Below are 54751 nucleotides of genomic sequence, written 5' to 3' on the forward strand. Positions count from 1 at the left end.
GAGATATTCTGAGAGCAGACATGGAAGAAGGCATTGCCCTCTACAACTCATTTTTTACCCGTTTCATCAGGTTTTTCGCTGATCGAGGTTATAGTGGGTGCTTATTAGACGACCGAGAAAGCTTTCGGCTCGACTTTTCGATGGCGTTTGCTTTTGAGTGGGATCTAGTGGCCGAAATTCAGTCCTGGGAAGAGTGGGTTGCCCTGAAAGACTGGTTGGATGCTCACGGAGCGCAACGCATTGATGTTATGGTTGTAGCTCGACAGTTTACCTACATAGTCAATGAGCAGGAGCTGGTCTCAGTAAAACGAGTTTTGCAACGTCGCAACGTGCTCCCACGATTGGACCAGGGTTTAATCGGCAGGGCAGATTTTGAGTCTGTCATGCTTGGCGGTCACAACAAAGGTTTCATACCTGTGGCGGGAAAGAGGGTCATCTTGATCCAAGGACTGAAACTTCATGAGGAGGTTCAGGTCGGAGGCCTCGGGAAGCTTATCCAGCTAACAGACAATTACGTAAACGCTGTTACGCGAACACCAGTATCATCGGGTGCTCCTCATCTTTACAGTGGCTTTCTCACTGAAAATCCGGTCTTTTTTGAGCGCAAGGGGCTGATTTCACTGATGGCAGCACTGCGTAGCTTTCAGTATGCAAGATCCGGCGATCTCAGATACTGTTGGACAATCGGCCTATACAGGAGCCTGACCGGGCAAGATGCAACGCTGAAACCCGGCGGTGTTGTGCAATACTCAGAAGAGACATCATTGTTCGGTACCGAGGCGCCTCGGCTTACCGAAGTTGCCAAACTTGAGACAGGATTGTTGGCCGAGCACATTCTTGAGACGCTCGCCGGGCATCAGAGCAACTTGATAGCCTCCGAATTATTCAATCGTGCATTGCTTGCGCCGAAACACCTACGAGTACCTTCCGTCTTTTCAGCCCTAGAGTCAGTCTTCTATGTCCGAGACAGGTTCACCAAGAAGAAGGCAATTGCAGCCTTCGTCGCTGAAGTTCTCCAACTCACAAGGGGTAAAGCCGATTTCCTGATCAAGATGTATGATCTGCGAAATGCCATTATCCATGGGGACGAAGCCGAACAGCAGCAAGTGTTAGTCGATCTGCAGACCAACAGGCAGCGGTATGATCTGAAAACTGACCCAACTGCAGAGCTGGCAGAACTTGTTTGCCTTCTTTTCAAGGATCTTATGGCGCGGGGCTGGGAATCAAAGCCCGATACGCGCCAGTTGGAGCGCAGCGTCTTTCAGAACGCCAACCTACGAGATTTGCTTCAAAGGTAATCACTGCGCCAAGAGTATCTGTTGATCAGAGGCAGTTTCTCTGACCAGAAAGGCAGAACTATCTGAAGCTTTTCAGTGAAGATTTGGTGGAGCCTAGGAGGATCGAACTCCTGACCTCCTGCATGCCATGCAGGCGCTCTCCCAGCTGAGCTAAGGCCCCAAACCTGTCCGCTTTCCAGTGTCCGTTCCGTCTCCGGTGCGGTCCGTCTTGCGGTGTGAGCGTCGTTTAAGGGACGGCGGCGCAGGCTGCAAGCGTAAAATGCGCCGGGTTCCAAACTTTTTTCCGGCACTGCCGGAACGCTGCCCGGGGAAGGCGAGGCGCTTCCCCGGGCAGCTGGAAATGCCTTAGGAATCGTCCTCGGGGGTCGACATGTCGGCAATCTCGTCCAGCGGAACGTTGTCCTCGTCATCGTCATCGTCCAGGACATCATCGCCCAGATCAACATCGACGTCGTCATCATCTTCCAGAACCGGGCTGTCGCCTTCGAGGTTCTCTTTGGCCTTCAGGGTTGCCGCATCCTCGGCATCTGCCTCGATCATCCGGGTTTTGCCGGTGTCCAGCGCGACGGCCTCGCCCGTGTAGGGGCTGACGATCGGGTTCTTGTTCAGGTCATAAAAGCGCTTGCCAGTGGTGGGGCAGATGCGCTTTACACCCCATTCTTCCTTGGGCATGTGGATCCCCTTGATTAACTGGTGAGTCGTATCGACGATTCAGGTGCCTTGCCATATGAGGGGGGGACTGTCAAAGCCAAAGCCTGGAAAGGGGCGCCTATGGCCGAACACCACCTGCCCGGAAACCCGCCGGTGCCGCTGACGCTGCGGCGGTCGGCACGGGCGCGGCGGATCAGCCTGCGGATATCCTCGCTGGACGGGCGGGTGACACTGACGCTGCCCAAAAGCCTGCCGGAACGGGCCGCACTGGCCTTTGCCGAGGAGAAGGCGGATTGGATCCGGTCGCATCTGGAAAAGCATCCCGAGGCAGTGGAAGCAGGGTTTGGCACGGTGTTGCCGGTTGATGGCCAGAACCGGGTGGTTGAGCGCGCGCCAGGGCGGCGCATCCAGCTGGACGCGGGCCGTATTGCGGTGCCGGGGGACAGTCCGGGGCGGGTCTTGCAGCGTTACCTGAAAGAGCTGGCGCGCAACCGGCTGGCCGAGGCGTCGGATTTCTATGCCGCCCGGCTGGGCAAGGGCTACAGCCGCCTGACCTTGCGCGATACCCGGTCGCGCTGGGGGTCCTGCACCGCCGATGGCGGGCTGATGTATTCCTGGCGGCTGATCCTGGCGCCGCCCGCAGTGCTGCGTTATGTCGCCGCCCACGAGGTGGCGCATCTGCAGGAGATGAACCATTCGTCTGCCTTCTGGGCGGTGGTGGAACGCCTCTATGGCCAATACGAGCCGCCGCGCGGCTGGCTGCGCGAAAACGGAGCCGGCCTGCACCGTTACCGGTTCGGCGAATAGCAGCAAGGCTTTGACCCTGCGGATGCGCGGGCTAACCTCTTGGCAGGTACCTGTTTCCAGTTTCCCCGGTTCTTGAGGCTTGCCCGTGTCAGACAAACCGCAACGACGCCTTGCCGCCATTTTTGTGCTGGATGTCTCCGGTTTCAGCCGCTTGATGGCCGAAGATGAGGCTGGAACGCTGAACCAGGTTCTGGCGCAGCAGCAAAGCCTGATTGCTCCGGCGATCCGCAGCCATGAGGGCCGGATCATCAAGCTGATGGGCGACGGGGTGCTGGCGATTTTTCCCAGCGTGATCTCGGCGGTAGAGGCGGCAGCCGGGATCCAGGCCGCCGCCGCCCGCAACCGGCATCTGCAGCTTCGGATCGGTATCACTCTGGGTGAAGTGCTGATTGCCCAGGGCGATATCTATGGCGACGATGTCAATATCGCCGCCCGGCTGGAGGCTTTGGCACCGCTTGGCGGGGTGGCCCTGTCGGCTGAAGCATATGGCCAGGTGCGGGGCCGTATTCCTTATGCGTTCGAGGACCTGGGCCTGCATGAGGTCAAGAACATTCCCGAGCCTGTGCAGGTCTATGTACTCGGCGGCGAGCTGACCTCGCTGCCCAGTCTGCACCCGGTGGCCGCACCAAAGAAAGCGGACCAGGCAGCTTCGCCACCGCGCTGGCGGGCCGGGCGGCCTGTGTGGCTGGCGCTGGCTGCGTTTACGGTCCTGGCTGCCGCGGGCGGCGGCTGGTGGGCCGCGGGCATGCCGGGTCTGCAAGGGGCGGGGCAGACGGCCAGCGGGGCAGAGCAGACGCGGCCGCTGGTTGCCGTGATGCCCTTCACGGCGGCCTCGGCATCTCCTGAACTGGCGCAGGCGCTCACCGGCGAGGTGATCCGCGCGCTTGCCGCGGTTCCCGGCCTGGCAGTGGTGGCCCCGGCCAGCAGCCGGGCGGCGGCCGGACTGCCGCCGGACCAGGCGGCGAAACTGCTGGGAACAGAGTTCCTGGTCAGCGGCCATTTGCCTGCCGCTCCGTTACGGGGGATCCGGCTGGATATCCGCAGCCCGTCCGGGCAGGCAGCTCTGCCGCCCCGCCCGCAATCCAACCTGTCCGGCCTGGCATCTGCAGTGGCGGCAGATATTCTCAACGCCTTCAGCCAGCCGGTGCATGCGGCCGCGGCGGCGACAGGGCCGGATCAGGCGCTGATGCATATGCTGATGGCGCGCAGTCACCTGGCGGCTGGGCAGCAGCAAGAGGCCGGACTGGCCGTTAAACAGGCTTTGCAGCTGGCCCCCGGGCTGGCAAAGGCAAGAGTGCTGCAGGCAGAGCTTGACCTGGATTTGCTGACGGGCCCGCTGGCCGGCCTGCCGCAGCGCGCGGCCAAAGCGGCACAGCTGCTCGACGGGCTGCCTGAAACACCCGGAACCTTGCGCATCCGCGCCCTTGCGGCGCAGTTCAGCGGCGCGCCGGACACCGCCTTGACCCATGCGCAGGCGTTGGAGCGCTCTTTTCCGAACGACGCAGATGGCCATCTGCTGCGGGCCTGGCTGCTGCAGGTGGAGGGGCAGGGTGCCGCCGCCGAGGCCGCCTATGCCACTGCTTTGCGGCTCAACCCGGTGCCGTCTGCGCTTTATCAGAGCCTGCGCGCGTCGATGCTGTTTGATGCCGGGCAAGAGGAGGCTGCCGTTGACACTGCCAGTGCAGCGCTGGCGCTGGAACCCCAGGCGCAGCTGGCCCAGGCGGTGCGCTGCGCGGGATTGGCCTCGCTTGGCCGCTTTGAAGAGGCTGGCAGTGCCTGCGCGCAGCTGCAGGCCGCAGGGCTGACACTGGATCAGGCAGCGGGCGCCTTTCCCTATGGTGCCAGGGCCGGGGGCGGCAGTGCGCTGCAACGGCTGCGCACCGGATTCAGCCTGGCAGGGTTGCCTGGCCGCCCCTGACGTGCTGCCCCGGACTTGGGGGCCGTGATCACACGCGCGGATCTGTCCGCTTGACCGCGGCGCAATTTGTGATCACTTGAGGGGATGAACCTGACTGCCCGCTCCCCCCAGGACGCTGCCGCCCCTGCCCACGACCGCGTCTACCGCGCTTTGCGCACCCGTATCATGCATGGTGAAATCACCCCCGGCGCTGCGCTGACGCTGCGCGGCATCGGCCGTGAATTCGGCGTCTCAATGACGCCTGCGCGCGAGGCTGTGCGGCGGCTGGCCGCCGAGGGCGCGCTGTTCCTGTCCTCTTCGGGGCGGGTATCCACGCCGGAACTGACAAATGAACGGATTGAGGAGCTGGCGGCCCTGCGCGCGCTGCTGGAGGTGGAGCTGTCCAGCCGTGCCTTGCCGCGAGCGCATATGGCCCTGATCGACCGGCTGCAGATGATCAACGGAACGGTTGCCGAGATGGTCACCAAACGCGACGCGGTCGGCTATATCCGCACCAATCTGGAGTTCCACCGCACCCTGTATCTGCGCGCCCAGGCACCGGCCATGCTGGCGATGGCCGAGACCGTCTGGCTGCAGCTGGGCCCCACCATGCGGGCGCTTTACGGCCGGTTGCGCCGCACCGACCCGCCGCAAAACCACCGCCTGATCATCGCGGCGCTGAAGGCCGGGGATGAACCGGGCTTGCGTTTGGCAGTGCGCTCTGACGTGACCCAGGGTCTGCGGCTCCTGGCCGGGTAGGTCTGCCTCCCGATCCTGCTGGCAGGTACGAGGGCGGAGGCACTCCCGCCTGTTCGGGTCAATTCGGAAATTGCCTCACAGTTGGGCGTGGCCCGGCGCCGTGGCGCCGGGCCACGCCCAAGGCCGCCAGCGGCACTGGCAAAGCCGGTGCCGCGCGGGCGCGGGAGGGTCTGCGTGAACCGAAGTTGCCAAGTTCCGAATGTCCTGTGTGCATTGAGGTTGAGCAAACCTCGTCCAGCCCCCTTAGAACCGGGTGATTACGGTGGCGCCTACGGATTGGAACCGGTCCATTTCCATCAGTGAAGCCACCGATTGCTCCAAGCTGATTTCCTGGCCGATCAGCCGGCCGGGCGCTAGCTTGCCGGATTGCACCATGTCCAGCATTGCACCGTAGCGATGGGCCTGCATGCCGTGGCTGCCAAGGATCTCCAGTTCATCCGCGATCACCCGCGCCATCGGAACCTGCGGCGTGCTGTGGTCCGCCAGCATCAGCCCCACTTGCACATGCTTGCCGCGCTTGCGCAGGCAATTGACCGAATTGAAGCAGGTGTCCGGGTGCCCCAGCGCGTCCAGCGACACATGCGCCCCGCCGCGGGAGATCTCCCGCACCGCTTCTGCCGCATCCGCGGCGGTGCTGGCATCGACCCCGGCAACCGCGCCCAGGCTGCGGGCCAGCGCTAGCTTCTCCTCGGATATGTCGACAGCGATCACATTGGCGCCAAGTGCGGTGGCGATCATTACCGCCGACAGCCCAACGCCGCCGCAGCCATGCACCGCCACCCATTGCCCGCCGGAAACCCGGCCTTGATCCGCCACTGCGCGGAAGGATGTGGCAAAGCGGCAGCCAAGGCTGGCGGCAGTGGCAAACCCCATGGTTTCCGGCAGCGCTACCAGGTTCAAATCCGCATGATGGATGGACACATATTCGGCAAAAGATCCCCAATGGGTAAAGCCGGGCTGGAACTGGCTGTGGCAGACCTGCTGGTGGCCGGCGTGGCACTCCGGGCAGCTGCCGCAGCCGCCAACGAACGGCACTGTGACCCGGTCGCCGCGCCACCATTTGCTGACATCCTTGCCAACCGCGGCAACCGTGCCTGCCAGCTCGTGGCCCGGCACATGCGGCAGGGTGACATCCGCATCATGCCCCATCCAGCCGTGCCAGTCGCTGCGGCACACACCGGTTGCCTCAACCTTGATCACCACGCCGTGGGGCACCGGAGCTGGATCCGGCAGCGAAACCACTTCCGGTGTTTCACCAAAGCGTTCATAGAGCACAGCTTTCATCGGGGCAGGTTCCTTTGACGGTTGCAAGAGATAAGGCTTATTAGCAGGCAGCTGCCGGGGAGAGTATTTCTGATGCCTCTGCAATTCTGGAGAAATCCGGCGTAGTCTTTCCAAAAATGCCACTATTGAGCAGGAGTCTTTCGCTGTGGAGCAAATTGATAAGGTGGATGCCCGTATCCTGGACTGTCTTCAGCGCGATGGCAGGCTGTCCAATGCCAAGCTGGCGGAACGGCTGTCGCTCAGTGAAACGCCCTGCTGGCGGCGGCTGAAACGGCTGAGCGAGTCCGGCGTGATCGAGGGGTATCAGGCGGTCCTGAACCGCCGCGCGCTAGGGTTCGGAGTGATGGCCTTTGTCCAGCTTAGCTGCACTGAACATGACGCGGCCACGACAGCAGACTTCCAGCGCGCCATCGAAGCCAGCCCGAATGTGCTGGCCTGCCATAATACCACCGGGGACGCGGATTTTCTGCTGCAGGTGGTGGCGTGCGATCTGGATGATTACAGCCGCTTCGTTGAAACCGTGCTGCGCCGGTTGCCGGGGGTGTCGGGGATCAAGTCCAGCCTGTCCTTGAGGGAGCTGAAATCGTCCAGTCATTTGCCGGTGAGCGATCTGCGGATGTGAACAGCGCTGACCTGCACAAATGGCTCCCGGCCAGCGGCTCCCGCCTGGGCAGGCCTGCCTGTCAGGCAGACCCTTGCAATTGGGCCCGGCCCGGTGCCCTGGCACCGGGCCGGGCCCAAGGCCGCCAGCGGCGGTGGCGTCAGCCGGCGGTGCGCGGGCGCGGGAGGGGTTCCGCCACCTGCGCCCTTAAGATCCGATGCGCCTGATCAGGCCCCGCTGCCGGTGTAGTAGGGTGAGTTCATTGCCCGGCTGGCCGCCTCGGTGACCGAGGCATCAAAGACCCGCGTGTAAAAGGCGCAGCCCAGTTCCGCCGCAGTTTCCGGGAACAGGTTCAGCGCAAAATCCAAAGCGTTGTCCAGCGTGTCAAAGGCGTCGAAGCCGCCCAGTGTCCGGGTCTGCAGCCCGCTCAGCCAAACCTTGTTCTGTAATCCCGGCAGCATTTTCAGCGCCGCGTTGCGCGCTTGCCAGGGGGCTTCTTCAAACGGCACCGACAGTTGCAGTTCGGTGTACACGAACGCCCCTGGAGCCGCAGCCCCGCTGTTGTAATGCGCCGCACCCATGTCGCGGCTGGCCGTGGCGGTGGCTTCGGCGTCAAACACCCGCGTGTTGTGGGCGACGCCAAAGCTGCGCGGCTCGCCCGGGAAATAGCCAGTCACAAAGCTGCGGGCGTTTTCAATGCTGTCAAAGGCATAAAAACCGCCAATGGAATTATTGCCATGGCCGGACAGCCAGGTCTTGTTCAAAAAACCTGGCTGTTGCCGGATCGAGGCGTTGATCTCCTGCAGCGGCACCTGGTCGAACGGCACCGAGATTGCGACTTCGGTATAGACAAAGGCTTTTGGAGTCATGGCAGTTTCCTTTGTTTTGGCAAGAGAAGGCAGCAGCATCGCCCCGGCTGAGGCTGCAAGCAGCTGGCGGCGGGACAGCCGGGATCGATCGCGGAAGGCCGCGTTACTTTGATCGTGGGTCATGTTGGCTCCGGTTTGTTTGCTTGCATTTTGCAAGTGAATAAGAGTTCGCATGACAACTTGCGTTTTGCAAGTATAAAAACTACCAAGAGTTCATGACTGATAAGCACAGCAAATACGGGTCCGGCTGCCCGGTGGCCTATGCCCTTGATATCTTTGGCGACCGCTGGAGCCTTCTGGTGATCCGCGACATGGCGGTGAAGGGCGCGCGCACCTATGGCGAGCTGCTGAACGGCGGGGAGGGGATCTCGACCAACATCCTGGCGCAGCGGATGAAGCAGCTGGAAGAGGCGGGGATCCTGAGCAAAAGCAAGGATCCGCAGAACGGCCGCAGCTACATTTACACACTCACGCCAAAGGGCCGGGATCTGGCGCCGGTACTGGCAGATATCGCCCTGTGGAGCGCCAGATACAACAAAGCCGGCCACGCGATGACCGGCTTCAGTGACAAAGTGCAGGCAGACCGGGACGGCGTTATCACCCGGATCCGCGCGGGTAAGCTGCCTTAGGCCGCCAGCCCTTTGGAGCCGATGTCCAGGAATTTCTGGCGCCGGTCTTTGATCAGTTCGTCTGCGGTCTTGCCCTTCAGCTCGTCCAGCATATCCTGGATCGCGCCGCTGACCGAGGCCATTGCCGCCTTGGCATCACGATGCGCGCCGCCCAGCGGTTCCGGGATGATCCGGTCATTGACGCCCAGCTTCTGCAGGTCCTGTGCTGTCAGGCGCAGCGCTTCCGCCGCTTCGCGCATCTTCTCGGCATCCTTCCACAGGATCGAGGCGCAGCCTTCAGGGCTGATCACCGAGTAAACCGAATGTTCCAGCATCGCCACACGGTTGGCCGAGGCAAAAGCCACCGCACCGCCGGAGCCGCCCTCACCGATAATGACTGAGATCAGCGGCACGCCGATCTTCAGGCACATCTCGGTCGAACGCGCAATTGCTTCCGACTGGCCGCGCTCCTCGGCGCCTTTGCCGGGATAGGCGCCGGCAGTGTCGACCAAAGTGATCACCGGCAGCTTGAAGCGGCCGGCCATCTCCATCAGCCGGATCGCCTTGCGGTAGCCCTCAGGGCGGGCCATGCCGAAGTTGCGCTCAATCCGCGATTTGGTGTCGCTGCCTTTCTCATGGCCGATCACCACCACCGGCTGATCGTTGAACCGGGCAAGACCGCCCATCACGGCCAGATCGTCGGCAAAATTCCGGTCGCCGGCCAGCGGCGTGTATTCGGTGAACAGCGCCTTGATGTAATCCTGGCAATGGGGGCGGTCGGGGTGCCGTGCCACCTGGCATTTGCGCCAGGGCGTCAGCTCCTTGTAGAGGTCTTTCAGCAGCTGAGCCGCCTTGGCGTCCAGCGCCGCGGCCTCATCCGCCACGTCCATTTCCTCATTCGCGCGCGCCAGCGCCCGCAGCTCCTCCGCCTTGCCTTCGATTTCGGCCAGCGGTTTTTCGAATTCCAGATACTGGGTCATGTCGCCTCTGCTCAGCGGGTTTGCCGTTATATGGCCTTAGCAGCGCCAAGATGCAACTCAGCAAGATTTGTGATCTGCTGCCATGGCATAAGGGAAGAGCTAAAGAGCGCAAGGGAGGCACCGCGAATGGCCGCCAGTTACGAAGACCGGATCCTGCGGGTTCTGGCCTATATCCACGGCAACACCGATGGCGATCTGTCGCTGGACAGGCTGGCCGATGTGGCGGCGATGTCGCGGTTTCACTGGCACCGGGTATTCCGCGCCCTGACGGGTGAAACCTGCGCCCAGGCTGTGCGCCGCATCCGGCTGCACCGCGCCGCGGGCTGGCTGGTGCAGGGGGACATGCCCATTGCGCAGGTTGCGGCCCGCGCCGGCTACCCCAATCAGAACAGCTTCTCCCGCGCGTTCTCTGATGCTTACGGCAGCAGCCCGGCGGCCTTCCGCCGGGCGGGTCAATTCCGGCTGCCGAACCCAACCCTCAGAACAGGAAGTTACCCGATGTATGACGTGATCACCCGCACCGACCCCGCCCGCCGCCTGGCCGGCCTGCCGCACAAGGGCGCCTACATGGAAATAGGCAAAAGCTTCGAGGCCTTCGGCGCGATCTGCGAAAGCCGCGGGTTGTGGCCGCAGCTGGGCGCGATCACCGGGGTCTATTTCGACAGCCCGGACGCGGTGCCCGAAGCGGATCTGCGCAGCTTTGCCGGGGCAGAGCTTACCGGCGGCACGCTGCCCGATGGGATGGAGGAGGTCAGCCTCCCCGGCGGTAAAACCGCGGTGCTGACCTACAAGGGGCCGTATTCTGGCCTCCATGCCGCCTATCACAGCCTGTTCGGCAATTGGCTGCCGCAGTCCGGCGAGGAGCCGGCCGATCAGCCCTGCTATGAGATCTACCTCAACAATCCGCGCGACACCGCGCCCGAGGATCTGCTGACCGAAATCTGCCTGCCGTTGAAGTAGCCCTACGCCTGCAGCAGGATCGCTGCCAATGATGCCAGCAGCAGCGCGGCCATGGTCCAGTTGAACGCCCGCAGCTGCGCGGGCCGGGTCAGCAGCCGCCGCAGCTGCTGGCCCAGCATGGTCCAGGTCGATGCCGAAAAACAGCCGATCAGCAGGTAGGTGCCGGAGACCCACAGAATGGCACTCAGGTCGCGGCTGGCGGCATAAAGCGTGATTGCCCCCAGCGCCATCGCCCAGGCCTTGGGGTTGACCCATTGAAAGGCGCAGGCCTGCACAAAACTCAAAGGCCTGCCCTCGGCTGCCCCCTCCCGCGGCGGCGCGGCATTGGCGATCTTCCAGGCCAGCCACAGCATATAGGCCACAGACAGCACCGTCATCACCGGGGTCAGCACCGGGAAGGCATCAAACAGATGCATCACCCCCAGCCCGACCGGCAGGATCATCAGTGGGAAGCCGACCGCCACTCCCAGCAAATGCGGAATCGTCCGGTGAAAGCCGAAATTGGCCCCCGAGGCCATCAGCATCAGGTTGTTCGGGCCGGGCGTGAAGACCGTGCCAAAAACAAAACCGGCCAGCGCAAAGAGGAGTTCATAGGTCATGGGCAAGAAGATTGCGCAGTGATTGCCAAATGAAATTGCGTTTTGCAGCGTTTGCGGCGTAATTTCACAATCAATGGCGAAGAATGATAAAATAAACCAACAAATATTGCAGGAACTCACCCGGGACGGCCGGATCAGCAATCTGGAACTGGCCGAGCGTGCGGGCCTTTCGCCCTCGGCCTGCCTGCGCCGGGTGCAGGAGCTGGAGCGCGCCGGCGTCATAACCGGTTACCGTGCCGTGCTGGACCGGCAAAAGCTGGGGATAGGCTTTGCCACCTATATCGGCGTCGGCCTGGGTGAGCACACCAAGGACGCGCAGGAAGCTTTTGAACATGCCATGCAGGCCGCGCCCGAGGTGGTTGAATGCCACAACATCACCGGCACCATTGAATACCTCCTGCGCGTCGAATGCGCCGATCTGCCCAGCTACAAGAAATTCCATACTGATATCCTGGGCACGTCTCCTTATGTCACAGCAATCACCACCTATGTGGTAATGGGTTCGCCCAAAGACTTGCGGGCGTGATCCCTTGCCGGCTTTGGATTTTGAGTATTTGTAAAAAGGTGAAACAAAGAGCTTCTTCATCTTTCTCCTAAACACTCACTGCGAAACGTCTGCCGCAAAGACAACGTTTAGCATGCGGGCGGATACGCCCGCCCGTCTCCGCCTTATTGGCGGCGCCGCCAATCCTTAACCGCCACGCTGATACGGCACTGGGTAACGGCACTGGGAACATGATCCAGAACAGATGAACAACCGGAGGGGCAGAGGGCCTTGCCGGGCAAAACTCGTGGCCGGGGTCAACTGGTTCAGCGGTGTGCCAGCAAAACCCGCATGGCAATCTCCGGTGAGGCCAGCACCGGCACCTGGGTCTGCGCCCGCAGCACTGCTGCCGCCCCGGCCATCGAGGCCTGCGCCAGCACAACGCAGCCAAAGGCGCCATCCTTAAGCGCCATTGCGATGCTTTCTGCTATGGCAGCAGAAAAATCCGCACCGGCGCCCGTTTCAAACAACGGCCAGTGCTGCCCTAGAAACATCGGGACCAGTTGCGGATCACACCCGCCAAAGGCCCGCCGCAGCAGCGCCTCTGATGGGGCCGCGGTGCTGTCCAGGCAATAGGCCATCAGCACCGGCCCGCCGATCCGCGCCGCTTCCTGCATCATCGGCCAGTCGACGCGGATGGCGCCTGCCTCCTCTGCTACCGGACCAAGTGTGGTGCAGGTGCACAGCACCGGGCCGTCAGCCGCGCTGATTGCCGCAGCAATCTCTGCTTTCAGATCCGCGCCAATGCCATCCCGCGCCCGTGCCAGCCAATCGCTGCGCACTTGCTGGTTCAGATCCGCTTCGGGTGCCAACGCCCGGAACGTCCTTGCATGCACCTCTGCCGTATGCAGCAAAGTCAATTTTGTCATCAAACTCTCCATACGGAAAAGGCGCCCCATCGGGACGCCTTTGCACTTTGTCTATGCGAACCGGCGTCAGCTGTTCGCAATCAGTTCGGCCTGGGCCACAATCACTTCAGCCTGCTTGATCGAGGCGATATCGACAAGGCGGCCCTTATATACAGTCGCGCCGGCGCCCGACGCCTTGGCCTCTTCCATCGCTGCCAGGATCTCGCGGGCTTCCGCCACAGCCTCATCCGAGGGGGTGAAGACCTGATTGGCCAGCGCGATCTGACTGGGATGGATCGCCCATTTGCCAACCATGCCCAGAGTCGCGGACCGTTTCGCCTGGGCGATATAGCCATCCTCGTCCGAGAAATCGCCGAACGGCCCGTCAACCGGCAGGATGCCATGGGTGCGGCAAGCGGCGACAATTGCAGCCTGCGCCCAGTGCCAGGGGTCGGACCAATGCTTTTCGCCTTCGCGGATCATATAGTAGTTTTCCTGCGTCCCGCCGATACCGGTGGTCTGCATCCCCATCGAGGCGGCGAAGTCCGCAGCACCCAGCGACATCGCCTGCAGCCGGGGCGAGGATTTGGCGATATCCTCGGCATGGGCAATGCCTGCCGCCGACTCGATGATCACTTCAAAGGACACCGGTTTGGCCCGGCCTTTGGCGCGCTCAACCGCGGTGACCAGCGCGTCCACCGCGTATACATCCTCGGCGCAGCCGACCTTGGGGATCATGATCTGATCCAGCCGGTCACCGGCCTGTTCCAGAATGTCCACCACATCGCGGTACCAATAGGGGGTGTCGAGCCCGTTGATCCGCACCGACAGATACTTGCTGCCCCAGTCGACGCCATTGATCGCCTCGATCACATTGGCGCGGGCCTGATCCTTGTCGGAGGGGGCCACCGAATCCTCAAGATCGAGGTTGATCACATCCGCCGCCGAAGCGGCCATCTTCTCGAACAGTTTGACTTTGGAGCCGGGGCCGAACAGCTGGCAGCGGTTGGGACGCGCCGGAGCGGCGGGCTGGATGCGGAAGGACATGCGGAAACCCCCTGGGTAAGGAAATTGCAGAATTTTCGCTGTTCTGGTTATTAAGTTGCGCGCCTTCTTGCAAGCGGATTTTGCACTTGCGGCACGAAACGCCGCGTTGCGGCAATCCCGTTTGCGCCTTTTGCGTCGCAAACCCGCGCGAAACTGCCGCCGGCATGCTGCATTGCGCAAGAAAAGACACGGGCGCAGATCCGTGCGGAAATGGAGTTTCATGAAACGCGCATTGATCGACAACTGGGCCCTGTTTCTGGGCATGCTGCTGCTGATGGTCGGCAACGGGCTGCTGGTCACGCTGCTGACGATCCGCGGCTCGACGCTGGGGTTCACGGATCTTGAGATTTCCGTCATGCAGGCCTGTTATCCGCTGGGGGCGCTGGCGGGAACAATGCTGACCCCGAGGCTGATCGAGAAGGTCGGCCATATCCGGGTGTTCTCGGCGCTTGCGTCGATGGTTTCGGTGGCGGCGATTGCCCATCTGCTGACCTCGGACCCGGTCAGCTGGGCGGCGATGCGGCTGCTGGCGGGCTTTTGTTTTCCGGGCCTTTACGTGATCACCGAAAGCTGGCTCAACGCCAAGTCGGAAAACCGGATCCGGGCGCAGGTGCTGTCGGTCTATTTCATCATCCAGACGGCGGGGCCGGCGCTGGGCACCGCGATGGTCGGCCTGCCGGATCCCAGCGGCAACCTGTTGTTCGGTGTCACTTCGATCCTGTTGTCGGTGGCTATTGTGCCGCTTTTGCTGTCCAACATCCGGGCGCCGGATTACTCGGCGCCGGACCGGATGCCGGTGACGCGGCTGTACAAAGTGTCGCCGATGACGGTTCTGGGCATCGTCATCATGGGGGCGGGAGTGGTGGCCTGGTACATCAGCCTGCCGCTTTATGCACTGCAAAACGGTTTCAGCGAGGCGCAGGCCTCGGGCGCGCTGGTGATTGCGCTGATCGCCTCGGCGCTGGTGCAATACCCGGTCGGCTGGCTGTCGGACCGCACTGACCGGCGTTATGTGGTGATTGCGCTGTCGGGGATCTCGGCACTGGTTGCGCTGTGGATGGCGGTGGACACGGCGCCGTCGCGCATAGTGGTCGGGTTTTCGGTCATCGCTGCAACCACGCTGCCGATCTATTCGATCCTGGCGGCCCACGCCAACGACCAGCTGCAGCCGGGGCAGGTGGTGCCGGCCAGCGGCACCATGGCGTTCCTGCTGCAGCTGGGGCAGTTTTTCGGCATTCTGATCGGGCCGAACATGATCAGCGTCGCGGACGGGCGGGGGCTGCAATACCTGCTGATCGCGGTTGGCGTGACCGTGGCGCTGATCGCCATTGCGCGGCGCGCGACCTCCGGGGCGCCCGAGGACACCGGCGAATTCCAGGCCATGGGTGTGATCGGCGTGGCGCAGCCGGGGGTGCTGCAGGCGGAATCATGGGCGGAAGAGGAGGAAACGTCTGTAAGCAGTGGTGCTTGCGAAGAATCTTCTGACATTCAGTAGGTTTCGTGAAGAAAATCGTGCAAGTAGGGCGTTCCCGCGTGATTTCGAGAGGACTTTGCGCGAAATTAGCCCGATTTTAGCGCGACCAATTTAACTCGAAGGATGAGCGCGATGATCGAGACCCCTTATCTGCTGTTCCTGGGCGACGCGCCTGACATGCTGGCCGCCAAGGTTGCCATCGGTATCCGCGACTGGCGTCCGGATCACGCTGTCGGCCAGATCCGCCTGCCGGGCTGCGGCGCCGATCTGGGCCTGACTGAGATGTCCCTGGCAGAAGCCAAGGCAGCCGGCGCCAAGACGCTGGTTATCGGCGTGGCCAACCGCGGCGGCGTGATCTCGCCCGCATGGAAAGAAGTGCTGATCGCGGCGCTGGAAATGGGCTATGACATCGCCTCGGGCCTGCACAACCTGCTGCGCGACGAGGGCGACCTGGTGGCTGCCGCCCAGACCCATGGCGGCACCCTGCACGACGTGCGTGTTCCCACTGTCGGTTATCCGATTGCCAATGGTGTCAAGCGCAAAGGCAAGCGCTGCCTGGCAGTCGGCACCGATTGTTCGGTCGGCAAGATGTACACCGCCCTGGCAATGGACGCGGACATGCAGAAACGCGGCATGAAGTCGACCTTCCGCGCCACAGGCCAGACCGGCATCCTGATCACCGGTCACGGTGTGCCGCTGGACGCGGTCATTGCCGACTTCATGGCGGGCTCGATCGAATATCTGACCCCTGACAACGACGACGACCACTGGGACCTGATCGAAGGCCAGGGCTCGCTGTTCCACGTCTCCTACTCAGGCGTCACCATGGCGCTGGTGCATGGCGGCCAGCCGGATGCGCTGATCCTGTGCCACGAGCCGACCCGCACCCATATGCGCGGCCTGCCGGATTATGACGTGCCGAGCCTGGAAGAGCTGAAAGCCGTGGCCCTGCCGCTGGCACAGCGCGCCAACCCGGCCTGCAAGGTTGTCGGTATCTCGGTGAACACCCAGCACCTGTCCGAGGATGAAGCGGTCAAGTATCTGGCCGAAGTTGAAGAGCGGATGGGCCTGCCCGCCGTCGACCCGTACCGCCACGGTGCAGGCCGCCTGGTGGACGCGCTGGCCGCGGTCTGATCTAACAGCCCCGCCGGAGGTGCTTGCCGACAGGGCAGGTGCCTCCGGCGGGAGTATTTTTGAAAAGATGAATACGCCGGAGCCGGGTTTTCCAGGCCTCCGGCTAAGGTTCGCCGCCACGCGCGGGGCGCCGCAGGAAGGGGCAGTTTCATGAACATCACTGTTACACCGGACGTCTTTAAGCTGGCGCAGGTTTTCACCATCTCGCGCGGTTCGCGCACCGAAGCCAAAGTGCTGACCGTGCGGGTGGAGAGGGACGGCGTCACCGGCTGGGGCGAATGTGTGCCTTATGCCCGTTACAACGAGACGCTGGACAGCGTGACGGGTGAGATAGAGGGGCTGCCTGCTGATTTCACCCGCGCAGAGCTGCAATCGCTGCTGCCCGCTGGTGCTGCCCGCAACGCAGTGGATTGCGCGTTGTGGGATCTGGAGGCGAAGCAGGCCGGCAAACGTGTCTGGGAACTGGCCGGGCTGGAAGCCCCTGGGCCGGAGATCACTGCTTACACGCTGTCGCTTGACACGCCGGAGAAGATGCAAAAGCAGGCCGCGGAAAATGCTTTCCGCCCGCTGTTGAAGATCAAGCTGGGCACCCCCGACGACATGCCCCGCCTGGAAGCGGTGCGCGCCGGAGCGCCGGATGCCAAGATCATCATCGATGCTAATGAGGGTTGGTCAGCCGAAGTCTATGCCGAACTTGCGCCGCATCTGGTGCGGCTGGGCGTGGAGCTGGTGGAGCAGCCGCTGACTGCGGGTGAGGACGCGGCCCTCATTGGCATGGAGCGCCCGGTGCCTGTTTGCGCCGATGAGAGCTGCCATGACCGCGAGAGCCTGCCGAAGCTCAAGGGCAAATACGATGTGGTCAACATCAAGCTGGACAAGACCGGGGGCTTGACCGAGGCGCTGAAGCTGCGTGATCAGGCGCTGGCCGAAGGGTATCAGGTGATGGTCGGCTGCATGGTCGGATCCTCATTGGCGATGGCGCCGGCGACGCTTGTGGCGCAGGGTGCGGCGGTTACGGATCTTGACGGGCCGCTCTTGCTGGCCGAAGACCGCGAGGAACCTTTGACATTTGATGCCGAAGGCGTGCACCCGCCTGTGGCTGCACTCTGGGGCTAAGGAGAATACCATGACCCGTACCGTTTTTGTGAATGGCGAATACCTGCCTGAAGGGGAAGCCAAGGTTTCGATTTTTGACCGCGGCTTTCTGTTTGCCGATGCGGTTTATGAGGTGACCTCGGTTCTGGATGGCAAGCTGATCGATTTTGACGGCCACGCCGTGCGCCTGGACCGCTCGCTGAAAGAGCTGGACATGGCCTCGCCCTGTACCAAGGACGAGCTGCTGGAAATCCACCGCAAGCTGGTGGAGCTGAACGGCATTGAGGAAGGCCTGGTGTACCTGCAGGTCTCCCGCGGCTCCGACGGCGACCGTGACTTTGTGTTCCCCTCCGCCGATACCCCGCCGTCGCTGGTGCTGTTCACCCAGAACAAGCCGGGCCTGGCCGACAGCCCGGCCGCACAGAAAGGCGCCAAGATCATTTCGATCGAGGACATCCGCTGGGGCCGCCGCGACATCAAGACCGTGCAGCTGCTGTATCCGTCTATGGGCAAGATGATGGCCAAGAAGGCGGGCTGCGACGATGCCTGGCTGATTGAGGACGGCTATGTGACCGAGGGCACCTCCAACAACGCCTATTATGTGAAGAACGGCAAGATCGTGACCCGGCCGCTGTCCAATGACATCCTGCACGGCATCACCCGCGCCGCGGTGTTGCGCCTGGCGCAAGAAGCGCAGATGGAGATCGAGGAGCGCCTGTTCACCATTGATGAGGCGAAAGAGGCGGATGAAGCCTTCACCACCTCTGCCAGCGCCTTTGTGATGCCGGTGGTGGAGATCGATGGTGCGGCGCTGGGTGACGGCACTCCCGGACCGATCGCCAAGCGCCTGCGCGAGATCTATTTGGAAGAAAGCCGCAAGAAAGCAGTCTGAGACACGCAGCCTGGATTGCAGATGCCCGGATTGATGAGGGCCGTCCCAATGGGGCGGCCTTTCTGCATTTTTTGCGGATGACGGGGCCTTCACATGGATTTAGCGGGGTGAGGATTGGCTGCCATTGATGCTCGGGGATTAACAATCGCACGCGCCCCGGGTGAATGTCCTTGCTCGGGACTGATTGCGGCGGGATTTTAACTAATTTTACACAAAAAGGGCCAGTTCCGGACGAATTAGGATAGGGTGGGGACATAGAAAGCGCTGCCCGCATAAGCGGGGGGATGCCAGAGTTTCACGTTAGGGAGTTGCCCAATGGATCAGACCTTTCAGCCGGAGTTCGCAGCCGTTGTGGAATGCCCGTCAGCCGAGGGCAGCGAGGCCGAGATCCTGGCAGCCGTGCGCAGGGTGCTGACCGCAGAAGAGGCCATTGACCCGGAGATTGCGCAGTCGGCTGCCAAGCGCGGCTGGTTCACGGGCAAAGCGCGGGCGTCTGAGCCTTCAGTCACAAGTTCGCTTGCCGCGCGGTTGCTTGGCCGGTTCCGCGGCTAAGAATCACCGCCCTGTCCTGCCTGCAGCGCCCTGCGGTGCCGGATCACTCAAATGACTAATCCCGGCACGGCCCCGCAACAGAAATGATAAGGCCGCCGCTGACCGGCGGCCTCTTTGGTTTTCAATGGCAATGGACTGTGCCGGTTGCCGTTTCCATATGGCAGCACTGGCCCGGAGGAGAGCTTTTCCGGCAGCCTCCGCCATGCATTACAATTCCTTGCCGAACGATACCTGCCGGCTCCAGCGTGCTGGCGAACAGGGCCGCAGGGGACAAAAGAGCGCCTGCAAGGGCCAACGCTGGTATCAAAGTCTTCATTCTCAGTCTTCCAATAAAGCTCTGTGCCGAGTGTATTTACCCATGGTGTAAGCCACGCAAGACTTTTCCCGCCTTGCGGGCGGGTCAAATTTCCAAACCGTGCTTCTTTCTGGTCTGCAATACCCCAGGGTGAATTGGCCGCCAGGCCAAGAGGGGCAGCGCCCCTGCGCCGTTCCTCTTGGCCTGGCGGATTTTGCAGAAAAACGACAGCCGGAATGGCGGGCACGGGCCGGGAAAGGGCTTGCTGCGGCGCCTGGCCTTCAGGAAACAGGGAGGGTCTTCCATGCAGCCGTTTGAAGGAGTGCAGGTTCTCGATCTCGCCCATGTCTAGGCGGGGCCGTTCGCGGCCTGTCAGCTGGCAGCGCTGGGGGCAGAGGCGATCAACATCGAACCGGTGAACCATCCCGGCATGACCCGCAGGCAGGCCGCGCCGGACGGCCTTGGGCCGGGTTTTGCGCGGGCGCAGCGGGGTTCACACTGGCGAATTTGATCCTGGCGGAACGTATGGGCGCGGCAACGGTTCTGGGCGGGGCAGTGATATTCACAGCCTTTCTTTGGCCGCAGAAACCGCACCCCCGCCCGCGGTCGCCTGAAAACGCCTGCTGGCCAGCCTATTGCCGGTCTGTCACATTTTCCTTGAACGCGACCTCGAATTCCGCCTGCTTTTCGGCGCTGGCCTCGGTCTGGTGGCTGGCTTTCCACTCGGCCATGGTCATGCCGTAATAGGCCTCGCGCGCAGCGTTTCTGTCCATGCCGATGCCGCGCTCATTGGCGGCTTCCTGATACCAGCGCGCCAGGCAGTTGCGGCAAAAGCCGGCCATGTTCATCAGATCGATGTTCTGTACATCGGTGCGGTCTTCCATCAGGTGCTTTTGCAGGCGGCGGAAGGCGGCGGCCTGGATTTCGATTTCGGTTTGCTTGTCCATGGCGGTGGCTCCGGAGTTGTCTTGCGTCGCCTCAGGCCTAGCAGCCGGGACCGGGGCGGGCAATGGGCGCGGGCGGCCGGGATCAGGCCAGCTGCAGCGCCAGCCACGGCCCCAGCGCGGTGGCCAGGATCACAATCTTGTAGGTGCCAAGCCAGCGGTAAACGGTGAGGCTGACATCGGCCGGCGCCAGTCCGAACATCCGGGCGTGCAGGCGCGCCACCCAGTCCTGCAGCAGCATCAAGAGGATGGCAGACAGGGTGAACAGGCCGATGTGCAAGATGGTCAGCCAGCCGAAGAAGGCGGAGAGGGTTTCCTGGGCCATGATGGCTCCTTTCCCGTTGCTGTGCCGCGTTTCCAGCCCTGATGTGGGGGGCGCCGGGCACCGCTGCAAGATCATGCGGTAGCGTGCCGCAGATCAGAGACCTGAATTTTCGAGGGCTTTAGGCAGAACACTTGCCAGGCGTTCCGCCCATTTGCACTGTCCATCGTGTTCGGCAATCAGGTCGTTTCTGAGCTCGATCAGCGTATTGGGGCGGCCTGCATGCGTGGCGTGGGTCTCAATCGCGTCGCCGGGCAGGTGGCCGGTGTAGGGCTCGTTGATGCCGACACACAGGCCGTCCTCGGCCTTTAATTCCTCGATCACAAAGGGCGAAAACCGTTCGCCTTCGGGAAACAGGATGCCGATCTCCCAGGGGCGCGGTTCGCGCCCGCGCAGCTGGCGGGTGAAGCTGTGGACCGAGACGATCACGGTGCCGGGGCGTTCGGCCAGCCGGGCCAGGGCGCGGTGATAAGGGCGGTAGCAGCCTTCCAGCCGTTCCTTCAGTTCTGCCGTGCCCGCGTGGCGGTTGGCTGGAATTATGGTGCCGTCGTAAAGCTTCATCAGAAGGGTCGGGTCGTCCTCGCCGCGGTTGGGGTCGATTACCAGCCGCGAGAAGTTCGACGCCACCACCGGCGCGTCCAGCATCCCGCCCAGCAGTTTGGCCACCTCATAGGCGCCGACGTCATAGGCGATGTGGCGTTCCATATCCGCACGCGGCAGGCCCAGATCGCCGCCGCCGGCAAAATCCGGCACATGGTTGGTTGCGTGGTCGCAGGTGATCAGCCAGCGGGCGGGACGGTCTGCGCCGTGAACAAAATAGGGTGTGTATGTCATGAGCCTGATATGTTTTGCCGCAAGCTGTTTACGGGAGTTGCGGCAGAATGGGAATTGGGGGATAAGCACCCTGAACGCTGTTTGCGGTAACATAAGTCAGGCCCGAAGGAGAAGACCCCTATGAAACGTTCGCGCAATGTGAAGATTGTCGCCACCCTGGGGCCGGCTTCGGAGACCTATGAAACCATCCGCGCCCTGCATGAGGCCGGCGCCGATGTGTTCCGGCTGAACATGTCGCACGGCAGCCATCCGGAGATTGCCGAAAAGCACAGGATCATCCGCCAGGTGGAGCAGGATCTGGACAGCCCGATTGCGATCCTGGCCGATCTGCAAGGGCCGAAACTGCGGGTGGGTGTCTTTGCCAATGGCGCCGAGGATCTGGTGGAGGGCGCCAGCTTCCGTCTTGATCTGGATGAGGCCGAGGGCGACGCAACCCGCGTGTGCCTGCCGCATCCGGAGATTTTTCAGGCGCTGGAACCCGGTGCGCATCTCTTGGTCAATGACGGCAAGATCCGTCTGGCAGTTGATGACTGCGGAGCGGATTTTGCCGATTGCACAGTGGAAATCGGCGGCACCATTTCGAACCGCAAGGGGGTGAACGTGCCCGACGTGGTGCTGCCGCTGGCGGCGCTGTCGGAGAAGGACCGCGCGGATCTGGAATTTGTCTGCGCCCTGGGTGTGGATTGGCTGGCGCTGTCGTTTGTGCAGCGGGCCAAGGACGTGTTCGAGGCCCGCGGGCTGGCCGATGGCCGCGCCGCGGTGCTGTCTAAGATCGAAAAGCCGCAGGCGGTGGAGGATTTCGAGGCTATCCTGGATGCCTCGGACGGGATCATGGTGGCGCGGGGCGATCTGGGGGTTGAGCTGCCGGTGGCGGCGGTGCCGCCGATCCAGAAACGGCTGGTGCGCAAATGCCGCGCGGCGGCCAAGCCGGTGATCGTGGCGACCCAGATGCTGGAAAGCATGATCGAAAGCCCGATGCCGACCCGGGCCGAAGTCTCGGATGTCGCCACGGCGATCTACGAGGGCACCGACGCGATCATGCTGAGCGCCGAGAGCGCGGCAGGCCAGTATCCGATCGAGGCGGTGCAGACCATGGACAAGGTCGCGGTCGAGGTCGAGGCAGACCCCACCTATACCCAGATCATCGCCGCCTCGCGTTCGGCCAAGGGCACCACTGTTGCTGATGGCATTGTGGCGGCAGCGCGCGAGATTGCCGAAAAGACCGAGATCAAGGCGATCTGTTGCTTTACCCAGTCGGGCACCACAGCACTGCTGACCGCCCGCGAGCGCCCCGGTGTGCCGATCATCGCCATGACCCCGGTCAGCGCCACCGCCCGGCGGCTGTGCCTCAGCTGGGGCTGCAAATGCGTGATGACGCCGGAACTGGACCGCTTCAAAGGCGCGGTTGTCAGTGCGGCGCGGGCGGCGCGCTCCGGCGGCTATGCCGGGGACACCGACCAGATCGTGGTCACCGCCGGCGTGCCTTTCAACGTGCCGGGCACCACCAATATCCTGCGCATTGCCCCCTGTGATGAGCGATTGATTTACAGCACTGATCCGGAATAACGGGGAGCTGCTTGTCTGCAGGCCGGCAGCGAAGTTTGAAAACATCGGCCCCTCGCCTACCATTTCCTTGTGTCAGGCCGTGATGGGGGACGTGGTTTATGGGGACCGATTTGCCGCTGATAGCGGGTTTGGTGATTGCCGGGTTTTCGGTGCCGTCGATTCTGTCGGCATTCAGCGAACGGCGGCCGCCGCGGACATCCGTGGCGACCATTCTGATTGCCATCGGTCTGATCGCCTATGCGGTGATGATGAAACCCGGCGGCTACCGCATTGACGAGATCCCGGATGCGTTTTTCCGGGTTCTGGGACGCCTTCTGTAGAGAATCGGCTTGCCCATCGGGCAGGCATTGCGTATTGGGCAGCTCTGTTCCGCGTGGCCGGCCTTTCTTAGGCATGCCGAGTCGCGCGTCTAGCGAACCCGCATTGAAGGAGACGGAAATGCCCAAGATGAAGACAAAGTCGAGCGCCAAAAAGCGCTTTAAGGTGACTGCGACCGGCAAGGTCATGGCAGGTCAGGCCGGCAAGCGCCACGGCATGATCAAACGGACCCGCAAGTTCATCCGCGATGCCCGCGGCACCACAACCCTGTCGGCACCCGACGCTAAGATCGTCAAGGGCTTCATGCCCTACGACCGCTAAGAGGAGATTGAGATATGTCCCGCGTTAAAGGTGGTACCGTCACTCACGCCCGTCACAAGAAGGTCATCAAGGCAGCCAAAGGTTATTACGGCCGCCGCAAGAATACCTTCAAAGTCGCCCGTCAGGCCGTCGACAAGGCGAACCAGTATGCAACCCGCGACCGCAAGAACCGCAAGCGCAACTTCCGCGCGCTGTGGATCCAGCGGATCAACGCTGCTGTCCGTTCGCACGACGAAGCGCTGACCTATTCCCGCTTCATCAACGGCCTGACCCTGGCCGGCATCGAAGTGGACCGTAAGGTTCTGGCCGACCTGGCCGTGCACGAGCCCGAAGCCTTTGGTGCCATCGTGCGCCAGGCACAGGACGCGCTGGCAGCCTAAGGCGCCGGAGAGTTCCGAATTCAGGAAAGGCCGCTCCGGTAGGAGCGGCCTTTTTTCGTGTTTGAGGTTCACTGTTCCGCACTGCGTCCAGCGGCCGCAATTGACTGTCTTGCGCGGGGGCGGTTACCGGATCAAGGGTTGAAACGCCCGGATGACCGCCAGCCAACCCCTGTCCGGCTGTGCTGGAAAGGATCCTGAACGCAAAGGCTGGCTGGGCAGGTTTGCGGCTTACTTTGTTGCCAGCATCGCCTCAACTTCTGCTGTGCTTGCGGCCCCTTTCAGGATCGTGAAGTCGCCCCGTTCCAGCATTGCACGGGTGCCATCCAGGATCACCTGCTGGGTGACACGGGCCAGTCCCCCGCCGATGGAAATCCGGGCAGCGCCCAGTGCGCCGATTTCATCTGTTGTGAGATCACGCATCGCACCCGCAGCCAGCAGATTGACAGCTGTGCCTGTCGCGGCAAGCGCGCGGGTGGTTCCGGCATCGACCAGCGGGGCGTATATCACATCTGCACCTGCTTGGGCGAATGCCTTGCAACGGCGCAGCGCCTCTGCTTGTTCGTAGTTATTCATAAGCCAGCCATCAGCGCGGGCAGTCAGCACGATCCCCGCCGCCTTGGCTGCAGCGGCCGCCGCCTCTACTCGGGCCAGCGCCAGATCAAACGGATAGGAACTTGTCCCCGGAACAGCTGTGTCCTCCACCGAAACCCCCGACAGCCCGGCTTCTGCTGCCAGTCTTACAGTCTCTGCGACAGTTTCGGGATCGTCTCCGTATCCGTTTTCGAAATCGCCGTTTACCGGCACGTCGACCGATGCGCAGATACTGGCAGCGTGCTGCAGGGCAATTTCACGCGTGATCTGGCCGCCATCAGCCAGACCCAGCGTGAAGCCATACCCTGAAGAGGTCGTCGCCAGCGCCTGCGCACCCAGATGCGCCATTACCTTTGCTGATCCGATATCCCAAGGGTTTGGCATCACCACCGGCTTGCCCGGGACGTGAAGGGCGCGGAATCGTTCCGTCAACTCGTAGCGTCGCAAAACATGCTCCTCTCTCCGATCAGCAGAAGTGCTGATCACTATAGCGGATCTTCGCTTTGGCATGCAGCATTATCGGCTTTCCTGAAGGTTTTCGATGCAGGCCGTGGAATTGGGGCGGGGTTCGGTGCGACCTTGGCCTTCGTTGGAAAACCTTCCCAAGGTGAAAGCAGCGCGGGCCTGGGATCAGTCTATGGGAAGCGCGCAAATGGCTGGAGGCGGGGCTTGCGCAGGCGCAATGGTCTGGTGGGTGCGGCCTGCTCCCTCAGTGGTGCGCGCGGCATCGGTTTTTGACCGCGCCGGAAGGTAGCGATGATGCGCATCGGGCCACCGCAGCACGGACAGGGTGCGCGAAGGGCGGTTTGGCGTGAGCGGCCCATTTGGTCTTTCGGAACGGCGCGAGCCAAGCGGCGAACACCTTTGCGTCTGTCCGCCCGCTGAGGCCGCCGAAGAGGGCCGGCTGGCCAGTGCGGTGCAACTCCATCAGTCCTTCGAGGAAAAGGCGCCTGAACAGTCTGGGCAAGACGCGCAGATGCAGTCGGAAACCCGGTTTGTAGGCCACCTGCCGGGTGCTGCCCGGCGGCAGGCCTCTACCGGGACTGATCATGCGGATGCGGGAATAATGCGTTAGCGCTGATCCCCAAGTGTGGAGCGCGCTGGTCATGCCGACGCGGGCGCCGGGGCGCTTGGGGTCTGCGGCGAGGGTCATGACCGGTTCGGCCGAGGCACGGAACAGAACGCCGCAGACCTGCGGTCGCGCCTCCCGCCAATAGCCGCGCAGCAGATCCAGCAATCCCGGTGACAGCATGGCCTGGCAATCTTTGCCCCCCTTGCCTTGGCCGGCATGGATCAGCAACCGGTCGATATTGGGCTTGTTGGTTGAATCCGCTGCGCTGCGAATGAACGGCGGCTCTGATGAATTCGCCCGGGCAAAAAGCGTGTGGACCTCATCCATCGGAACGCTTTTTGCCCGGGCTCGCATGGTGTGATGTGTTGACTGAAACAACACGGTAGATATCTGTCATGTGCAACTGGTAGGCACGCTAATCCTCGGGCGTGGCAGAGCCCGGTGATCGCTGTAGAAACTTCGCGAAATCCTTGGCCGCCCGGATATGCGGCTTCTGCGCCTTATCGCCCATCCCCCGGATGCGCTTGTCTTCCTTCATCCGCGCATGCAGCGGGGTCATCTTCTCCTCTGTTATGGGAACCTCCCGTCAATTGACTGAGAAAGCCCCAATCGTCAGACAGGTCTGTAAGATCGCAAAATGCGTGGCCTCCCAGGATGGTTTTTTACACCAGCCACTAACGCCATTGCCGCGAAGCGGCTTTGTCCTTGGTTTCGGAGCGGCCCCTTACCACAGCCTGCCTTTCGCATATTCCTCATAACCAGCGTCATAGGTTTCGGCTTCGAACCCGGCCTCCTGCTCCTTCAGGAACTGGCCCGCGGTGGGTAGTTCCGGGCGTTCACGGTCCTGATCCCACAGGCGGGACCGCATAACCGCCTTGGCGCATTGAAAATACAGCTCGTCTATGGTGATCACGGCCACCGTGGCCGGGCGCCGTCCCTTGCGTTCAAAGGTGGTGCGGGCGGTTTCGTCGGCGGTCAGGTATGCGGTTCCGTTCACCCGAACCACATTGTTTTCGCCCGGAACCATGAACATCAGGCTGACACGGCTGTCGCGCACGATGTTGCGCAGCGAGTCGAGCCGGTTGTTGCCGCGCCAGTCCGGCAGCCACAGGGTGCAGGCGTCCGCGATATGCACCACCGGGCCATCATCGCCGCGCGGGCTGGCGTCGGTGCCCTCAGGGCCGATGGTGGACAGCACCAGGAACCAGGAGGCCTCGATCCAGCGCTGGTACAGCGGTGTAAGACGGGTGGCGACTTTGCTCAGCGACCGCGGTACCGGGGTGCCGTAAATGTGTTCAAGTGTTTCGATGCCGGTGATTTTCTGCATGCTCTGGCCTCCTTTTGGCGGCAATGTAGCTTACCCTTTTGCGTATTTGGGCCAGTTTTTTTGCTCAATTGAGCAAAAAAGAAGATATTCGGCGGCGGTGCTGGCCCCCGCCTGATGCGGTGCAGTTGCTGCCGCATGGGGGGTGTCGTTTCCGCGCCGCTATGAGGATGGTTGGTGCAGGCGGCACTAGCTGGGCGGTGTCCGTGATCTCTGGTCTGATCGTGCCTGCAGTCAAGCTGCATGAAACCCGAATAGTAGGAGGGGTGCAGCTGCAATTGTTGTGTATCGATCCGGCGGAAACCGTCCCCGGCGCGATGACGGTTTGCCGTGCGGCGGAAGGTTTAGGGCAGAAACCGCCAGTTGCATCTATACAGCTTTTGCGGGATACGGGCGCGAGCGGCCTTTCCTGTGTGTGCACTGGTGCAAGTCATCCGCATACTGCTTTTTCCAGGTTGGGATCCGGACCAAGGCCGCCGAGCACGAAATCCGAGGAGTTACATCGTGAAAAAGATCGTCCTTTTGTTGCCCTTGCTGGCCCTGGCTGCATGCGGTGACGAATTCAGCTACCCTTCGCAGCTGGAAAAGCAGTCGCAGACGGCAGCGCAGGCCGCAGCCACCCCGGTTGACCAGATCACCCTTGAGCGCGGCGCAAGCATCAATGGCGGCAACTTCCAGGTGCTGGGTCCGGTGAAGACGTCCGTGGGCAAGCCGACTGCCTTTCACCCGGCGCCGACTGTTGCGGACGCAGAGAAAAAACTGCGTATTGAGGCAGCAAAGCTCGGGGCGGATGCGGTCATTAATGCAGAGGTCGGCAACGTCGGCGTCTGCCCGCTCAGCTGGGGCTGCCGGGCTGCCAGCGGCACCGCGGTCAAGCTGAGCTACTGACGCTCAAGGCGGCGGCATCCGGGTGATGCCGCGCTGGCTTGGAAATTGGGAAACCGCTGCTTAGAAGGGCAGCGGTTTTCCGTATTGAATTCCATAATCGCACTGCGGGCGGCATTATGGCAGGTTGCGCCGGAATTGAGGTGAGTGAGGCAGCCATGAAGTTCATCCGCGATGTGATTGCGCAGTTGGAAACCCCGCGCGAGGCGCGGCCCTTGGGCAGCGGCTGGCTGTCGGGAACCATGGCGCTGCTGGCGGCGCTCACCGGGCTGCTGCTGGTGCTGCTGCGCTGGTACCCCGAGACGTTCTCGTATCCGCAGCTCGGCTTTATCCATTCCAGCGGCTATGTCACCGCCTTTCTGCGCTTTGTGCTGCTGGCGGGTTACGCGCTGTCGCTGCTGAGCCTGATCCTGAGCCGCCAGAAGGCGCTGGGCTGGGCGGCTCTGGGCTTGTCAGTTGTGGCTTCTTTGATGGCGACGGCGCAGCCGCAGCACGCAGGCGGCACTCCGCAGAGCCTGTACTTCGGGCTTGATTACTTCATCGTCAACGTTCTGCTGGTCGGCTTTCTGTTTGTGCCGCTGGAACGGTTCTTTGCAGCGCGGCGCGAGCAGACGGTTTTCCGCACCGAATGGCGCGAGGACATGTTCTATTATCTGGTCAGCTCAATGCTGGTGCAGGTGCTGACTTTCCTGACACTGGCGCCGGCGAACTATGTCAATGCAAACGCCGATCTGGAGGGCATCCGCGCCCATATCACCAATCTGCCGTTTGCGGTGCAGGTGCTGATCGTGATGGCGGCAACGGACTTTGTGCAGTACTGGGTGCACCGGGCATTCCATACATTTCCGGCGTTATGGCATTTCCATGCCATTCACCATTCGGCCAAGAAAATGGACTGGCTGGCGGGTGCGCGGATGCATTTCATCGAAATCGCGGTGCTGCGCGGGCTGACGGCGGTGCCGATGTTCACGCTGGGCTTCAAACCGGAAGCGATCCAGGCCTATCTGCTGATCATCTATTTCTATTCCAGCTTCATCCACGCCAATATCGGCTGGAAGCTGGGATTTCTGGAGCGGTTCCTGGTCACGCCGCGCTATCACCACTGGCATCACGGCAGCGAGCGGGCGGCGATCGACATCAACTATGCCTCGCATTTTCCACTCTATGACTGGCTGTTCGGCACCCATTACTTGCCAGAGGAAGCCTGGCCATCAAAATACGGCGTGGCGGGAGACACGGTGCCGAACGGCTACTGGCGGCAGTTCCTGTACCCGTTCAACCGGAAGCGCTGGAAGAGGAAGGTCGAGGAGGACCGGCATGGGCTGGGTTGAGACCCGCAGGCTTTTGTTGTCATAGATATCTGGAGTCGGGTCAATTTTAGGTCGGCACGTGCAATGTTCGTTTGTCAAATCCAGCTTCTGATCCAAGCTGGCAGCGGCCCGGTTTCCAAGTTGACAAGCGACCTGATCCCGATAGCTTGCGCGCGAAGAAACTACTAACAAAATTGGACGAGACTTATGAAAATCAAGGCAATATGCATGATGTTCGCGGTACTGGCTGCGGGGTGTCAAAACACTGTGCAAAGCTCTGCCACTGTAACGTCCCAACCTGCTTCAGACAGCATAACCAAAGCGCAGATCGAAACCTGCTGGAAACAAGCTGGTATTAAGGGCGACCTGTACAAGTTCATGACACCCGAAGAGGCTGCCGGAGTGCGTCCCGGTGGCGTTTTCACGGAACAGAAACATGCGAAGTTCACTGCTTGTTTGAAGGCCTGATCTCCGGATTCAGGCTGCAACCCCGTGCGGGCCGTGGCGGATGATGGCCCATTGGCCGTATGTATCCTCCAGGTCCAGCGGGATGGCGGCAGTGGATTTGCTTGAGCCGCTGCCCACTTCGGCCAGGGTGAATTCAATCCCGCCGGGGATGTCGATGCGGACCCGGTGCTCGCCGCCGCCGTGCGGGGCCTGGATCGGGCGGCCGGTGGCGTGCAGCAGGCCCTCGACGTCCACTTTTGCGGTGCGGTTTTCGATGTCGGCCTCGTAGTCGATCCGTTGAACCAGCGTGTCATGCACGGTGTCGCACATGGCGCGGAACACCCACCAATGGGTGGCTTCCTCATCCGTTTCGCCGCCGAGCATCACGGTGGAAAGCGCCTCGCGCTGGGCGTCGCTGGCCCGGTCGTCGACAATCAGCTGCAATGCGCCCTTGCCCTCGAAGATCGGACCTGGCCATGCGTAAAGAACGGCGGCGCGGGTGCCGGCAAGGTCGGTGTCGCCGAAGTGGCCTTTGTCGATATGGATCACCTCAAACCCGGTGCAATTGCCATGGGTGGGCAGATCCTCGAACTGGCAGGGGCAGCCGTAGTTGCAGTTGCAGTTCCCGAAGCTGCGGCCCTCGATATACCAATCCACATGCGCCATGACTGTCTCCTCCGGTTCTGTTGAATGAGATGCGGGGAGTCTATCATAATTAGGGCGTGATTGCAGGGCGGGCTTGCTGTCCGGCCATATCCGCCCGGCTTCCGTCCCCGCCCTCTTGCTTTCGCCGGCCCTTGTGGTAGCAGGGCACAAGCAGAATTCGAGGGGCCGTGATGGACGATCTTAAAGCCAAATATCTGGGTCAGATTGCCGATGCCGCGGATGAATCCGCGCTGGAAGCGATCCGCCTTGCCGCCGTGGGCAAAAAGGGCGAAGTGGCGCTGAAGATGCGCGAGCTGGGCAAGATGACCCCGGAAGAGCGCCAGGTCGCAGGCCCGGCGCTGAACGCGCTGAAGGATGAGATCAACTCGGCCCTGGCGGCCAAGAAGGCGGGCCTGGAAGATGCCGCCCTGGATGAGCGTCTGCGCACCGAATGGCTGGACGTGACCTTGCCGACCCGCGCCCGCCGCGTGGGCAGCCTGCACCCGATCAGCCAAGTGCAGGAAGAGATCACCGCGATCTTTGCGGAACTCGGCTTTTCGGTTGCCGAAGGGCCGCGGATCGACACCGACTGGTACAACTTCGATGCGCTGAACATCCCCGGCCACCACCCGGCGCGGGCGGAGATGGACACGTTTTACATGCATCGTGCCGAGGGCGACGACCGCCCGCCGCATGTGCTGCGTACCCATACCAGCCCCGTGCAGATCCGTTCGATGGAGAAGATGGGCGCGCCGTTGCGCATCATCTGCCCGGGCGGCGTTTACCGCGCCGACTATGACCAGACCCACACGCCGATGTTCCACCAGGTCGAAGGCCTGGCGCTGGACAAGGACATCTCGATGGCGAACCTCAAGTGGGTGCTGGAGGAATTTGTCAAATCCTTCTTTGAGGTGGATGATGTCGAGCTGCGCTTCCGCGCCTCGCATTTTCCCTTCACCGAGCCGTCGGCCGAGGTCGACATCCGCTGCTCCTGGGATAACGGTCAGCTGAAGATCGGCGAAGGCGACGACTGGATGGAGATCCTCGGCTCCGGCATGGTGCACCCATCGGTGATCGCGGCCGGCGGCATCGATCCGGAGATCTATCAGGGTTTTGCCTTTGGCATCGGCATCGACCGTCTGGCGATGCTGAAATACGGCATCCCGGACCTGCGCGCCTTCTTCGACAGCGACCTGCGCTGGCTGCGCCACTATGGCTTCCAGAGCCTGGACATGCCGGCGCTGCATGGCGGTTTGTCGCGGTAAATGCCGTTCTTAGGTTTCTCCGTGTCTGGCTGTATGGAATGGCTCAAGGATTGTTCAAACAGGCTGAAGCTTTGGCATGCAGTTGGTCTGTTCCTGTCAGGTTTCTTTGGCTGGGTACTCTTGATCGAGTACGCACCTGATTGGGTGCGTGTGGCCTACTCATATGCTGTGATGCTTCCGTTACAGGTTTTCCTACTTCTTGCGATGTGGGGTTGGATCAAACGCAGAAAGTCGGAAGGCCAGAGACGCAACCTCCTTTGGGACACCAAAGCGAAGCTCAAGGACTTGAGGCGCTAGTCAGTTAGTGTTCGGTGAGGCGCAGCCCCGCATCGCGCCCACCTTCGGGTCTGGCGCGATGCTTCGTGTACCATGGAAATGATAGCGCCAAGAGACTGTGGGGTTCGAACACAGGCCTAAGGCGCGGAATCAAGGCCGAGAGGCCGCCGCGCCATCGCCTGACCGCCCGCACGGGCAGGCGATTTGGGGCCGCCGGCGCTACAACTGGAGTTCGCACGGACCTGACCGGCATAAACTGCCAAACACCAGTGTTGGATCGCCTCCCCGCGGTCAGGCGATGGCGCGGCTTGGCAACCCACAAACTTGTGACGTGACACTTGCCCCCCCTTGGCTAGGCTCAGCCAAATGATCCGAAGTGCTCTTTCCTTCTCTGCCGTCCTCCTATGGGCCTCCGCCGCTGCCGCCATGGGGCCGTCGGAACCCTCTGACTGCCATGGCGGGACGCCTTGCCAGCTCGGGGACCGCTCCTATCACGTGATGGAGCCGGAGGGCTGGGACGGGGTCACGCCGCTGCCGGTGCTGCTGCATTTCCACGGCTGGGCGCGGACCGGGGTCAATGCGCAGCGCAGCGGCCGGATCGGCGCCTCAACCAAACGGCGCGGTGTGCTGCTTGTGACGCCGAACGGGCGGCGCAAGACCTGGGACTTCTGGTCGCCAAAGACCGGGGATGTCGGTTTCACAAACGAAGTGCTGCGGGACGTGGCCAAGCGCTATCCTGTTGATGCGGGGCGTATCTATGTCTCGGGTTATTCCTATGGTTCGGCGATGGCCTGGCGGTATGTTTGCGAGAGCGGCAATCATGTGGCCGCTTTGCTGGGAATTGCCGGGGCGTTTCCACCGGGGGAGACCTGCCCCGAGGCTCCGCGCGAGGTGCGCCATGTACACGGGGTAAGCGATACTGTGATGCCCTTTCCCGACGACGGTCCCGGCGGGCAGGCGGTGCCCATGGGGCTGTGGCGCGCCAGGTTGGACTGCGGCGCAGGGCAGGTGGCGGGCGACTGGCAGGTGGTGGATTTCCTGAAACTCAGCCGCACCGAATGGCGGAACTGTGCGGAGGGCCGGGTGGTGCTGGACATTCATCCGGGCGGCCATTTCATTCCGCATGGCTGGATCGGGCGGCAATTGGACGAGCTTTTGAACCTCACTCCCAGCTATCCTTGAGGGCAGGGGCGCAGAACCCTTGAACCTTGGCGCATTCTTTGTCATTGCCTCTGGCAAACTGCATATCTGCCAAGGGGTCCCCGACCGATGAAATTCACGCTTTCCTGGCTGAAAGACCACCTCGACACCGATGCTTCGGTGGAAGAGATCACCGAGACTCTGACCGATCTGGGTCTTGAGGTTGAAGGGGTCGTCAATCCAGCCGACGCGCTGAAGGACTTTAAACTTGGCTATGTGACACATGCCGAAAAGCACCCGGATGCCGACAAGCTGCGGGTCTGCAAGGTGGATACCGACGAGGGCGAGCTGCAGATCATCTGCGGCGCGCCGAACGCCCGCGAGGGCATCACTGTGGTGGTCTGCAAGCCGGGCATGTATATTCCGGGGCTGGATATCACCATCGGCGTCGGCAAGATCCGCGGTGTGGAAAGCTATGGCATGATGGCGTCCGAGCGCGAGCTGGAGCTGTCGGAAGAGCATGACGGCATCATCGAGCTGCCCTCGGGCAAGGTCGGCGACCGGTTCATCGACTGGCTGGCGGAAAACGATCCGGCCAAGGTCGATCCGGTGATCGAGATTGCGATTACCCCGAACCGGCCCGATGCGCTGGGCGTCTACGGCATTGCCCGCGACCTTGCAGCGCGGGGTCTTGGCACCCTTAAAACCCGCGCGTTTGAGGCGATCCCGGGCGATTTCGCAAGCCCGATCAAAGTGACCATCGACGAAGACACGCTGGACGGCTGCCCGCTGTTTGCCGGCCGCCTGATCAAGGGTGTGAAAAACGGTCCCAGCCCGCAATGGCTGCAGGACCGGCTGACAGCGATTGGCCTGCGCCCGATTTCCGCGCTGGTGGATGTGACCAACTTCTTCACCTTCGACCAGAACCGCCCGCTGCATGTGTTTGATGCGGCCAAAGTATCTGGTGACTTGCGCGTCCACCGTGCGGCAGGCGGCGAGACGTTGAAGGCGCTGGACGAAAAGGAATACACGTTCGGCGCAGGCCAGATGGTGATCTCGGATGCGAACGGCCCCGAAAGCATCGGCGGCATCATGGGCGGCGAAGAGACTGGCTGCACTGAGGAAACCGTGGATGTGTTCCTGGAAAGCGCGTTCTGGGACCATGTGCAGATCGCGATGGCGGGCCGGGCGCTCAAGATCAACTCCGACGCGCGCTACCGCTTTGAGCGCGGCGTGGACCCGGAGTACACTATCGAGGGCCTGCACCGCGCGACCCAGATGATCCTGGATATCTGCGGCGGTGAGCCGTCGGAAGTGGTGATCGCCGGCGACGTGCCGGATCATGCGCGCGCTTACAAACTGGATTCCGGCCGGGTGCAGTCGCTGGTGGGGATGGAAATCCCGGAAAGCGATCAGCGCCAGACCCTGACCCGCCTGGGCTTCCGCCTGGAGGGCAACATGGCGCATGTGCCCAGCTGGCGCCCGGATGTGCAGGGCGAGGCCGACCTGGTCGAGGAGGTCGCGCGGATTGCCTCGCTGACCAAGCTGCAGGGCAAGCCGCTGCCGCGGCTGACCGACGGCATCCCGAAGCCGGTGATGACACCGCAGCAGCGCCGCCAGCAGATGGCGCGCCGCACCTGCGCCAGCCTCGGCTATAACGAGGTGGTGAGCTACACCTTCATCGACAAACCCTCGGCTGCGCTGTTCGGCGGCGGCGGTGATGCGACCATGCTGGCGAACCCGATCTCAACCGAGATGTCGCATATGCGCCCGGCGCTGCTGCCGGGCCTGCTGCAGGCTGCGGCCCGCAATCAGGCGCGCGGTTACATGGATCTGGCCTTGTTTGAGGCTGGTCCCGCCTTCCACGGCGGTGAGCCGGGTGAGCAGCACAACCTGATTTCGGGCCTGCTGGTGGGCCGCACAGGTCCGAAGGATGTGCATGGCGCATCGCGCGCTGTTGATCTCTATGATGCCAAGGCTGACGTTGAGGCGGTTCTGGCAGCCATCGGCGCGCCGGCCAAGGTGCAGATCCTGCGCGGGGCGCAGTCCTGGTGGCATCCGGGCCGTCATGGCCGCATCTGCCTGGGTCCGAAGAAGACGCTTGGCGTGTTTGGCGAACTGCATCCCAAGGTGCTGAAGGAGATGGGGATCAAGGGCGCGGCTGTTGCCTTTACTATCTGGCCGGATGAGATTCCGATGCCGCGTAAATCCGGTGCCAGCCGCCCGGCGCTGGATATCAGCGACCTGCAAGCGGTGGAGCGGGACTTTGCCTTTGTTGTTGATGCTGAGGTTGAGGCGCTGACCCTGGTCAATGCGGCAGCCGGGGCTGATAAGGCGCTGATTTCAGATGTGCGCGTTTTTGACGAATTCATCGGCGGTTCCTTGGGTGAGGGCAAGAAGTCGCTGGCCATCACCGTGCGGCTGCAGCCCAGCGACAAGACGCTGCAGGAAAAGGATATTGAGGCGGTGAGCGGCAAAATCATCGCCAAAGTGACCAAGGCCACCGGCGGCACCCTGCGGGGCTAAGGCTGGACCAAGACTTTTGAAGAAAAGTCTTGCCAAAAGTTTTCTGTAAAACTTTTGGCAGCGCTCCCGTTGGGGCGCTGGCCTTTCTATGCGTCACCTCGCGGAGAAGAACTCCGCCAGCAGGTCGAACACCAGCCGGATCCGGCGGCTGGTGTGCAGCTCGCGGTGAGTGGTGAGCCAGACCGGGAAAACAATCGGTTCCATGCCAGGCAGAAGCCGCTCCACCTCCGGCGCGGCGGCTGCGACGCTGTCCATCATCGGACAGATGCCGAACCCTTGTTTCACCAGCTCCCACGTGGCCAGCCCGCTGGTGGACTTGATACGGAAATTGTCAGGCGTCAGGGGAATACCCAGCGGCGCCATGAACGCGATCGAGCGTTCCACATCGGCGAAACCCACGAAATCATGATCCGCCAGCTCTGCCGCTGATGCAGGGCGGCCGCGCCGTTCCAGATAGCTGGCGGCGGCATAGAAGTGGGCAGTGGCTTCCTGCACCAGGCGGGCGATCAGCTCGGGCTGTTCGGGGCGGACGTGGCGGATGGCGATATCAGCTTCGCGCCGCATCAGGTCGCGGATATCATTGGCGGCCACCACGTCGATGGTAAGCCGGGGCGCGCGCTGGCGCAGTTGGTGCAGCACCGGCGGCAGCACATGGGCGGACATCACATCCGAGGCGGTGATCCGCACCGTGCCGTCGATGGATTGCGCCTTGCCGGTGGCGGCCAGACACAAGCCATCGGCTGCCGCTCCCATCTTGCGGCTGTGGGAGAGCAGCTCATGCCCCGCCTCGGTCAGGGCCAGGGTGCGGCCTAGGCGTTCGAACAGCAGCACGCCCAGCTCGCCTTCAAGGGCTGCAACCTGGCGCGACAACGTAGGCTGGGTGAGGCCGAGCCGACGCGCCGCTGCTGAAAGCGAGCCGGTTTCAGCGGTGGCGAGAAAGGCGCGAATGTGGTTCCAGTCGGGGCTGTTCATGCAAATATGTATAACGAACTTGCGAATTTCGGCAATTTATCTGTGGTTCCTGCATGGGTAGGGTTCCGGCAACCAAGGAGATCCGCGATGACAGCCGACGCCCGATTTTGGAACAAGGTCGCCCCGAAATACGCCAAATCGGCGATCCGCGACGAAGATGCTTACCGCTATGCGCTGGAACGGACCCGGTCTTATTTGAAGCCGGAAGACAGCGTGCTTGAACTGGGCTGCGGCACCGGTTCCACCGCGATTGAGCTGGCACGCAGCGTGTCGAAAATCACTGCAACCGATCTGTCGGAAGCAATGCTGGAGGTGGGCCGCGAGCGGGCGTGGGACGCTGGCGCCAGCAATGTGGAGTTTCAATGCAGCAGCGCTGGCGAGGCGCCGGAGGGCCCGTTTGATGCGGTTCTGGCGCATAACCTGCTGCATCTGCTGCCGGATCTGGAGGCTGTTCTGAATGGTGTGGCGGCGCGGCTGGCGCCCGGCGGGCTGTTCATCTCCAAAACACCTTGTCTGGGAGAGATGCGGGGCAGTTGGAAGTACCGGATGTTTCAGGTGGCAATTCCGCTGATGCGGCTTGTGGGTTATGCGCCCAGTTATGTGGATTTCATCGACATCCGCACCTTGGAGGCGGCGGTGCAGCGGGCCGGTTTCGACATCATTGAGACCGGCAACTACCCGGCGGACACGCCAGGCCGCTATTTGGTGGCGCGGCGGCGCTGAACCTTTGCCTTTCGCCTGTCAGCCCTAGGTTACAAGGCGGAGGCTTTGATGTTCGAGGACCGGATTTCCGCCGGGCTTCAGCTGGCCGGGCATTTGGTTGAACTGCCGGTGAAGGACCCCGTGGTGCTGGCGCTGCCGCGGGGCGGGGCGCCTGTTGCGCTGCCCATTGCGCAGGCCTTGAAGGCGCCGATGGACCTGCTTTTGGTGCGCAAAATCGGCATGCCGTCCAATCCGGAGCTGGCGGCCGGCGCGCTGGCGGAGGGCAGCAATCCCATTTTTAATAACGCATTGCTGCGGATTGCGGGCTTGAGGCCGGAGGATTTTGCAGCCCAGGTTGGCCAGGCGCGGGAGGAGAATGCCGCCCGCCGCGCCCGGTATCTGCGCGGGCGGGCGCCGGTTGAGCTGGCCGGGCGCACGGCGATTGTGGTGGATGACGGCATTGCCACCGGCGCGACCTTCATGGCGGCACATATCTGGCTTAAGGAACGCGGACCGGCCAGTGTTATCCTTGCCGTCCCTGTGGCGCCGCCGGAAGCGGTGGACGAATTGCGCCCGCTGGTGGATACTGTGATCTGCTTGCTGTGTCCGGAGGAATTCCGGGCTGTCGGCGGGCACTACAGGGATTTTACGCAAACCAGCGACGCAGAGGTCATGGCTGCTTTGGCCGCGGCCCCGCAGGCTGGCGCAGGAAAGGACAGAACGTGGCATTGAAGGTTTATCTCTCGGGCGAGATTCACACCGACTGGCGGGAGCAGATCATAGCAGGCGCAAAAGGGCTGGAGGTCAGTTTCAGCGCGCCAGTCACAGATCACGGTGCCAGCGATGATTGCGGCGTGGCGGTTCTGGGTGCCGAGGACAATAAATACTGGCATGACCACAAGGGTGCGATGGTCAACGCGATCCGCACCCGCAAGGGGATTGCCGATGCCGATGTGGTGGTTGTGCGCTTTGGCGATAAATACAAACAGTGGAATGCGGCCTTTGATGCGGGCTATGCCGCCGCCCTTGGCAAATCGATCATTGTCCTTAGCCCGCCGGAGCATCAGCACGCGTTGAAAGAGGTCCACGCAGCAGCGCTGGCAGTGGCGCAAGAGCCGCGCCAGGTTGTTGAAATCCTCGCTTATGTGCTGACGGGCAAACTGCCTGCATGACACCCCCGGTGCTGGAGACGGACCGGCTGATCCTGCGCCCGCACCGGGTGCAGGATTTTGCTGATGTGGCCGCCCTGTGGGCAAACCCTGAGACTGTGCGCTTTATTCAGCCAGCCGTTGAGACGCCGGAGGGCGCCTGGGCCAAGCTGATGTTCCATCACGGCCACTGGCAGGCGATGGGGTTCGGAGTCTGGGTGATCACCGGGCGCAGCAGCGGCCGGTATCTGGGCGAGACCGGGTTTTTCGTGACCCCGCGCCAGTGCGACCCGCTTTTGGGGGATGCGGTCGAGGCAAGCTGGGTGCTGGCGCCGGAAGCTCAGGGGCAGGGGATTGCGGCAGAGGCGGTGCTGCGGACCCATGCCTGGGCGGACACCGCAGGTCTTTGGCCGGAAACGGTTTGCCTGCTGGACCCGGAGAACACGGCGTCACAAAAACTGGCCGCAAAGACCGGCTATGAATTTCGCCAGGAGGTCCAGTACCGCGGCGGCACGTCGCTGGTGATGGCGCGCAAGACCGGGCAGCCTGGCACGGCAGCGTAAGGCTCCCGCCCCTGAAAGCGCTTCCAAAGGAAGCGCATTGCAGCGTTGGGCACGGCACCGCGCGATGCGCGGTGCAGGCCGTGTGCCGCCGGTGTCAGTTCCCATCGCAGAATCCGGTGTAATCTTACTGGGATTTTTTGCGCCGATTTTGCGATTTGCAGCGCCCCTCAACGGTTCCTTAACGCTGGACGGCCAAATTGGCCTCTTAACGCACGACGACTTTACGTAAAGCACCGCGCGCCGATTGGGTGCGGTGCTTGGGAAGACAGCATGACGAACCGCCGCAGACCTGTTTTGCAAATCACCCCGCTGATCGAGGACGCGGGTCTCTTCAAGCGCGAGGTGCGGGATGTACCGTTGGAGCTGGTGCCGGTGTTTAACCGGAACAACCGCGGTGATCTGGTGGTGAAGGGGATTGTTCAGCCGGATGCGGAGATCGAGGTGGTCTTTGCCGGGCGCCGGATGCGTGAGGCGGCTGGTCTGGTGACGCAAATGAAGAAGCTGCGGGTGCAGGGGGTGCGTACGGCGATGCATGGCCACGAGGCGATGAACAGTATCCGGCGGCTGCGGCTGCCGGTCCAGGTGCGCGGCACCTGGCGGCTGCGTTTTGATCGCGATGCGTCCGGCTGGGAGGTCAAGAGCTATCAGCTGCTGGCCGCGCAATGGGCCTTTGCCGATGCGGATGGGTATACTGTTCTGTGCGGCTGGCCGCCCGCCGAGCCGGACGACAGATTGCAAGACCGCGCCCGCGCCGCGCGGGCCCAGCTGGCCGCGGCACGGGCCGCGCAGGCAGCGCGGACAGGCTAGGACCCCGGCCACCCACCCGGGCTGCAGCGCACAAACGCCCCGCCAAAGGCGGGGCGCCAGACCCAACGGGATGAGGCCCGTCAGGGTCGAAGACGGGCGGGAGCGCCTCAGCCCTCCTTCTTGATTTCCACAGAATGCGGATAAGGAATAGAAATGCCCTTGGCGTCGAAAGCCTCTTTCACACCCTGCGTCAGGGCAAACTTCACTTCCCAGTAATCCGCCGCTTCACACCATACACGGGCTGTCAGATCGACGGAACTGTCCCCCAGATTGGTCACCCGCACCCAAGGTTCTGGATCTTGCATCACCCGCGCGTCGGCGGCTGCCTGTTCGAGGATGATCGCCTTGGCAGCATCAGCGCTGTCGCCGTAGTCGATGCCAAACACCATGTCGACGCGGCGGGTGTCGTGATGCGAGAAATTGGTGATGATCGCGCCCCAGGCCTGGCCGTTCGGTACGATGATTTGCACATTGTCCGGCGTGGCCAGTTCAGTGATGAACAGATTCAGATCCTTCACTGTGCCGGAGGTGCCGCCGATATCGACAAATTGGCCGATTTTGTAGGGGCGGAACAGGATCAGCATGAATCCGGCTGCAAGATCGCTGAGCGTGCCCTGCAGCGCCAGGCCGATCGCCAGGGTCGCCGCACCCAGCATGGCGACCAGGCTGGTGGCCTCGATGCCGAAGATGCCAAGCACCGCGACCAGCACTACCAGCAGCAGCACCCAACGCACGACGCTGGCCGCGAAATTCCCCAATGTCGGGTCGATCTGCGGGGTCTTGTTGATGCGGCGGCGCACCGCGCCGCTGATCCAGCCGGCAGCGATCCAGCCGAGAATCAGCACCACCAGCGCTTTGGCGCCATTTACCATCAGGGGCCAATAGGCCCCCGCCTGTTCAATCATCTGTTCCATGTCCGCAGTCCCAACCGGTTTCCCTAAATGTGCCCGAATGTCGTGGAAGAGGCGTGCTGAGGCAATAGGGTGCAGCGGGGAAAGATCGGGCGGCAAAGGCTCAACCTTTGGGGGAGGCAGGCCGTGTGCCGCAGGATGGTGCGGACGCGCGCCTGAGAACAATCAGCCGGCACAGAGGAGGAGCGGGGCTCAGCGCCCCCGCCGCGCCCTGGATTCAGAAAACAAACAAATCAGCAGTCACATCGTCCGCGTCAAAGTTGCGAAGGGTGATAGAAACATCTGCAAACCTGATATCGGCGTCTTTGCCGGTGTCGCTGATCGCCAGATCGGAGAATTTGGATGCACCGCGGTAAATCCTGATCAGGTCTTCGCTTGCGTCAAAGTTGCGGATCGTATCGTGGCCGTCGCCCCTCTTGAAGATAAACAGGTCGGCGCCGTCGCCGCCATCGAGCCTGTCGTTGCCTTTGTTGCCGCGCAAGACATCCTTGCCGTTGCCGCCAACAAGGATATCGTTACCCCCGCCGCCGAGCAGTTTGTCATTTCCGGCACCACCCAGCAGTTTGTCACGTCCATTGCCGCCCAGAAGTTCGTCATTTCCGCCGCCGCCACCAAGGGTATCTCTGCCATTCTGTCCCTTGAGAACATCCTTACCGCTGCCGCCGGAAATGGAATCGGCACCGGTCCCGCCTGCGACAGTATCTGCGCCATGCCCGGCTCTGATGGTCTCGCTTCCGGACATCGTGAAAAAGGCGCCGGGCCGGATGTCATCGTCTTCGCGCGAACCTTTGATGGTCCAGTCTTTTCCGTTCACAAAGGATTGGAACCTTTCAAGGTCGAACTTCCCTGTTGCGGTAGTGGCCGTGCGGCTGGTCAGGTCAAATAGGCCTTCAGCGCTGACATCGACATCGTCCAGCACCAGTTTTTCAATGGTGTGGAAAGACGGGGTCAAGGAAATCTCGGCATAGCGGAATTTGGTGATATCGCCGGTGATAAAATAGCTGCCTGAGCCAGGAACCCGCAAATCATAGCCGTTTAGGCTCACGGTTTCGGGGTAGTTGGAAATCAGCAAGAATGTTCCGGTGTCGTATTTATTGGTCAGCCGTGCCCCGTTGAAGGTTTGAATAAGCCCGGTCATCTGGGTCGTCAGGGAACCTGTCACGGTCATAGTCGGCATGGATTTAACCTTTGAAAAGTTTCGCCAGTTTTTGGCTGAAGACGGATTTGAGAAGGGCCTACACCACTGGTTGCGGAGGGTTCAAGCCGCGACCGTGCCGCATGTCCGAGGTTTACGCACAGTCATTAACTGAGCGCCGCAAGATACGGGATGCCGCCCTGGTAATGGAAAAGCCCCGCCAAACCGGCGGGGCTTTCCTCAAATCGGTGTTCTGGAAACGCTTCGCTTACTGCTTCAGCGCCAGTTTCGGTGACAGCACATCCATGCCCAGAGCTTCGCCAACCGCGTAATAGGTCAGCTGGCCTGCGTGTACGTTCAGGCCGTTCAGCAGGTGCGGGTCGTCCTCGCAGGCCTTGCGCCAGCCTTTGTTGGCCAGGTTCAGCATGAAGGGCAGGGTCGCGTTGCCCAGTGCTTGGGTCGAGGTGCGCGCCACGGCGCCCGGCATGTTGGCCACGCAGTAGTGCATGATGCCGTCGACCTCATAGATCGGGTCGGCGTGGGTGGTCGCCTTGGAGGTCTCAAAGCAGCCGCCCTGGTCGATGGCGACGTCCACCAGCACCGCACCCGGCTTCATTTCGCCAAGCTGGGCACGGGACACCAGTTTCGGCGCCGCAGCACCGGGGATCAGCACCGCGCCGATCACCATGTCGGCTTCACGCACCAGTTCAGCCGTTGCACCGGCGGTGGAGTACTGGTTCTTGAAGGTGCGGCCAAAGACGTCGTCCAGATACTTCAGGCGGGTCAGCGAACGGTCCAGAATGGTGACATCCGCGCCCATGCCGGCTGCGATCTTGGCCGCGTGGGTGCCGACGACGCCGCCGCCGATCACCACAACCTTGGCCGGGGCCACGCCGGGCACGCCGCCCATCAGCACACCGCGGCCGCCGTTGGCCTTTTGCAGGGTGTAGGCGCCCACTTGCGGTGCCAGACGGCCGGCCACTTCGGACATCGGCGCCAGCAGCGGCAGGCCGCCGCGGTCGTCGGTCACGGTTTCATAGGCAATCGCGGTGCAACCGGATTCCAGCAGGTCGTGGGTCTGCTCCGGATCGGGGGCCAGGTGCAGGTAGGTGAACAGCAGCTGGCCTTCGCGCAGCATCTTGCGCTCAACCGCCTGGGGTTCCTTCACCTTGACGATCATGTCGGCGGTTGCAAAGATTTCCTCGGCTGTGTCCAGGATCACGGCACCGGCGGACACATAGTCCTCGTCGGTGAAGCCGGCGCCCAGGCCGGCGCCTTTCTGGATCACAACGCCGTGGCCGTGGAACACCGCTTCGCGGGCGGCATCCGGGGTCATGCCAACACGGAATTCCTGGGGTTTAATCTCGGTGGGGCAGCCGATTTTCATGTGAGTATCTCCTCAAAACTCTGTGCGGGCATTTTGCCGCAGCGCTAGCAAAATGTGCTTCTTTTTTGGGCGGAAGAAAACATACCTTTCGAAGATTCTTCGCGTATAATGGTGTTGAACAGCAAGGATCTTCGCGAAATGTCGCTGGACGAAACAGATCGTCGCATTCTCTCGGTGCTGCAAAAGCAGGGCCGCATCTCCAACGCCGACCTGTCGGAGCGGGTGAACCTGTCGGCCTCGGCCTGCCACCGGCGGGTGCAGCGGCTGGAGGCTGACGGATACATCCGTGATTATGTTGCGCTGCTGGACGCGCGCAAGATGAACGTGCCGACCACGGTGTTTGTCGAGATCACCCTGTCCGGCCAAGCGGATGAGGTGCTGGACGCGTTTGAAAAAGCGGTGTCGCGGATACCGGATGTGCTGGAATGCCACCTGATGGCAGGCACCGCGGATTACATCCTTAAGGTGGTGGCGGAAAACACCGAGGACTTCGCCCGCATCCACCGCCAGCATCTGGCGCGGCTGCCGGGGGTGGCGCAGATGCAGTCGAGTTTTGCGCTGCGCACGGTGTTCAAGACCACGGCGCTGCCGGTATGATGCGGCTTTGATGCTGATGGCCGGGTCCGGGGCTTTTGCGCTTGAACCCCGGTGTAAATTCCGGTTGCCTTGGGGGAAGGCGCAGCCGGGGCCGCATGTTTGCCGCCCGAGCCGCCCGTGCGGCGGAGACTGCTTTCTGCTGCCGCCCCGGCCGCGTGACATCAAACAGTCGCATGCCGCCCGTAAAAGGCGGCGTTTGCACGACCTGACAAGGAAGGAACCCTGCCCGTGACCCGCGAATTTGAAACCGCATCCCTTGATTGGCTGGAAGCGGAACTGCAGGACACGCTGGACGAGGATATCGAGATTGAATTCTCGGAGCCGATGCTGAGCCAGGAGATCCGCAAGATCTACCGTGAGCAGCACCCGGAAATGCTCGACCGGCAGATCTATTTCCGCAACCTGTTGCGGCTGCAGGCAGAGCTGATCAAGGTCCAGGACTGGGTGCAGAACTCTGGCGCCAAGGTCTGTATCCTGTTTGAAGGCCGCGATGCGGCGGGCAAGGGCGGGGTGATCAAGCGGATCACCCAGCGGCTGGACCCGCGGGTGGCGCGGGTGGTGGCGCTGCCGGCACCGAACCGCCGCGAGCAAAGCCAATGGTATTTTCAGCGCTATGTGCCGCATCTGCCGGCGGGGGGCGAGATCGTTCTGTTCGACCGCTCCTGGTACAACCGGGCCGGTGTCGAGCGGGTGATGGGCTTTGCCAGCGACGACCAGGTCGACCAGTTTTTCCAGGACGTTCCGGAATTTGAACGGATGCTGGTGCGCTCGGGCATTATTCTGCTGAAATACTGGTTCTCGATCACGGACGAGGAACAGCAGCTGCGGTTCATGATGCGCATTCACGATCCGATGAAGCAGTGGAAGCTGTCGCCGATGGATCTGGAAAGCCGGATCCGCTGGGAACAGTACACCAAGGCCAAGGAGCAGATGTTCAAGCGCACCAACATACCAGAGGCGCCTTGGTATATTGTTGAAGGTAATGACAAAAAGCGTGAACGGCTGAATTGCATCGAACACTTGCTGACCAAGATCCCCTATGCCGAGGTGCAGCACGAAAAGGTGGATCTGCCAGACCGCAAGTACAATCCCGACTACGAGCGCCAGGTGCTGCCGGATGAATTGTACGTGCCTAAGATTTATTGAGGCTTGCAGGGGGCCTGGCTGCCGGCGTTGAAATTGCGAAAGGGCGCGCCAAGGCACGCCCTTTGCATGGTTGCCCGGCGAGGGTCAGAACAGGAAGTCGCTGGCCTGAAGCTCCTGCTCTGTGATGCCGCTGAGAAGCAGGCTGTCGCCATCGCTGTCGCTGATCAGCAGGCCGGCATTGGTCTGGCTGGTGTGATTGTTCATCAGGTCGCTGAAGCCGGTGATGCCTGTCGCCGCGCCCAGGTCAATGCGCTCGCCGCTGGCATGCGGGTTGAAATCACTCACGGTGTCGTCGCCGCCGCTGAAGATGAAGAGGTCGCCGCCGCCCTTGCCGACCAGCTTGTCGTTGCCGCTGCCGCCGTCCAGGGTGTCTTTGCCGCGGCCGCCGAACAGTTTGTCATTGCCGCTGCCGCCGTTCAGTTCATCCGCGCCGTTGTTGCCGCGCAGCGTGTCATTGCCTGAGCCGCCGTTCAACTCGTCGCCGCCGGCCTTGCCGTGCAGTTTATCCCGGCCTTCGCTGCCGTCGAGACGGTCCTGGCCGCTGCTGCCGGTCAGCGTGTCATTGCCGCCGAGACCGTCCAGGCTGCCTGCGCTGCCAAGGGTCAGGGCATCGTTGCCGGAGGTGGCACCGGTGCCGGTATTGCCGCCGGAGCCTCCGCCATTACCGCCTCCGGACCCGGAATCCAGCTGCAGGTCCGCGCTGGTGCGGGCGAAGTTCTGGGTGACCATCACCGCATCCCAGCCATTGAAATTGCCCTGCTCGATGCCGATGCCGATCACCTCGACATTGGCGTTGAGGATGTTGGCGCGGTGGCCGGGGCTGTTCATCAGCGATTCGTGCAGGTTGACGACATCATCAGCCAGCCCGGCGGCGCCGCGTTCGCTTTGCCAGGCGATGTTCTCGGCCCAGGTCCAGCTGCCGGAGAACTGAAAGCCGGCATCTTTCATCCGGTCGCCGGCGCTGGAACCGCCAGAGCCGGTATGGGAGAAGACATCCTGCTGCAGCATCCATTCGCTGTGGTCTTCGGCCGAATCGTTCAGGCGCAGCTCCAGCTGGACCGGGTTGAGCCCGCGCGACGTGCGCTCGGCGTTGATCAGGTCGAGCATCTGGCGCTCGAGTTGGCTTGCCTGTGACATCTGTAACTGCTCCGTGAGTGTGCCGGCTGTGCGGCGGTGCTCCCTTCGGTTAACGGAAATTTAAGGCGCCGAAAGGGCCGGAAGGTGGAGCAGCAGAAATGCGGCGAAGCTCTGCCCGTCGCATGGGGGCAGATACGCGGATTTCTGCGCGCGCGGCGGCCGCGGGCAGCGCTGAGCAACTGCTGGGAGGGCATCGGCGCAATCCTGCTGCGGGGCGACGGGCCGGGCAGCGCAGGATTCGGGGGGCAGCTGCCGTCAGGAGACAGGTTTGTGCCGCAGAATCAGAAGAAGAAGGGGGGGCCGGGCACCGTCGGGGGGAAGCTGTCGGTGCCCGGCAATACTGAAAACCCGGAGAGGCAATGTCTTGTTTGCAGGGACCAAGACAGGCGCCGGAGTCGTTTGGGGGGGGGGAGACGCGGCCTGCCCCGGGTTTCAATGAACCGGGTGTTCCAATCCCGGACGGCGGGGCAGTGTTTAGGGAAACGCATCAGATTTACCCTGCCGTATACTCTGTATAGCAGAGAAAATTAACGAAATACACCCTAAAGATGTAATTCGGGCAAAATTGCGGTATTTCTGTGTATCCACTTAAGAAACGGCAATTTCTTTAGGGGCGCAGAAATGACAAACCCCCGAGGCAGAGCCGCGGGGGTCGTCTGAACTTAAGTCCCGGCTGGTCGCAAGACCGGCCCAGTGCTGTCCAAAGCCGGACGGCCTGCCGCTTAGAGCAAACCTTCGCGCTGGAGCTTCTTACGTGCCAGTTTCCGGGCACGGCGGATCGCTTCAGCTTTCTCGCGCGCTTTTTTCTCGGACGGCTTCTCGAAATGTTGCTTGAGCTTCATTTCGCGGAATACGCCTTCACGCTGCAGCTTTTTCTTCAGGGCACGAAGCGCCTGATCGACATTGTTGTCGCGAACACTAACCTGCATGTGGTTTTCACCACCTTTCTAAGTTTGAGTTGCAAGGAAATTGCAGGAAGTGGCCGTATAGCAAAGGCCGGCTATTTTGTCTAGTAGGGTATCAGGACGCTGAAAGCGGGAGGGTGACATGACCGAAGACCAGGATCGCGCGCAGGACGATATCAAGGAAAAGCTGCTGGATGCGGCGTTGAATCATGTGCCGTTTGACGGCTGGTCCGAGGTGACATTCCGGGCCGCCTGCCAGGACGTGCAGGTGGCTGAAGTGCTGGCCCATGCGGTTTGCCCGCGCGGCGGGGTGGACCTGGCACTGGCCTATCACGCCCGCGGCGATTCGCGGATGCTGGCGCGGCTGGACGCCGAGGACCTGTCCGGCCTGCGGTTCCGCGACAAGGTGGCGGCGGCGGTACGGTTCCGGCTGGAAGCCGTGGATGACAAGGAAGCGGTGCGCCGCGGCACAACGCTGCTGACACTGCCGCAATATGCCGGCGACGGGATCAAGGCGATCTGGGGCACCTGCGATCTGATCTGGGAGACGCTGGGCGACGGCTCGGATGATCTGAGCTGGTATACCAAGCGCGCATCGCTGGCCGGGATCTATTCCGCCACCGTGCTGTTTTGGCTGGGCGATGACAGTCTTGAGCATCAGGCAACCTGGGAATTTCTCGACCGCCGGATCGGCAATGTGATGGATTTTGAAAAGCTGAAGGCAGGGCTGCAGAAAAACCCGCTGCTGAAGCCGTTGCTGGTGGGGCCGAACTGGCTGGCCGAACAGATCAAGCCGCCAAAAGGGCGGGACGATCTGCCGGGGTCGATTAACCCGCGGCGGTAGGGCGGAGGCCAGAGGTGCCTGGGCTGTCACCGCTGCCACTCCCGGTAAAAAGCAAAGGCAGGCTTTCAGTACCCTGAAGCACATTACTCAAATGCGTGCCGCCCCATGCTGCCCTGGTGCAGAATGCATTCCCTGCGCCGGCAAATGTGCCTTGGCCGGGCGGCGATGACCAGCCGGAGCATTTCTCCCGTTAATCCTAAGTAAACCTCTGCCGCACTATGCAGAAGGCATTGCCGCAGCTCTGGTGCGAGCGCTGCTCAGCATGTGGGCAGCCAGTCTGCCGTTGATCGTCAAACGGGCTGCTTGAGTACATTGCGAGCGAAACCGGCAGTGTGCTGATGAAACTGGAATTTTCAGTTGAGGGGTATTTCAATGGGAAAAGTGAATGTCAAAATCGGCGGGTTCGGGCACAGCGATAAGTGGGATCCGCTTGAGACCTCGGGTCTGGGAGACTGCATCTGCATTGTGGCCTATGACAAGAACAAGCAAGTCGGCACGATGCACCATTTTGTGACGACATCCTGCCGGAGCGGTCCTCCCGAAGACATAACGATTGACGACAAACCGCTCAAGGCGGCGAAGGGGAAGCTGGACCAGGCCTTCAAGAAGGGGCACCCGAAGGGGACGAAAATTACAGGATACCACGTCAAGCTTGGCAAAGAATGGACTGCAAACAAGTACTTCAAGGGTGATCCGAACAAGGCATTGACGGCCGCGTGCAAGAGTGTCTTCAAAATTGCTCCGAAGCTCTCAGGTACCAAAGCCACATTTGATTGCAGCACCGGCAAGCTGACCTAAGCCCTGCCAGTCTACCGGTGGCGCTTTTCTTGGCGCCACCGGCGTTCCGCTTGATCCAGCGTGTGCCGGTGCCCCGGGCTTTTGCACAGTTGCCCGGCACCTTCCAATGTCCTTGCTGGGTTTGCATTCCGTTCGGGCAAGAGTCTTCTCCCGGATCGTGCTGTCCGCAAAGCGCCCCAACTGCGGCGCCTTTGCTGTTTGCGCTCACCCGGACGGGTGCTAGGCAAGGGGCAAGGATCAGGAGGACAAATTGCCATGACAGAGATGATGCGCGCGGTGGAGATCACCAAACCCGGCGGGCCGGAAGTGCTGCAGCCTTGCCAGCGCCCGGTGCCGCAACCGGGCCACGGCGAGGTAGTGATCAAGGTGGCCTATGCCGGGGTGAACCGGCCCGATGCGCTGCAGCGCGCGGGCGCCTATGATCCGCCCAAGGGTGCCAGTGACCTGCCGGGGCTGGAAGCCTCGGGCGAGGTGACGGCTGTGGGAGCAGGCGTCAGCGGCATCCGTGCGGGCGATCTGGTCTGCGCGCTGCTGCCCGGTGGCGGCTATGCGGAATATGTGGCGGCTCCAGCCGCCCATTGCCTGCCGGTGCCTGCCGGACTGGATCTGAAACAGGCGGCCTGCCTGCCGGAAACGTTTTTCACCGTCTGGTCCAATGTCTTCACCCGCGGCGGGCTGAAAGCGGGCGAGCGTTTCCTGGTGCATGGCGGCTCTTCCGGGATCGGCACCACGGCGATCCAGCTGGCCAAGGCCTTTGGTGCGCGGGTGTTTTCCACCGCCGGGTCGGATGCGAAATGCCAGGCCTGCCTGGATCTCGGCGCCGAACGCGCAATCAACTACCGCGACGAGGATTTCGTCAAGGTTCTGAAGGCCGAAGGCGGCGCTGATCTGGTCCTCGACATGGTCGGCGGCGACTATATTCCGCGCAATGTGAAGGCAATGGCCGAAGACGGCCGCCTGGTGCAGATCGCCTTTCTGCAGGGGCCGAAGGTGGAGCTGAACTTTGCCCTGATGATGGTCAAGCGGCTGACCCTGACCGGCTCGACCCTGCGGCCGCAGAGCGATCTGGCCAAGGCGCAGATTGCCGGGGACCTGCGCGAAGCGGTCTGGCCCTTGATCGAAGCAGGCAAGGTGGCACCGGTGATGGACAGCGAATTTGCACTGGAGCAGGCCGCCGCTGCACACACGCGGATGGAAAGCTCCGGCCATATCGGCAAGATTGTTTTGAAAGTGGGCTGAAACTTCAGGCTGCCTGACACAGAAAGGCCGGCAGATCTGCCGGCCCGTTTTGATATGCGGATTTCCTTACTGCACGGCGCGCCGGTACAAATGCCAGGTCGCATGCCCCAGCACCGGCACCACAATGATCAGCCCGGCCAGGAAGGGAATTGCGCCCACCACCAGCGCGGTGCCGACGATCACCCCCCAGGTCATGCAAATAACCGGATTCTTGCGCAGCACCTTGATCGAGGTGGCCACGGCTACCGGCAGGCCCACATGGCGGTCCAGCAGCAGCGGGAAAGACACCAGGCTCATCGCCAGTGCGGCAAAGGCAAAGACCGCGCCTGTAATTCCGCCTGCAATGGCCATGATCCAGCCCTCGCGGGTGGTCACCACTTCCGCGGCAAAGCCCAGGATCGAAGCCGGCGGTTCCGGCCCCAGGGTGCGGCTGTAGATCATGTCCGCGGCCACCAGCCAAACAATGAACAGCACTGCCAGATACAGCCCCAGCACCAGAATGCCGCCAAACGCAGGCGAGCGGAGGACGCCGAAGGCATCCATCCAGCGCGGCTCAAACCCGGCTTCACGGCGCGAGGACATTTCATAAAGCCCAACCGCGGCCACCGGGCCAAGGATCGCAAAACCCATGATCATCGGCACGATCAGGGGCAGCAAATTCATCGACAGGCTCATTACGATCAGCGTGATGCCGATCAGCGGATAAAACAGCACCAGGAACATGGCATCGCTGCGGCAGGCGGCAAAGTCCTCCAGTCCGGCGGCCAGCGAATGTATGATGTCGTCCATGGTGAGCGTGCAGGCCTTGGGCAGTTCCTTGACGCCGTCGCTGCCCATTTCTTCGACCGTCTGGCCGATATGCTGCCCGGTGGATTCTGCCCCCTGCAGAAGCCAGCTGAGCGGGTTCCCGATTGTCTTTGCCATGCGCTTCTTCCTCCTCGCTGACCATAACGGAAGTGCCGTTCAGGCAGGGCCGGGCGCGGCACGTTTCATAATACTAGCACAAAACCCCGGGAAGTGTGGATCACAGGCCATTTATTGCCGCGCGCGCAGCGGGGCAGGGCTACTCCCGGCAAAGGGACAGGGGGGCAGCTGTGCGGATCACGCGGTCTGACAAAGGTGCGGGTTCTGCTTCTTTCTGGTGGAAAACACCCCAGGGTGAATTGGCCGTCAGGCCAAGAGGGGCAGCGCCCCTGACTCCGCCTCCGCCTTAGCGCACCGGCGCAAGGCGGGCGTTTTTCAACGTGCAGTCGCGGATTGCATCCCGCCCGCAGGGTACCGGCTGCAGTGTTTTCGACAGGCAGATGCGGGCTTCCTGGATGGCGCCGCTGCGGCAGGTGATGGTCAGGCTGTCTGGCGCCAGGCTTGGGTTTTCCTTGAGAAAAGCTTCCTCTACCACTGCGGCGGGCAGGGTCACGGGCTTGTTCAGCTTGCGAAAGACGGCGGGGCGGGCCACGTGCCGGTAGGCTTCGCGCATCAGGGTGTAATAGGCCCTTGCGCTGAGGCCGGAACAGGTGCCGTGTTTCTTCCACTGATGCCAGGCCAGGCCGGGGCTGCCCATGATATCCGCCATTTCCCGGCTCATGCGGCGGCTGGGCGGCGCTTCGGCTGTGCGGCAGTAACTGGGCCAGCCGCGGTTAAACTGCGGCCACAGCCCGTGCAGGGTCCAGCCGTAATCCTGGCGCGGCGCGCATTGCTCTGCGCGGCGCGCATCGCCTTCCTGCTCGCACCAGTTCGGCGACCAGCTGAGCGCCAGCACGTAATAGTCGAACTCCCCGGCCGGCTCGCCCTCTGCTGCGGCAAACGTGGCAAAACCTGCCAAAACAGCCGCCAGCCCCAGCAATAACTTGCGCATTGGCCTCTTTCCTTATGCAATGAAGCCGACTATACAGACCTGAAGTTCCCCGACAACGGAAACCAGACCCCGAAAGCGGGGCAGCCTTGATCCAGGCGGCGGGGAAGATGTGTTTTAAGGAGATGAGCGCATGGCAAAACCGTTGATGGCCAAGGCAACCGCCGTGTGGCTGGTGGACAATACCACGATCAGCTTCAAGCAGATCGCCGATTTCGTCGGCATGCACGAGCTGGAAATCCAGGGCATCGCTGATGGCGAAGTGGCCGCAGGTGTCAAAGGGTTCGACCCGATGGCCAACAACCAGCTGACCCAGGATGAAATCGACAGGGCGCAAGCCAATCCGCTGCACAAGCTGAAGCTCAAGTTCAACCCGGCTGCCGCCGGCGAGGAAAAGCGCCGCGGTCCGCGCTATACCCCGCTGTCCAAACGCCAGGACCGTCCGAACTCAATCCTGTGGCTGGTTAAATTCCACCCGGAACTCAGCGATGGCCAGATCGCCAAACTGGTCGGCACCACCAAGCCGACCATCCAGTCGATCCGCGAGCGCACCCATTGGAACATCTCCAGCATGCAGCCGATCGACCCGGTGGCGCTGGGCCTGTGCCGCCAGTCCGAACTGGATGCCGTCGTGCAGAAGGCCGCGGCCAAGAAAGCCGCCGAAGGCGGCGTGATGAGCGACGATGAGCGCCGCAAGCTGGTCTCTACCGAACAGTCGCTGGAGATGGACGCCGAGCCGAAGATCCCAAGCGCGATCGAGGGGCTGGAGACCTTTACCCTGGGCGGCGGTTTGAGTGATGATGACCGGAAGAAGGAAGAGGAAATCCCCGACGCGGACAGCTTCTTCAACCTGCCTGCTGGCGGGGACGACGAGGAAGACGACGAAGATCCCCGCTTCTGATCCCATCTGCCCCGGCGCTGCCGGCTAAAGAAATTTATTAAAAAGCCGCAGATCCTTTACTCAGGATTTGCGGCTTTTTCTGATAGAATTGACTCTCTACGTTACAATATGTTGACTATGTACCCCTGTTTTGCGCAGCATGATGTTGCGGGGCAGTTGTGTTCCAGATTGCCCGCAAAGACCAGGGTGCGGGAAAGGCCTTTTGTTCCGGGGCGGTTTTCCAAAGTGTAAGGAACGGGACGTTACAGAGTATTGCCAGCGGTCCGGCCTAGCAGGCCTGTCCGCAAAGGGATGGCAGGAGTACAAGCAATGGACGCAGCAGGGGCCGCGGCGCTTGGGGAAAGCAGCCGCTTGGATCTGGAGACACTGGCCTGTTTGAGCGGCCTGGAGTTCTGCCAGGAATTTGTGGATCAGCTGGCGCAGGCCTATGGGGCCGATCTGGTCACCGTGGGTGAGCTGAAGGTCATGGAGACCGAGCGCATCAAGGTGCTGGCAAGCTGGTTTGACGGGCTGCAGCTGGGGGATTTCGAATACGAGGCTTGCGTGACGCCGTGCCATGACGTGGTGCTGAGCGGCGATCCGCATGTCTTTCCCTGCGGGGTGCAGGAGCTGTATCCGGATGACGAGATGTTCATCGAGGAAGGCATCCAAAGCTATGTCGGGGTCGCCCTGAAAAACGCCGATGGCGAGGCGATCGGCCTGGTCCAGGCCTCGTGGCGCTATGAAATCGACGACGCCCTGGCGCAGCATATCGCGGCTGTAATGCAGCAATTCGCGCCCCGGCTAGGGGCCGAGACCGCCGGGCTGCAGACACTGGCCACGCTGTCAGTTCTGGCCGAAGGGCCAAGCGGCACATCTGCGCGTGAGGCCTTCCGGCAGCTGGCCGGGCAGCTGCAGGGCGCGCTCAAGGTGCGTTCGGCCTTCATTGCGGAATGCCTGGGCGACAAACCCGGGTGTTTCCGGGTGCTGGCCTGCTGTTTTGAAGGGCAGCAAATGGAGGAGGTGGAAGACACGGTTGTGCCTTTTGACGGCACCCCTTGCGCGTATTTAAAGGGGCGGGAGAAATTCCTGGTGCCGGACGGGCTGCAGGAGGCGTTTCCAGAGCAGGCACAGTTCCGCAGCCAGAACCTGCACTCATACCTGGGCATCCCGCTGACCGATATGAAGGGCAGGGTGATCGGCCACTTTGCGCTGCAGCACGACCGGGAAATCAAACAGCGCAAGCTGGAGACTGATCTGATCGCGCTGTTTGCTGCGCGGATCGGGCTGGAGCTGCGCCGCCGCAAGGCCGAAAGGCGCCGCGCCCGGGCGGAAGAGGCGCTGCTGATCAAGCGCAAGACCGAGAGCCTGGGATTGCTGGCGGGCACCATCGCGCATGATTTCAACAACCTTCTGGCCTCGATGCAGGGCCGCGCCGAACTGGCGCTGGCGCATCTGGAGGCCGCGCATCCGGCGCAAGGGCATTTGCAAGTGGTCGAGCAGGGGCTGCAGGCCTCTGCCTTGCTGGTCCGGCAGCTGTTGAATTACGCCAAGGGCGGCGGCAGCCGGGAGCAGGGGCCATGCGATCTGAACGGGATCGTGCAAGAGACCATGGCGCTGGTCCCGGTTGAGCGCAAGATGGGTAAACAGGTGGTGCTTGACCTGGAAGAAGGGGCGCTGACGGCGCAGATGGATCCGTCTCAGGTGGGCCAGCTGTTGCTGAACCTGGTCTTCAATGCGGCAGAAGCCATCGGGCCCGGTGCGGGCATTGTCACGGTGACCACACGCAAGACCAGCCTGAGCGATGCAGAGCGGCGCAAGCTGCTGAAGGGGCGGAACATGCCGGCCGGCGCCTGCCTGCTGCTGGAGGTGCGCGATACCGGCAGCGGTATGGGCCGCGAGACTGTGACCCGGATTTTTGACCCGTTCTTTACCACCAAACCCGGCGGACGCGGCCTCGGCATGGCCGCGGCGCTGGGCATCATCAGCCGCCATCAGGGCGGCTTGGCGGTTGAAAGCCGCGAAGGCGAGGGCAGTGCCTTCCGCTTCTACTTTCCTGCCTGCACCGCTGAGCCGGTGGCGGAAGCGTGCGCGGCAGGGCCGCCTGCGCAGCGGCGCGGTGCGGAGATCCGGCGGATCCTGGTGGTGGATGACGAGGAAACCGTGCGCCGGGCAGTGGCCGGGCTGTTGCAGCTGCGCGGCTGTGAGGTGCTGCAGGCCGATGGCTATGACGCGGCGCTGGCGCAGCTGCAGGCAGCAGGGCCGTTTGACGGCGCGGTGATCGACATGAGCATGCCGGGGCGCGGCGGCTGGGAGACCCTGGCGGGCCTGCGCAAGATCCAGCCCGGGCTGAAGGCGGTGATGATGA

General features: G+C 62.2%; 57 protein-coding genes, 1 tRNA gene and 1 pseudogene (1 of these 59 cut by a window edge). 35 read left to right on the top strand and 24 right to left on the bottom strand.

Translation table 11 applies throughout. From position 1 onward, the window contains the following. The first annotated feature begins 20 nt into the window (after positions 1 to 20). A complete protein-coding gene (locus tag ETW24_RS03005) occupies positions 21 to 1298 on the top strand; it encodes a hypothetical protein (RefSeq protein WP_129369680.1) in 1278 nt (425 codons plus the stop codon). An 84-nt stretch (positions 1299 to 1382) separates the two neighbouring features. On the opposite strand, the gene ETW24_RS03010 is transcribed toward ETW24_RS03005, so the two are convergent. Together ETW24_RS03010 and ETW24_RS03015 are read right to left on the bottom strand one after the other, a co-directional pair. Then, a tRNA-Ala gene (locus ETW24_RS03010) sits at positions 1383 to 1458 on the bottom strand. Between the two features lie 185 nt (positions 1459 to 1643). Next, positions 1644 to 1970: a TIGR02300 family protein gene (locus tag ETW24_RS03015; protein ID WP_129369681.1), complete on the bottom strand. Its 327-nt coding sequence runs from the start codon at positions 1968 to 1970 to the stop codon at positions 1644 to 1646. Between the two features lie 99 nt (positions 1971 to 2069). On the opposite strand from ETW24_RS03015, the gene ETW24_RS03020 reads away from it, so the two are divergent. From ETW24_RS03020 to ETW24_RS03030, 3 genes are all read left to right on the top strand, one after another. Further along, a complete protein-coding gene (locus ETW24_RS03020; RefSeq protein ID WP_129369682.1) occupies positions 2070 to 2756 on the top strand; it encodes a M48 family metallopeptidase in 687 nt (228 codons plus the stop codon). An 85-nt stretch (positions 2757 to 2841) separates the two neighbouring features. Next, complete coding sequence (locus ETW24_RS03025) at positions 2842 to 4674, top strand: adenylate/guanylate cyclase domain-containing protein (RefSeq protein ID WP_129369683.1); 1833 nt, start codon at positions 2842 to 2844, stop codon at positions 4672 to 4674. A gap of 84 nt (positions 4675 to 4758) precedes the next feature. Next, the gene (locus ETW24_RS03030; protein WP_129369684.1) at positions 4759 to 5412 is read left to right on the top strand and encodes a GntR family transcriptional regulator; all 654 of its coding nucleotides are present in this window, start codon (positions 4759 to 4761) and stop codon (positions 5410 to 5412) included. A 243-nt stretch (positions 5413 to 5655) separates the two neighbouring features. On the opposite strand, the gene ETW24_RS03035 is transcribed toward ETW24_RS03030, so the two are convergent. Continuing rightward, positions 5656 to 6696 carry a zinc-dependent alcohol dehydrogenase family protein gene (locus ETW24_RS03035; RefSeq protein ID WP_129369685.1) on the bottom strand — a complete coding sequence of 347 codons (1041 nt, stop codon included), beginning with the start codon at positions 6694 to 6696 and terminating at the stop codon, positions 5656 to 5658. A gap of 145 nt (positions 6697 to 6841) precedes the next feature. Between ETW24_RS03035 and ETW24_RS03040 the strand changes: the two genes are divergently transcribed. Further along, on the top strand, positions 6842 to 7318 hold the full coding sequence (locus ETW24_RS03040; RefSeq protein ID WP_129369686.1) for an Lrp/AsnC family transcriptional regulator: 477 nt from the start codon (positions 6842 to 6844) through the stop codon (positions 7316 to 7318). A 206-nt stretch (positions 7319 to 7524) separates the two neighbouring features. Here the strand turns inward: ETW24_RS03040 and ETW24_RS03045 are convergent, their stop codons facing one another. Beyond that, positions 7525 to 8166, bottom strand: a complete 642-nt coding sequence (locus ETW24_RS03045) for a YdhR family protein (protein WP_254695693.1) — start codon at positions 8164 to 8166, stop codon at positions 7525 to 7527. Positions 8167 to 8381: 215 nt separating this feature from the next. On the opposite strand from ETW24_RS03045, the gene ETW24_RS03050 reads away from it, so the two are divergent. After that, positions 8382 to 8795, top strand: coding sequence for a winged helix-turn-helix transcriptional regulator (locus ETW24_RS03050; RefSeq protein WP_129369688.1), 414 nt, complete (start codon positions 8382 to 8384; stop codon positions 8793 to 8795). On the opposite strand, the gene ETW24_RS03055 is transcribed toward ETW24_RS03050, so the two are convergent. After that, complete coding sequence (locus ETW24_RS03055; protein ID WP_129369689.1) at positions 8792 to 9754, bottom strand: acetyl-CoA carboxylase carboxyltransferase subunit alpha; 963 nt, start codon at positions 9752 to 9754, stop codon at positions 8792 to 8794. The genes ETW24_RS03050 and ETW24_RS03055 overlap by 4 nt on opposite strands. A 126-nt stretch (positions 9755 to 9880) precedes the next feature. Between ETW24_RS03055 and ETW24_RS03060 the strand changes: the two genes are divergently transcribed. Next, positions 9881 to 10714: an AraC family transcriptional regulator gene (locus tag ETW24_RS03060; protein ID WP_129369690.1), complete on the top strand. Its 834-nt coding sequence runs from the start codon at positions 9881 to 9883 to the stop codon at positions 10712 to 10714. Positions 10715 to 10716: 2 nt separating this feature from the next. Here ETW24_RS03060 and ETW24_RS03065 read toward each other — a convergent pair whose 3' ends face one another. After that, on the bottom strand, positions 10717 to 11313 hold the full coding sequence (locus tag ETW24_RS03065; RefSeq protein ID WP_129369691.1) for a LysE family translocator: 597 nt from the start codon (positions 11311 to 11313) through the stop codon (positions 10717 to 10719). A gap of 73 nt (positions 11314 to 11386) precedes the next feature. Here ETW24_RS03065 and ETW24_RS03070 point away from each other — a divergent pair, with 73 nt between their 5' ends. Continuing rightward, a complete protein-coding gene (locus ETW24_RS03070) occupies positions 11387 to 11839 on the top strand; it encodes an Lrp/AsnC family transcriptional regulator (protein WP_129369692.1) in 453 nt (150 codons plus the stop codon). Positions 11840 to 12123: 284 nt separating this feature from the next. Here ETW24_RS03070 and ETW24_RS03075 read toward each other — a convergent pair whose 3' ends face one another. Further along, entirely contained in the window at positions 12124 to 12726 is a 603-nt protein-coding gene (locus ETW24_RS03075; RefSeq protein WP_129369693.1) for a hypothetical protein, read from the bottom strand. Between the two features lie 66 nt (positions 12727 to 12792). Next, on the bottom strand, positions 12793 to 13752 hold the full coding sequence (locus tag ETW24_RS03080; RefSeq protein WP_129369694.1) for an L-malyl-CoA/beta-methylmalyl-CoA lyase: 960 nt from the start codon (positions 13750 to 13752) through the stop codon (positions 12793 to 12795). A gap of 220 nt (positions 13753 to 13972) precedes the next feature. Between ETW24_RS03080 and ETW24_RS03085 the strand changes: the two genes are divergently transcribed. From ETW24_RS03085 to ETW24_RS03105, 5 genes are all read left to right on the top strand, one after another. Continuing rightward, positions 13973 to 15247, top strand: a complete 1275-nt coding sequence (locus ETW24_RS03085) for an MFS transporter (RefSeq protein WP_129369695.1) — start codon at positions 13973 to 13975, stop codon at positions 15245 to 15247. 111 nt (positions 15248 to 15358) lie between these two features. Next, a complete protein-coding gene (gene dgcN / locus ETW24_RS03090) occupies positions 15359 to 16360 on the top strand; it encodes an N-acetyltransferase DgcN (RefSeq protein WP_129369696.1) in 1002 nt (333 codons plus the stop codon). Between the two features lie 150 nt (positions 16361 to 16510). Then, on the top strand, positions 16511 to 17476 hold the full coding sequence (gene dgcA / locus ETW24_RS03095) for an N-acetyl-D-Glu racemase DgcA (protein ID WP_129369697.1): 966 nt from the start codon (positions 16511 to 16513) through the stop codon (positions 17474 to 17476). Between the two features lie 10 nt (positions 17477 to 17486). Further along, entirely contained in the window at positions 17487 to 18347 is an 861-nt protein-coding gene (locus ETW24_RS03100) for a D-amino-acid transaminase (RefSeq protein ID WP_129369698.1), read from the top strand. 315 nt (positions 18348 to 18662) lie between these two features. Beyond that, a complete protein-coding gene (locus ETW24_RS03105; RefSeq protein WP_129369699.1) occupies positions 18663 to 18899 on the top strand; it encodes a hypothetical protein in 237 nt (78 codons plus the stop codon). A 927-nt stretch (positions 18900 to 19826) separates the two neighbouring features. Here the strand turns inward: ETW24_RS03105 and ETW24_RS03115 are convergent. The 3 genes from ETW24_RS03115 to ETW24_RS03125 form a co-directional block, all read right to left on the bottom strand. After that, positions 19827 to 20141 (bottom strand): DUF1244 domain-containing protein, encoded by a 315-nt coding sequence (locus ETW24_RS03115; protein ID WP_129369701.1) that lies wholly within the window; start codon positions 20139 to 20141, stop codon positions 19827 to 19829. Between the two features lie 82 nt (positions 20142 to 20223). Beyond that, positions 20224 to 20463, bottom strand: coding sequence for a DUF6868 family protein (locus ETW24_RS03120; RefSeq protein ID WP_129369702.1), 240 nt, complete (start codon positions 20461 to 20463; stop codon positions 20224 to 20226). A gap of 93 nt (positions 20464 to 20556) precedes the next feature. Beyond that, the gene (locus tag ETW24_RS03125) at positions 20557 to 21294 is read right to left on the bottom strand and encodes an N-formylglutamate amidohydrolase (RefSeq protein ID WP_129369703.1); all 738 of its coding nucleotides are present in this window, start codon (positions 21292 to 21294) and stop codon (positions 20557 to 20559) included. Positions 21295 to 21414: 120 nt separating this feature from the next. Here ETW24_RS03125 and pyk point away from each other — a divergent pair, with 120 nt between their 5' ends. The 4 genes from pyk (at position 21415) to rplT (ending at position 23879) form a co-directional block, all read left to right on the top strand. Then, positions 21415 to 22860: a pyruvate kinase gene (gene pyk / locus ETW24_RS03130; RefSeq protein WP_129369704.1), complete on the top strand. Its 1446-nt coding sequence runs from the start codon at positions 21415 to 21417 to the stop codon at positions 22858 to 22860. A 98-nt stretch (positions 22861 to 22958) separates the two neighbouring features. Then, positions 22959 to 23180, top strand: a complete 222-nt coding sequence (locus ETW24_RS03135) for a hypothetical protein (RefSeq protein WP_129369705.1) — start codon at positions 22959 to 22961, stop codon at positions 23178 to 23180. A gap of 118 nt (positions 23181 to 23298) precedes the next feature. Continuing rightward, on the top strand, positions 23299 to 23499 hold the full coding sequence (gene rpmI, locus ETW24_RS03140; protein ID WP_027263382.1) for a 50S ribosomal protein L35: 201 nt from the start codon (positions 23299 to 23301) through the stop codon (positions 23497 to 23499). 14 nt (positions 23500 to 23513) lie between these two features. Next, positions 23514 to 23879: a 50S ribosomal protein L20 gene (gene rplT, locus ETW24_RS03145; RefSeq protein ID WP_024088794.1), complete on the top strand. Its 366-nt coding sequence runs from the start codon at positions 23514 to 23516 to the stop codon at positions 23877 to 23879. 228 nt (positions 23880 to 24107) lie between these two features. On the opposite strand, the gene ETW24_RS03150 is transcribed toward rplT, so the two are convergent. The 4 genes and pseudogenes from ETW24_RS03150 to ETW24_RS03165 form a co-directional block, all read right to left on the bottom strand. Continuing rightward, complete coding sequence (locus ETW24_RS03150; protein WP_129369706.1) at positions 24108 to 24917, bottom strand: isocitrate lyase/PEP mutase family protein; 810 nt, start codon at positions 24915 to 24917, stop codon at positions 24108 to 24110. Between the two features lie 340 nt (positions 24918 to 25257). Then, a pseudogene (locus tag ETW24_RS24665) lies at positions 25258 to 25662 on the bottom strand (transposase); the annotation flags it as partial. A gap of 295 nt (positions 25663 to 25957) precedes the next feature. Further along, positions 25958 to 26101 carry a hypothetical protein gene (locus ETW24_RS03160; protein ID WP_441328125.1) on the bottom strand — a complete coding sequence of 48 codons (144 nt, stop codon included), beginning with the start codon at positions 26099 to 26101 and terminating at the stop codon, positions 25958 to 25960. 165 nt (positions 26102 to 26266) lie between these two features. Next, entirely contained in the window at positions 26267 to 26869 is a 603-nt protein-coding gene (locus ETW24_RS03165) for a pyridoxamine 5'-phosphate oxidase family protein (protein WP_129369708.1), read from the bottom strand. A gap of 501 nt (positions 26870 to 27370) precedes the next feature. Between ETW24_RS03165 and ETW24_RS03170 the strand changes: the two genes are divergently transcribed. The 3 genes from ETW24_RS03170 to ETW24_RS03180 all read left to right on the top strand — a co-directional run bounded on the left by ETW24_RS03170 (position 27371) and on the right by ETW24_RS03180 (position 29529). Next, positions 27371 to 27754 (top strand): hypothetical protein, encoded by a 384-nt coding sequence (locus tag ETW24_RS03170; RefSeq protein WP_129369709.1) that lies wholly within the window; start codon positions 27371 to 27373, stop codon positions 27752 to 27754. 155 nt (positions 27755 to 27909) lie between these two features. Further along, positions 27910 to 29082 carry a sterol desaturase family protein gene (locus tag ETW24_RS03175; protein ID WP_129369710.1) on the top strand — a complete coding sequence of 391 codons (1173 nt, stop codon included), beginning with the start codon at positions 27910 to 27912 and terminating at the stop codon, positions 29080 to 29082. Positions 29083 to 29268: 186 nt separating this feature from the next. Next, entirely contained in the window at positions 29269 to 29529 is a 261-nt protein-coding gene (locus tag ETW24_RS03180; RefSeq protein ID WP_129369711.1) for a 50S ribosomal protein L20, read from the top strand. A 9-nt stretch (positions 29530 to 29538) separates the two neighbouring features. Here ETW24_RS03180 and ETW24_RS03185 read toward each other — a convergent pair whose 3' ends face one another. Further along, entirely contained in the window at positions 29539 to 30174 is a 636-nt protein-coding gene (locus tag ETW24_RS03185; protein ID WP_129369712.1) for a DUF1326 domain-containing protein, read from the bottom strand. Between the two features lie 170 nt (positions 30175 to 30344). Here ETW24_RS03185 and pheS point away from each other — a divergent pair, with 170 nt between their 5' ends. The 3 genes from pheS (at position 30345) to pheT (ending at position 35360) form a co-directional block, all read left to right on the top strand. After that, positions 30345 to 31418, top strand: coding sequence for a phenylalanine--tRNA ligase subunit alpha (gene pheS, locus ETW24_RS03190; protein WP_129369713.1), 1074 nt, complete (start codon positions 30345 to 30347; stop codon positions 31416 to 31418). A 642-nt stretch (positions 31419 to 32060) separates the two neighbouring features. After that, positions 32061 to 32876, top strand: coding sequence for an alpha/beta hydrolase family esterase (locus tag ETW24_RS03195; RefSeq protein WP_129369714.1), 816 nt, complete (start codon positions 32061 to 32063; stop codon positions 32874 to 32876). 87 nt (positions 32877 to 32963) lie between these two features. Continuing rightward, positions 32964 to 35360: a phenylalanine--tRNA ligase subunit beta gene (gene pheT, locus ETW24_RS03200; RefSeq protein WP_129369715.1), complete on the top strand. Its 2397-nt coding sequence runs from the start codon at positions 32964 to 32966 to the stop codon at positions 35358 to 35360. A 93-nt stretch (positions 35361 to 35453) separates the two neighbouring features. Here pheT and ETW24_RS03205 read toward each other — a convergent pair whose 3' ends face one another. After that, the gene (locus tag ETW24_RS03205) at positions 35454 to 36332 is read right to left on the bottom strand and encodes a LysR family transcriptional regulator (RefSeq protein ID WP_129369716.1); all 879 of its coding nucleotides are present in this window, start codon (positions 36330 to 36332) and stop codon (positions 35454 to 35456) included. Positions 36333 to 36419: 87 nt separating this feature from the next. On the opposite strand from ETW24_RS03205, the gene ETW24_RS03210 reads away from it, so the two are divergent. The 5 genes from ETW24_RS03210 (at position 36420) to ETW24_RS03230 (ending at position 39552) form a co-directional block, all read left to right on the top strand. Beyond that, positions 36420 to 37055 (top strand): class I SAM-dependent methyltransferase, encoded by a 636-nt coding sequence (locus ETW24_RS03210; protein ID WP_129369717.1) that lies wholly within the window; start codon positions 36420 to 36422, stop codon positions 37053 to 37055. Between the two features lie 48 nt (positions 37056 to 37103). Further along, a complete protein-coding gene (locus ETW24_RS03215; RefSeq protein ID WP_129369718.1) occupies positions 37104 to 37766 on the top strand; it encodes a phosphoribosyltransferase in 663 nt (220 codons plus the stop codon). After that, positions 37757 to 38206 carry a YtoQ family protein gene (locus tag ETW24_RS03220; RefSeq protein WP_129369719.1) on the top strand — a complete coding sequence of 150 codons (450 nt, stop codon included), beginning with the start codon at positions 37757 to 37759 and terminating at the stop codon, positions 38204 to 38206. The genes ETW24_RS03215 and ETW24_RS03220 overlap by 10 nt, the downstream gene beginning before the upstream one ends. Next, the gene (locus ETW24_RS03225) at positions 38203 to 38745 is read left to right on the top strand and encodes a GNAT family N-acetyltransferase (protein WP_129369720.1); all 543 of its coding nucleotides are present in this window, start codon (positions 38203 to 38205) and stop codon (positions 38743 to 38745) included. Before ETW24_RS03220 ends, ETW24_RS03225 begins: the two co-directional genes overlap by 4 nt. Before the next feature lie 270 nt (positions 38746 to 39015). Further along, positions 39016 to 39552, top strand: a complete 537-nt coding sequence (locus tag ETW24_RS03230; RefSeq protein WP_129369721.1) for a hypothetical protein — start codon at positions 39016 to 39018, stop codon at positions 39550 to 39552. A gap of 107 nt (positions 39553 to 39659) precedes the next feature. Here the strand turns inward: ETW24_RS03230 and ETW24_RS03235 are convergent, their stop codons facing one another. The 3 genes from ETW24_RS03235 to ald form a co-directional block, all read right to left on the bottom strand. Continuing rightward, a complete protein-coding gene (locus ETW24_RS03235) occupies positions 39660 to 40466 on the bottom strand; it encodes a mechanosensitive ion channel family protein (protein ID WP_129369722.1) in 807 nt (268 codons plus the stop codon). A gap of 214 nt (positions 40467 to 40680) precedes the next feature. After that, on the bottom strand, positions 40681 to 41640 hold the full coding sequence (locus tag ETW24_RS03240) for a calcium-binding protein (RefSeq protein ID WP_129369723.1): 960 nt from the start codon (positions 41638 to 41640) through the stop codon (positions 40681 to 40683). A gap of 226 nt (positions 41641 to 41866) precedes the next feature. Beyond that, positions 41867 to 42985 (bottom strand): alanine dehydrogenase, encoded by a 1119-nt coding sequence (gene ald / locus ETW24_RS03245; protein WP_129369724.1) that lies wholly within the window; start codon positions 42983 to 42985, stop codon positions 41867 to 41869. A 138-nt stretch (positions 42986 to 43123) separates the two neighbouring features. Here ald and ETW24_RS03250 point away from each other — a divergent pair, with 138 nt between their 5' ends. Both ETW24_RS03250 and ppk2 read left to right on the top strand, forming a co-directional pair. Then, the gene (locus ETW24_RS03250; protein ID WP_027257950.1) at positions 43124 to 43582 is read left to right on the top strand and encodes an Lrp/AsnC family transcriptional regulator; all 459 of its coding nucleotides are present in this window, start codon (positions 43124 to 43126) and stop codon (positions 43580 to 43582) included. Positions 43583 to 43810: 228 nt separating this feature from the next. Further along, a complete protein-coding gene (ppk2, locus tag ETW24_RS03255; protein WP_129369725.1) occupies positions 43811 to 44728 on the top strand; it encodes a polyphosphate kinase 2 in 918 nt (305 codons plus the stop codon). Between the two features lie 84 nt (positions 44729 to 44812). Here the strand turns inward: ppk2 and ETW24_RS03260 are convergent, their stop codons facing one another. After that, positions 44813 to 45865, bottom strand: a complete 1053-nt coding sequence (locus ETW24_RS03260; protein WP_129369726.1) for a CAP domain-containing protein — start codon at positions 45863 to 45865, stop codon at positions 44813 to 44815. A gap of 722 nt (positions 45866 to 46587) precedes the next feature. Then, a complete protein-coding gene (rpsU, locus tag ETW24_RS03265) occupies positions 46588 to 46794 on the bottom strand; it encodes a 30S ribosomal protein S21 (RefSeq protein WP_024088814.1) in 207 nt (68 codons plus the stop codon). A 118-nt stretch (positions 46795 to 46912) separates the two neighbouring features. Between rpsU and ETW24_RS03270 the strand changes: the two genes are divergently transcribed. The 3 genes from ETW24_RS03270 to ETW24_RS03280 all read left to right on the top strand — a co-directional run bounded on the left by ETW24_RS03270 (position 46913) and on the right by ETW24_RS03280 (position 49651). Continuing rightward, entirely contained in the window at positions 46913 to 47614 is a 702-nt protein-coding gene (locus tag ETW24_RS03270) for a COQ9 family protein (RefSeq protein ID WP_129369727.1), read from the top strand. A gap of 372 nt (positions 47615 to 47986) precedes the next feature. Next, a complete protein-coding gene (locus ETW24_RS03275) occupies positions 47987 to 48412 on the top strand; it encodes a hypothetical protein (RefSeq protein WP_129369728.1) in 426 nt (141 codons plus the stop codon). Positions 48413 to 48667: 255 nt separating this feature from the next. Continuing rightward, complete coding sequence (locus tag ETW24_RS03280; RefSeq protein WP_129369729.1) at positions 48668 to 49651, top strand: NAD(P)H-quinone oxidoreductase; 984 nt, start codon at positions 48668 to 48670, stop codon at positions 49649 to 49651. Between the two features lie 66 nt (positions 49652 to 49717). Here the strand turns inward: ETW24_RS03280 and ETW24_RS03285 are convergent, their stop codons facing one another. Further along, positions 49718 to 50575, bottom strand: a complete 858-nt coding sequence (locus ETW24_RS03285) for a DUF2189 domain-containing protein (protein ID WP_129369730.1) — start codon at positions 50573 to 50575, stop codon at positions 49718 to 49720. 286 nt (positions 50576 to 50861) lie between these two features. Continuing rightward, a complete protein-coding gene (locus ETW24_RS03290) occupies positions 50862 to 51506 on the bottom strand; it encodes a ribonuclease T2 family protein (RefSeq protein WP_129369731.1) in 645 nt (214 codons plus the stop codon). Positions 51507 to 51636: 130 nt separating this feature from the next. Between ETW24_RS03290 and ETW24_RS03295 the strand changes: the two genes are divergently transcribed. Beyond that, the gene (locus ETW24_RS03295) at positions 51637 to 52404 is read left to right on the top strand and encodes a DUF1013 domain-containing protein (protein ID WP_129369732.1); all 768 of its coding nucleotides are present in this window, start codon (positions 51637 to 51639) and stop codon (positions 52402 to 52404) included. A 309-nt stretch (positions 52405 to 52713) separates the two neighbouring features. Next, positions 52714 to 54751: the 5' portion of a hybrid sensor histidine kinase/response regulator gene (locus ETW24_RS03300; protein WP_129369733.1), read on the top strand. The gene runs 110 nt beyond the window's last position; the window shows 2038 of its 2148 coding nt (coding positions 1-2038); its start codon is at positions 52714 to 52716; its stop codon lies off the right edge, out of view.

The organism is Leisingera sp. NJS204 (assembly GCF_004123675.1).
Lineage (GTDB): Bacteria > Pseudomonadota > Alphaproteobacteria > Rhodobacterales > Rhodobacteraceae > Leisingera.

Excerpts from the sequence above, each read along its gene's own strand:
- ETW24_RS03045 (WP_254695693.1), bottom strand. The coding sequence starts at position 8,166 with ATGACTCCAAAAGCCTTTGTCTATACCGAAGTCGCAATCTCGGTGCCG.
- ETW24_RS03020 (WP_129369682.1), top strand. The coding sequence starts at position 2,070 with ATGGCCGAACACCACCTGCCCGGAAACCCGCCGGTGCCGCTGACGCTG.
- ETW24_RS03125 (WP_129369703.1), bottom strand. The coding sequence starts at position 21,294 with ATGACATACACACCCTATTTTGTTCACGGCGCAGACCGTCCCGCCCGC.
- ETW24_RS03270 (WP_129369727.1), top strand. The coding sequence starts at position 46,913 with ATGACCGAAGACCAGGATCGCGCGCAGGACGATATCAAGGAAAAGCTG.
- ETW24_RS03015 (WP_129369681.1), bottom strand. The coding sequence starts at position 1,970 with ATGCCCAAGGAAGAATGGGGTGTAAAGCGCATCTGCCCCACCACTGGC.
- ETW24_RS03195 (WP_129369714.1), top strand. The coding sequence starts at position 32,061 with ATGATCCGAAGTGCTCTTTCCTTCTCTGCCGTCCTCCTATGGGCCTCC.
- pheS (WP_129369713.1), top strand. The coding sequence starts at position 30,345 with ATGGACGATCTTAAAGCCAAATATCTGGGTCAGATTGCCGATGCCGCG.
- ETW24_RS03285 (WP_129369730.1), bottom strand. The coding sequence starts at position 50,575 with ATGGCAAAGACAATCGGGAACCCGCTCAGCTGGCTTCTGCAGGGGGCA.
- ETW24_RS03075 (WP_129369693.1), bottom strand. The coding sequence starts at position 12,726 with ATGACAAAATTGACTTTGCTGCATACGGCAGAGGTGCATGCAAGGACG.
- ETW24_RS03180 (WP_129369711.1), top strand. The coding sequence starts at position 29,269 with ATGAAAATCAAGGCAATATGCATGATGTTCGCGGTACTGGCTGCGGGG.
- ETW24_RS03185 (WP_129369712.1), bottom strand. The coding sequence starts at position 30,174 with ATGGCGCATGTGGATTGGTATATCGAGGGCCGCAGCTTCGGGAACTGC.
- pheT (WP_129369715.1), top strand. The coding sequence starts at position 32,964 with ATGAAATTCACGCTTTCCTGGCTGAAAGACCACCTCGACACCGATGCT.
- ETW24_RS03160 (WP_441328125.1), bottom strand. The coding sequence starts at position 26,101 with ATGACCCCGCTGCATGCGCGGATGAAGGAAGACAAGCGCATCCGGGGG.
- ETW24_RS03100 (WP_129369698.1), top strand. The coding sequence starts at position 17,487 with ATGACCCGTACCGTTTTTGTGAATGGCGAATACCTGCCTGAAGGGGAA.
- ETW24_RS03080 (WP_129369694.1), bottom strand. The coding sequence starts at position 13,752 with ATGTCCTTCCGCATCCAGCCCGCCGCTCCGGCGCGTCCCAACCGCTGC.
- ETW24_RS03275 (WP_129369728.1), top strand. The coding sequence starts at position 47,987 with ATGGGAAAAGTGAATGTCAAAATCGGCGGGTTCGGGCACAGCGATAAG.
- ETW24_RS03070 (WP_129369692.1), top strand. The coding sequence starts at position 11,387 with ATGGCGAAGAATGATAAAATAAACCAACAAATATTGCAGGAACTCACC.
- ETW24_RS03280 (WP_129369729.1), top strand. The coding sequence starts at position 48,668 with ATGACAGAGATGATGCGCGCGGTGGAGATCACCAAACCCGGCGGGCCG.
- ETW24_RS03295 (WP_129369732.1), top strand. The coding sequence starts at position 51,637 with ATGGCAAAACCGTTGATGGCCAAGGCAACCGCCGTGTGGCTGGTGGAC.
- rpsU (WP_024088814.1), bottom strand. The coding sequence starts at position 46,794 with ATGCAGGTTAGTGTTCGCGACAACAATGTCGATCAGGCGCTTCGTGCC.
- ETW24_RS03205 (WP_129369716.1), bottom strand. The coding sequence starts at position 36,332 with ATGAACAGCCCCGACTGGAACCACATTCGCGCCTTTCTCGCCACCGCT.
- rplT (WP_024088794.1), top strand. The coding sequence starts at position 23,514 with ATGTCCCGCGTTAAAGGTGGTACCGTCACTCACGCCCGTCACAAGAAG.
- ETW24_RS03250 (WP_027257950.1), top strand. The coding sequence starts at position 43,124 with ATGTCGCTGGACGAAACAGATCGTCGCATTCTCTCGGTGCTGCAAAAG.
- ETW24_RS03215 (WP_129369718.1), top strand. The coding sequence starts at position 37,104 with ATGTTCGAGGACCGGATTTCCGCCGGGCTTCAGCTGGCCGGGCATTTG.
- ETW24_RS03240 (WP_129369723.1), bottom strand. The coding sequence starts at position 41,640 with ATGCCGACTATGACCGTGACAGGTTCCCTGACGACCCAGATGACCGGG.
- ETW24_RS03050 (WP_129369688.1), top strand. The coding sequence starts at position 8,382 with ATGACTGATAAGCACAGCAAATACGGGTCCGGCTGCCCGGTGGCCTAT.
- ETW24_RS03210 (WP_129369717.1), top strand. The coding sequence starts at position 36,420 with ATGACAGCCGACGCCCGATTTTGGAACAAGGTCGCCCCGAAATACGCC.
- ETW24_RS03055 (WP_129369689.1), bottom strand. The coding sequence starts at position 9,754 with ATGACCCAGTATCTGGAATTCGAAAAACCGCTGGCCGAAATCGAAGGC.
- ETW24_RS03115 (WP_129369701.1), bottom strand. The coding sequence starts at position 20,141 with ATGGACAAGCAAACCGAAATCGAAATCCAGGCCGCCGCCTTCCGCCGC.
- ETW24_RS03290 (WP_129369731.1), bottom strand. The coding sequence starts at position 51,506 with ATGCGCAAGTTATTGCTGGGGCTGGCGGCTGTTTTGGCAGGTTTTGCC.
- ETW24_RS03260 (WP_129369726.1), bottom strand. The coding sequence starts at position 45,865 with ATGTCACAGGCAAGCCAACTCGAGCGCCAGATGCTCGACCTGATCAAC.
- ETW24_RS03065 (WP_129369691.1), bottom strand. The coding sequence starts at position 11,313 with ATGACCTATGAACTCCTCTTTGCGCTGGCCGGTTTTGTTTTTGGCACG.
- ETW24_RS03235 (WP_129369722.1), bottom strand. The coding sequence starts at position 40,466 with ATGGAACAGATGATTGAACAGGCGGGGGCCTATTGGCCCCTGATGGTA.
- ETW24_RS03120 (WP_129369702.1), bottom strand. The coding sequence starts at position 20,463 with ATGGCCCAGGAAACCCTCTCCGCCTTCTTCGGCTGGCTGACCATCTTG.
- ETW24_RS03030 (WP_129369684.1), top strand. The coding sequence starts at position 4,759 with ATGAACCTGACTGCCCGCTCCCCCCAGGACGCTGCCGCCCCTGCCCAC.
- ETW24_RS03035 (WP_129369685.1), bottom strand. The coding sequence starts at position 6,696 with ATGAAAGCTGTGCTCTATGAACGCTTTGGTGAAACACCGGAAGTGGTT.
- ETW24_RS03230 (WP_129369721.1), top strand. The coding sequence starts at position 39,016 with ATGACGAACCGCCGCAGACCTGTTTTGCAAATCACCCCGCTGATCGAG.
- ETW24_RS03165 (WP_129369708.1), bottom strand. The coding sequence starts at position 26,869 with ATGCAGAAAATCACCGGCATCGAAACACTTGAACACATTTACGGCACC.
- rpmI (WP_027263382.1), top strand. The coding sequence starts at position 23,299 with ATGCCCAAGATGAAGACAAAGTCGAGCGCCAAAAAGCGCTTTAAGGTG.
- ETW24_RS03005 (WP_129369680.1), top strand. The coding sequence starts at position 21 with ATGGAAGAAGGCATTGCCCTCTACAACTCATTTTTTACCCGTTTCATC.
- ETW24_RS03085 (WP_129369695.1), top strand. The coding sequence starts at position 13,973 with ATGAAACGCGCATTGATCGACAACTGGGCCCTGTTTCTGGGCATGCTG.
- dgcN (WP_129369696.1), top strand. The coding sequence starts at position 15,359 with ATGATCGAGACCCCTTATCTGCTGTTCCTGGGCGACGCGCCTGACATG.
- dgcA (WP_129369697.1), top strand. The coding sequence starts at position 16,511 with ATGAACATCACTGTTACACCGGACGTCTTTAAGCTGGCGCAGGTTTTC.
- ETW24_RS03135 (WP_129369705.1), top strand. The coding sequence starts at position 22,959 with ATGGGGACCGATTTGCCGCTGATAGCGGGTTTGGTGATTGCCGGGTTT.
- ETW24_RS03175 (WP_129369710.1), top strand. The coding sequence starts at position 27,910 with ATGAAGTTCATCCGCGATGTGATTGCGCAGTTGGAAACCCCGCGCGAG.
- ETW24_RS03060 (WP_129369690.1), top strand. The coding sequence starts at position 9,881 with ATGGCCGCCAGTTACGAAGACCGGATCCTGCGGGTTCTGGCCTATATC.
- pyk (WP_129369704.1), top strand. The coding sequence starts at position 21,415 with ATGAAACGTTCGCGCAATGTGAAGATTGTCGCCACCCTGGGGCCGGCT.
- ETW24_RS03225 (WP_129369720.1), top strand. The coding sequence starts at position 38,203 with ATGACACCCCCGGTGCTGGAGACGGACCGGCTGATCCTGCGCCCGCAC.
- ETW24_RS03105 (WP_129369699.1), top strand. The coding sequence starts at position 18,663 with ATGGATCAGACCTTTCAGCCGGAGTTCGCAGCCGTTGTGGAATGCCCG.
- ald (WP_129369724.1), bottom strand. The coding sequence starts at position 42,985 with ATGAAAATCGGCTGCCCCACCGAGATTAAACCCCAGGAATTCCGTGTT.